General features: G+C 69.7%; 63 protein-coding genes (2 of these 63 cut by a window edge). 55 read left to right on the top strand and 8 right to left on the bottom strand.

Annotation, left to right across the window (positions count from 1 at the left end):
• From rpsG to tuf, 3 genes are all read left to right on the top strand, one after another.
• Positions 1-303: the 3' portion of a 30S ribosomal protein S7 gene (rpsG, locus tag ACFC1X_RS09390; protein WP_003974303.1), read on the top strand. 168 nt of this gene lie to the left of the window's left edge; the window shows 303 of its 471 coding nt (coding positions 169-471); its start codon lies off the left edge, out of view; it ends in the stop codon at positions 301-303.
• A gap of 39 nt (positions 304-342) precedes the next feature.
• Complete coding sequence (gene fusA, locus ACFC1X_RS09395; protein WP_376350367.1) at positions 343-2,469, top strand: elongation factor G; 2,127 nt, start codon at positions 343-345, stop codon at positions 2,467-2,469.
• Between the two features lie 169 nt (positions 2,470-2,638).
• Complete coding sequence (tuf, locus tag ACFC1X_RS09400; protein ID WP_376350370.1) at positions 2,639-3,832, top strand: elongation factor Tu; 1,194 nt, start codon at positions 2,639-2,641, stop codon at positions 3,830-3,832.
• Positions 3,833-3,952: 120 nt separating this feature from the next.
• On the opposite strand, the gene ACFC1X_RS09405 is transcribed toward tuf, so the two are convergent.
• Genes ACFC1X_RS09405 through ACFC1X_RS09415 form a run of 3 tightly spaced genes read right to left on the bottom strand, consistent with a single transcriptional unit; the run spans position 3,953 to position 7,349 of the window.
• Positions 3,953-6,412: an FtsX-like permease family protein gene (locus ACFC1X_RS09405; protein ID WP_376350373.1), complete on the bottom strand. Its 2,460-nt coding sequence runs from the start codon at positions 6,410-6,412 to the stop codon at positions 3,953-3,955.
• Positions 6,406-6,609 (bottom strand): hypothetical protein, encoded by a 204-nt coding sequence (locus tag ACFC1X_RS09410; RefSeq protein WP_376350375.1) that lies wholly within the window; start codon positions 6,607-6,609, stop codon positions 6,406-6,408. Before ACFC1X_RS09410 ends, ACFC1X_RS09405 begins: the two co-directional genes overlap by 7 nt.
• On the bottom strand, positions 6,603-7,349 hold the full coding sequence (locus ACFC1X_RS09415; protein ID WP_376350378.1) for an ABC transporter ATP-binding protein: 747 nt from the start codon (positions 7,347-7,349) through the stop codon (positions 6,603-6,605). Before ACFC1X_RS09415 ends, ACFC1X_RS09410 begins: the two co-directional genes overlap by 7 nt.
• A 171-nt stretch (positions 7,350-7,520) precedes the next feature.
• On the opposite strand from ACFC1X_RS09415, the gene ACFC1X_RS09420 reads away from it, so the two are divergent.
• From ACFC1X_RS09420 to ACFC1X_RS09430, 3 genes are all read left to right on the top strand, one after another.
• Positions 7,521-8,810 carry a sensor histidine kinase gene (locus tag ACFC1X_RS09420; RefSeq protein WP_376350381.1) on the top strand — a complete coding sequence of 430 codons (1,290 nt, stop codon included), beginning with the start codon at positions 7,521-7,523 and terminating at the stop codon, positions 8,808-8,810.
• A complete protein-coding gene (locus tag ACFC1X_RS09425) occupies positions 8,810-9,442 on the top strand; it encodes a response regulator transcription factor (protein WP_234958184.1) in 633 nt (210 codons plus the stop codon). The genes ACFC1X_RS09420 and ACFC1X_RS09425 overlap by 1 nt, the downstream gene beginning before the upstream one ends.
• Positions 9,443-9,584: 142 nt before the next feature.
• Complete coding sequence (locus ACFC1X_RS09430) at positions 9,585-10,757, top strand: hypothetical protein (protein WP_376350383.1); 1,173 nt, start codon at positions 9,585-9,587, stop codon at positions 10,755-10,757.
• A gap of 95 nt (positions 10,758-10,852) precedes the next feature.
• Here ACFC1X_RS09430 and ACFC1X_RS09435 read toward each other — a convergent pair whose 3' ends face one another.
• From ACFC1X_RS09435 to ACFC1X_RS09450, 4 genes are all read right to left on the bottom strand, one after another.
• Complete coding sequence (locus ACFC1X_RS09435) at positions 10,853-12,226, bottom strand: carbohydrate-binding protein (RefSeq protein ID WP_376350385.1); 1,374 nt, start codon at positions 12,224-12,226, stop codon at positions 10,853-10,855.
• A gap of 107 nt (positions 12,227-12,333) precedes the next feature.
• Entirely contained in the window at positions 12,334-13,281 is a 948-nt protein-coding gene (locus tag ACFC1X_RS09440) for a LysR family transcriptional regulator (protein WP_376350387.1), read from the bottom strand.
• A gap of 97 nt (positions 13,282-13,378) precedes the next feature.
• Positions 13,379-15,133, bottom strand: coding sequence for an NlpC/P60 family protein (locus ACFC1X_RS09445; RefSeq protein WP_376350390.1), 1,755 nt, complete (start codon positions 15,131-15,133; stop codon positions 13,379-13,381).
• A 15-nt stretch (positions 15,134-15,148) separates the two neighbouring features.
• Complete coding sequence (locus tag ACFC1X_RS09450; RefSeq protein WP_376350393.1) at positions 15,149-15,580, bottom strand: ATP-binding protein; 432 nt, start codon at positions 15,578-15,580, stop codon at positions 15,149-15,151.
• 158 nt (positions 15,581-15,738) lie between these two features.
• Between ACFC1X_RS09450 and ACFC1X_RS09455 the strand changes: the two genes are divergently transcribed.
• From ACFC1X_RS09455 to truA, 45 genes are all read left to right on the top strand, one after another.
• Complete coding sequence (locus tag ACFC1X_RS09455; RefSeq protein WP_376350395.1) at positions 15,739-16,587, top strand: helix-turn-helix domain-containing protein; 849 nt, start codon at positions 15,739-15,741, stop codon at positions 16,585-16,587.
• The gene (locus tag ACFC1X_RS09460) at positions 16,584-16,775 is read left to right on the top strand and encodes a DUF397 domain-containing protein (protein ID WP_376350398.1); all 192 of its coding nucleotides are present in this window, start codon (positions 16,584-16,586) and stop codon (positions 16,773-16,775) included. The genes ACFC1X_RS09455 and ACFC1X_RS09460 overlap by 4 nt, the downstream gene beginning before the upstream one ends.
• A 79-nt stretch (positions 16,776-16,854) precedes the next feature.
• Positions 16,855-17,565, top strand: coding sequence for a Crp/Fnr family transcriptional regulator (locus tag ACFC1X_RS09465; protein WP_376350401.1), 711 nt, complete (start codon positions 16,855-16,857; stop codon positions 17,563-17,565).
• Positions 17,566-17,718: 153 nt separating this feature from the next.
• The gene (locus ACFC1X_RS09470; protein ID WP_376350404.1) at positions 17,719-18,465 is read left to right on the top strand and encodes a hypothetical protein; all 747 of its coding nucleotides are present in this window, start codon (positions 17,719-17,721) and stop codon (positions 18,463-18,465) included.
• Positions 18,462-20,732, top strand: a complete 2,271-nt coding sequence (locus ACFC1X_RS09475; RefSeq protein ID WP_376350405.1) for a hypothetical protein — start codon at positions 18,462-18,464, stop codon at positions 20,730-20,732. The genes ACFC1X_RS09470 and ACFC1X_RS09475 overlap by 4 nt, the downstream gene beginning before the upstream one ends.
• A complete protein-coding gene (locus ACFC1X_RS09480) occupies positions 20,729-22,015 on the top strand; it encodes a hypothetical protein (RefSeq protein WP_376350407.1) in 1,287 nt (428 codons plus the stop codon). Before ACFC1X_RS09475 ends, ACFC1X_RS09480 begins: the two co-directional genes overlap by 4 nt.
• Positions 22,008-22,517, top strand: a complete 510-nt coding sequence (locus ACFC1X_RS09485; RefSeq protein WP_376350410.1) for a Pycsar system effector family protein — start codon at positions 22,008-22,010, stop codon at positions 22,515-22,517. The genes ACFC1X_RS09480 and ACFC1X_RS09485 overlap by 8 nt, the downstream gene beginning before the upstream one ends.
• Positions 22,518-22,672: 155 nt before the next feature.
• Complete coding sequence (gene gdhA / locus ACFC1X_RS09490; protein ID WP_376350413.1) at positions 22,673-24,034, top strand: NADP-specific glutamate dehydrogenase; 1,362 nt, start codon at positions 22,673-22,675, stop codon at positions 24,032-24,034.
• A 107-nt stretch (positions 24,035-24,141) separates the two neighbouring features.
• The gene (locus tag ACFC1X_RS09495; RefSeq protein ID WP_376350415.1) at positions 24,142-24,789 is read left to right on the top strand and encodes a hypothetical protein; all 648 of its coding nucleotides are present in this window, start codon (positions 24,142-24,144) and stop codon (positions 24,787-24,789) included.
• 11 nt (positions 24,790-24,800) lie between these two features.
• Positions 24,801-25,796, top strand: a complete 996-nt coding sequence (locus tag ACFC1X_RS09500) for an SUKH-3 domain-containing protein (protein WP_376350418.1) — start codon at positions 24,801-24,803, stop codon at positions 25,794-25,796.
• Positions 25,793-26,272 (top strand): hypothetical protein, encoded by a 480-nt coding sequence (locus ACFC1X_RS09505; protein WP_376350421.1) that lies wholly within the window; start codon positions 25,793-25,795, stop codon positions 26,270-26,272. Before ACFC1X_RS09500 ends, ACFC1X_RS09505 begins: the two co-directional genes overlap by 4 nt.
• A 92-nt stretch (positions 26,273-26,364) precedes the next feature.
• A complete protein-coding gene (locus ACFC1X_RS09510) occupies positions 26,365-30,972 on the top strand; it encodes a DUF6531 domain-containing protein (RefSeq protein ID WP_376351021.1) in 4,608 nt (1,535 codons plus the stop codon).
• A gap of 15 nt (positions 30,973-30,987) precedes the next feature.
• Complete coding sequence (locus ACFC1X_RS09515; protein ID WP_376350423.1) at positions 30,988-31,533, top strand: hypothetical protein; 546 nt, start codon at positions 30,988-30,990, stop codon at positions 31,531-31,533.
• A 231-nt stretch (positions 31,534-31,764) separates the two neighbouring features.
• Complete coding sequence (locus ACFC1X_RS09520) at positions 31,765-32,151, top strand: hypothetical protein (RefSeq protein WP_376350426.1); 387 nt, start codon at positions 31,765-31,767, stop codon at positions 32,149-32,151.
• Between the two features lie 527 nt (positions 32,152-32,678).
• Positions 32,679-32,987 carry a 30S ribosomal protein S10 gene (gene rpsJ, locus ACFC1X_RS09525; protein ID WP_003948644.1) on the top strand — a complete coding sequence of 103 codons (309 nt, stop codon included), beginning with the start codon at positions 32,679-32,681 and terminating at the stop codon, positions 32,985-32,987.
• Between the two features lie 16 nt (positions 32,988-33,003).
• Positions 33,004-33,648, top strand: coding sequence for a 50S ribosomal protein L3 (gene rplC / locus ACFC1X_RS09530; protein ID WP_376350429.1), 645 nt, complete (start codon positions 33,004-33,006; stop codon positions 33,646-33,648).
• A gap of 7 nt (positions 33,649-33,655) precedes the next feature.
• On the top strand, positions 33,656-34,315 hold the full coding sequence (gene rplD / locus ACFC1X_RS09535; protein WP_376350431.1) for a 50S ribosomal protein L4: 660 nt from the start codon (positions 33,656-33,658) through the stop codon (positions 34,313-34,315).
• Positions 34,315-34,734, top strand: coding sequence for a 50S ribosomal protein L23 (gene rplW / locus ACFC1X_RS09540; RefSeq protein ID WP_122615758.1), 420 nt, complete (start codon positions 34,315-34,317; stop codon positions 34,732-34,734). Before rplD ends, rplW begins: the two co-directional genes overlap by 1 nt.
• A gap of 38 nt (positions 34,735-34,772) precedes the next feature.
• On the top strand, positions 34,773-35,609 hold the full coding sequence (gene rplB / locus ACFC1X_RS09545; protein ID WP_019329639.1) for a 50S ribosomal protein L2: 837 nt from the start codon (positions 34,773-34,775) through the stop codon (positions 35,607-35,609).
• Between the two features lie 12 nt (positions 35,610-35,621).
• Entirely contained in the window at positions 35,622-35,903 is a 282-nt protein-coding gene (gene rpsS, locus ACFC1X_RS09550; protein ID WP_055418366.1) for a 30S ribosomal protein S19, read from the top strand.
• A 44-nt stretch (positions 35,904-35,947) separates the two neighbouring features.
• Positions 35,948-36,295, top strand: coding sequence for a 50S ribosomal protein L22 (gene rplV, locus ACFC1X_RS09555; protein WP_003974262.1), 348 nt, complete (start codon positions 35,948-35,950; stop codon positions 36,293-36,295).
• A complete protein-coding gene (rpsC, locus tag ACFC1X_RS09560) occupies positions 36,295-37,125 on the top strand; it encodes a 30S ribosomal protein S3 (protein WP_376350436.1) in 831 nt (276 codons plus the stop codon). Before rplV ends, rpsC begins: the two co-directional genes overlap by 1 nt.
• Before the next feature lie 5 nt (positions 37,126-37,130).
• Positions 37,131-37,550 (top strand): 50S ribosomal protein L16, encoded by a 420-nt coding sequence (rplP, locus tag ACFC1X_RS09565; protein ID WP_003974260.1) that lies wholly within the window; start codon positions 37,131-37,133, stop codon positions 37,548-37,550.
• Positions 37,550-37,774: a 50S ribosomal protein L29 gene (gene rpmC / locus ACFC1X_RS09570; RefSeq protein WP_003998824.1), complete on the top strand. Its 225-nt coding sequence runs from the start codon at positions 37,550-37,552 to the stop codon at positions 37,772-37,774. The genes rplP and rpmC overlap by 1 nt, the downstream gene beginning before the upstream one ends.
• Positions 37,774-38,061: a 30S ribosomal protein S17 gene (gene rpsQ, locus ACFC1X_RS09575; protein WP_122615760.1), complete on the top strand. Its 288-nt coding sequence runs from the start codon at positions 37,774-37,776 to the stop codon at positions 38,059-38,061. The genes rpmC and rpsQ overlap by 1 nt, the downstream gene beginning before the upstream one ends.
• Before the next feature lie 106 nt (positions 38,062-38,167).
• Positions 38,168-38,536 (top strand): 50S ribosomal protein L14, encoded by a 369-nt coding sequence (rplN, locus tag ACFC1X_RS09580; protein WP_003992364.1) that lies wholly within the window; start codon positions 38,168-38,170, stop codon positions 38,534-38,536.
• Between the two features lie 2 nt (positions 38,537-38,538).
• Positions 38,539-38,862, top strand: a complete 324-nt coding sequence (rplX, locus tag ACFC1X_RS09585; RefSeq protein ID WP_122615761.1) for a 50S ribosomal protein L24 — start codon at positions 38,539-38,541, stop codon at positions 38,860-38,862.
• A complete protein-coding gene (gene rplE / locus ACFC1X_RS09590) occupies positions 38,862-39,419 on the top strand; it encodes a 50S ribosomal protein L5 (RefSeq protein WP_122615762.1) in 558 nt (185 codons plus the stop codon). The genes rplX and rplE overlap by 1 nt, the downstream gene beginning before the upstream one ends.
• 5 nt (positions 39,420-39,424) lie before the next feature.
• The gene (locus ACFC1X_RS09595) at positions 39,425-39,610 is read left to right on the top strand and encodes a type Z 30S ribosomal protein S14 (protein WP_003948630.1); all 186 of its coding nucleotides are present in this window, start codon (positions 39,425-39,427) and stop codon (positions 39,608-39,610) included.
• Positions 39,611-39,822: 212 nt separating this feature from the next.
• Positions 39,823-40,221, top strand: a complete 399-nt coding sequence (gene rpsH, locus ACFC1X_RS09600; protein ID WP_064729359.1) for a 30S ribosomal protein S8 — start codon at positions 39,823-39,825, stop codon at positions 40,219-40,221.
• 24 nt (positions 40,222-40,245) lie between these two features.
• The gene (gene rplF / locus ACFC1X_RS09605) at positions 40,246-40,785 is read left to right on the top strand and encodes a 50S ribosomal protein L6 (RefSeq protein ID WP_376350443.1); all 540 of its coding nucleotides are present in this window, start codon (positions 40,246-40,248) and stop codon (positions 40,783-40,785) included.
• A gap of 3 nt (positions 40,786-40,788) precedes the next feature.
• Positions 40,789-41,172 carry a 50S ribosomal protein L18 gene (rplR, locus tag ACFC1X_RS09610; RefSeq protein ID WP_064729360.1) on the top strand — a complete coding sequence of 128 codons (384 nt, stop codon included), beginning with the start codon at positions 40,789-40,791 and terminating at the stop codon, positions 41,170-41,172.
• A gap of 64 nt (positions 41,173-41,236) precedes the next feature.
• Entirely contained in the window at positions 41,237-41,842 is a 606-nt protein-coding gene (gene rpsE / locus ACFC1X_RS09615) for a 30S ribosomal protein S5 (protein ID WP_004927232.1), read from the top strand.
• A 2-nt stretch (positions 41,843-41,844) separates the two neighbouring features.
• Complete coding sequence (gene rpmD / locus ACFC1X_RS09620; protein WP_006140898.1) at positions 41,845-42,027, top strand: 50S ribosomal protein L30; 183 nt, start codon at positions 41,845-41,847, stop codon at positions 42,025-42,027.
• A gap of 2 nt (positions 42,028-42,029) precedes the next feature.
• Positions 42,030-42,485, top strand: coding sequence for a 50S ribosomal protein L15 (gene rplO / locus ACFC1X_RS09625; protein WP_023547373.1), 456 nt, complete (start codon positions 42,030-42,032; stop codon positions 42,483-42,485).
• A 240-nt stretch (positions 42,486-42,725) separates the two neighbouring features.
• Entirely contained in the window at positions 42,726-44,039 is a 1,314-nt protein-coding gene (gene secY / locus ACFC1X_RS09630) for a preprotein translocase subunit SecY (RefSeq protein WP_376350447.1), read from the top strand.
• Positions 44,039-44,692: an adenylate kinase gene (locus tag ACFC1X_RS09635; protein WP_376350450.1), complete on the top strand. Its 654-nt coding sequence runs from the start codon at positions 44,039-44,041 to the stop codon at positions 44,690-44,692. Before secY ends, ACFC1X_RS09635 begins: the two co-directional genes overlap by 1 nt.
• Before the next feature lie 134 nt (positions 44,693-44,826).
• A complete protein-coding gene (map, locus tag ACFC1X_RS09640) occupies positions 44,827-45,663 on the top strand; it encodes a type I methionyl aminopeptidase (protein WP_125492625.1) in 837 nt (278 codons plus the stop codon).
• Between the two features lie 346 nt (positions 45,664-46,009).
• Positions 46,010-46,231 (top strand): translation initiation factor IF-1, encoded by a 222-nt coding sequence (gene infA / locus ACFC1X_RS09645; RefSeq protein ID WP_003948620.1) that lies wholly within the window; start codon positions 46,010-46,012, stop codon positions 46,229-46,231.
• A gap of 68 nt (positions 46,232-46,299) precedes the next feature.
• Positions 46,300-46,413 (top strand): 50S ribosomal protein L36, encoded by a 114-nt coding sequence (gene rpmJ / locus ACFC1X_RS09650; protein ID WP_003974245.1) that lies wholly within the window; start codon positions 46,300-46,302, stop codon positions 46,411-46,413.
• Positions 46,414-46,618: 205 nt separating this feature from the next.
• The gene (gene rpsM, locus ACFC1X_RS09655) at positions 46,619-46,999 is read left to right on the top strand and encodes a 30S ribosomal protein S13 (protein WP_003974244.1); all 381 of its coding nucleotides are present in this window, start codon (positions 46,619-46,621) and stop codon (positions 46,997-46,999) included.
• 67 nt (positions 47,000-47,066) lie between these two features.
• On the top strand, positions 47,067-47,471 hold the full coding sequence (gene rpsK, locus ACFC1X_RS09660; RefSeq protein ID WP_007443997.1) for a 30S ribosomal protein S11: 405 nt from the start codon (positions 47,067-47,069) through the stop codon (positions 47,469-47,471).
• A 139-nt stretch (positions 47,472-47,610) separates the two neighbouring features.
• Entirely contained in the window at positions 47,611-48,633 is a 1,023-nt protein-coding gene (locus ACFC1X_RS09665; RefSeq protein WP_003966937.1) for a DNA-directed RNA polymerase subunit alpha, read from the top strand.
• 183 nt (positions 48,634-48,816) lie between these two features.
• Positions 48,817-49,305, top strand: coding sequence for a 50S ribosomal protein L17 (gene rplQ, locus ACFC1X_RS09670; protein ID WP_376350456.1), 489 nt, complete (start codon positions 48,817-48,819; stop codon positions 49,303-49,305).
• 79 nt (positions 49,306-49,384) lie between these two features.
• On the top strand, positions 49,385-50,239 hold the full coding sequence (truA, locus tag ACFC1X_RS09675) for a tRNA pseudouridine(38-40) synthase TruA (RefSeq protein ID WP_376350458.1): 855 nt from the start codon (positions 49,385-49,387) through the stop codon (positions 50,237-50,239).
• Here the strand turns inward: truA and ACFC1X_RS09680 are convergent, their stop codons facing one another.
• The gene (locus ACFC1X_RS09680; protein ID WP_361642195.1) at positions 50,240-51,136 is read right to left on the bottom strand and encodes a hypothetical protein; all 897 of its coding nucleotides are present in this window, start codon (positions 51,134-51,136) and stop codon (positions 50,240-50,242) included. It abuts the gene before it with no gap.
• 74 nt (positions 51,137-51,210) lie between these two features.
• On the opposite strand from ACFC1X_RS09680, the gene ACFC1X_RS09685 reads away from it, so the two are divergent.
• From ACFC1X_RS09685 to glmM, 4 genes are all read left to right on the top strand, one after another.
• Positions 51,211-52,416, top strand: coding sequence for a glycosyltransferase 87 family protein (locus ACFC1X_RS09685; protein WP_376350461.1), 1,206 nt, complete (start codon positions 51,211-51,213; stop codon positions 52,414-52,416).
• Positions 52,417-52,623: 207 nt separating this feature from the next.
• Positions 52,624-53,067 carry a 50S ribosomal protein L13 gene (gene rplM, locus ACFC1X_RS09690; RefSeq protein WP_122615770.1) on the top strand — a complete coding sequence of 148 codons (444 nt, stop codon included), beginning with the start codon at positions 52,624-52,626 and terminating at the stop codon, positions 53,065-53,067.
• A 42-nt stretch (positions 53,068-53,109) separates the two neighbouring features.
• A complete protein-coding gene (gene rpsI / locus ACFC1X_RS09695) occupies positions 53,110-53,622 on the top strand; it encodes a 30S ribosomal protein S9 (protein ID WP_043380984.1) in 513 nt (170 codons plus the stop codon).
• Between the two features lie 157 nt (positions 53,623-53,779).
• Positions 53,780-54,891: the 5' portion of a phosphoglucosamine mutase gene (gene glmM, locus ACFC1X_RS09700; RefSeq protein ID WP_234955374.1), read on the top strand. 247 nt of this gene lie beyond the right edge of the window; only the first 1,112 of its 1,359 coding nucleotides appear in the window; the start codon lies at positions 53,780-53,782; the stop codon falls past the right edge of the window.

A 54,891-nucleotide genomic window follows, 5' to 3' on the forward strand; every position in this document is an offset into this window, starting at 1 on the left:
GACCCGGTCATCACGCTGAAGCGCGCTCTCGAGAACATCAAGCCGACCCTCGAGGTCAAGTCCCGCCGCGTCGGTGGTGCGACGTACCAGGTGCCGATCGAGGTCAAGCCCGGTCGCGCCAACACCCTCGCGCTGCGCTGGCTCGTCGGTTACTCCCGCGCCCGTCGCGAGAAGACCATGACCGAGCGTCTGCTCAACGAGCTCCTCGACGCCTCCAACGGCCTCGGTGCCGCTGTGAAGAAGCGCGAGGACACGCACAAGATGGCCGAGTCCAACAAGGCCTTCGCGCACTACCGCTGGTAGTCGCTACCCCCATCGAGACCGAGAGAAGACTGAAGCCTTATGGCTACCACTTCACTTGACCTGGCCAAGGTCCGCAACATCGGGATCATGGCCCACATCGACGCGGGCAAGACGACCACCACCGAGCGGATCCTGTTCTACACCGGCGTCAGCTACAAGATCGGTGAGGTCCACGACGGCGCCGCCACGATGGACTGGATGGAGCAGGAGCAGGAGCGTGGCATCACGATCACGTCTGCTGCGACCACCTGTCACTGGCCGCTCGAGGACAACGACTACACGATCAACATCATCGACACCCCGGGGCACGTCGACTTCACCGTCGAGGTGGAGCGTTCTCTGCGGGTGCTCGACGGTGCCGTGACCGTGTTCGACGGTGTCGCCGGTGTCGAGCCGCAGTCCGAGACGGTGTGGCGTCAGGCCGACCGTTACGGCGTGCCCCGCATCTGCTTCGTGAACAAGCTGGACCGCACCGGCGCCGAGTTCCACCGCTGCGTGGAGATGATCTCGGACCGCCTGGGCGCCCAGCCGCTCGTCATGCAGCTCCCGATCGGTGCCGAGGCCGACTTCAAGGGCGTCGTGGACCTGGTCCGCATGAAGGCGCTCGTGTGGTCCGCCGAGGCCGCCAAGGGCGAGATGTACGACACCGTCGACATCCCGGCCACGCACACCGAGGCCGCCGAGGAGTGGCGCGGCAAGCTGGTCGAGGCCGTCGCGGAGAACGACGAAGAGGTCATGGAGATGTTCCTGGAGGGCCAGGAGCCCACCGAGGAGCAGCTCTACGCCGCGATCCGTCGCATCACCATCGCCTCCGGCAAGTCCAGCGACACCACGGTCACCCCGGTGTTCTGCGGCACCGCGTTCAAGAACAAGGGCGTCCAGCCCCTGCTCGACGCGGTCGTGCGCTACCTGCCGACCCCGCTCGACGTCGAGGCCATCGAGGGCCACGATGTCAAGGACCCCGAGGTCGTCGTCAAGCGCAAGCCGTCGGAGGAGGAGCCCCTCTCCGCCCTCGCGTTCAAGATCATGAGCGACCCGCACCTCGGCAAGCTCACCTTCGTCCGGGTCTACTCCGGCCGTCTGCAGTCCGGCACCGCCGTACTGAACTCGGTCAAGGGCCGGAAGGAGCGCATCGGCAAGATCTACCGCATGCACGCGAACAAGCGTGAGGAGATCGAGTCGGTGGGCGCCGGCGACATCGTCGCCGTCATGGGCCTGAAGCAGACCACCACCGGTGAGACGCTGTCCGACGACAAGAGCCCGGTGATCCTGGAGTCCATGGACTTCCCGGCGCCGGTCATCCAGGTCGCCATCGAGCCCAAGTCGAAGGGTGACCAGGAGAAGCTGGGCGTCGCGATCCAGCGCCTGGCCGAGGAGGACCCGTCCTTCCAGGTTCACACGAACGAGGAGACGGGCCAGACCATCATCGGTGGTATGGGCGAGCTGCACCTCGAGGTGCTGGTCGACCGCATGCGCCGTGAGTTCAAGGTCGAGGCCAACGTCGGCAAGCCGCAGGTCGCGTACCGCGAGACGATCCGCAAGACCGTCGAGCGCGTGGACTACACCCACAAGAAGCAGACCGGTGGTACCGGTCAGTTCGCCAAGGTGCAGATCGCGATCGAGCCCATCGAGGGTGGCGACGCCTCGTACGAGTTCGTGAACAAGGTCACCGGTGGCCGCATCCCGAAGGAGTACATCCCTTCGGTGGACGCCGGTGCGCAGGAGGCCATGCAGTTCGGCATCCTGGCCGGCTACGAGATGACCGGCGTTCGCGTCACGCTCATCGACGGTGGCTACCACGAGGTCGACTCCTCCGAGCTCGCCTTCAAGATCGCCGGTTCGCAGGCCTTCAAGGAGGCCGCGCGCAAGGCTTCGCCCGTGCTCCTGGAGCCGATGATGGCCGTCGAGGTCACCACGCCCGAGGACTACATGGGTGACGTCATCGGCGACATCAACTCCCGCCGTGGCCAGATCCAGGCCATGGAGGAGCGGATGGGTGCCCGCGTCGTAAAGGGCCTCGTGCCGCTGTCGGAGATGTTCGGCTACGTCGGAGACCTCCGCAGCAAGACGTCGGGTCGCGCAAGCTACTCGATGCAGTTCGACTCCTACGCCGAGGTTCCCCGGAACGTCGCCGAGGAGATCATCGCGAAGGCCAAGGGCGAGTAACGGACTCCGTTCAACGGACCCCGTGAACACGCTTTAGGCTTGACCCCGGAGCCTGCATGGGGCATTCCGCCGCAAACCGGCGGAATGCCCCCGGCACCCGGGCTTTCCAGCAAAGATCACCTGGCGCCGATGAGTAAGGCGTACAGAACCACTCCACAGGAGGACCCCAGTGGCGAAGGCGAAGTTCGAGCGGACTAAGCCGCACGTCAACATCGGCACCATCGGTCACATCGACCACGGTAAGACGACCCTCACGGCCGCCATTACCAAGGTGCTGCACGACGCGTACCCCGAGCTGAACGAGGCCTCGGCCTTCGACCAGATCGACAAGGCTCCCGAGGAGCGCCAGCGCGGTATCACCATCTCCATCGCGCACGTCGAGTACCAGACCGAGACGCGCCACTACGCGCACGTCGACTGCCCCGGTCACGCGGACTACATCAAGAACATGATCACGGGTGCGGCGCAGATGGACGGCGCCATCCTCGTGGTCGCCGCGACCGACGGCCCGATGCCGCAGACCAAGGAGCACGTGCTCCTGGCCCGCCAGGTCGGCGTTCCGTACATCGTCGTCGCCCTGAACAAGGCCGACATGGTGGACGACGAGGAGATCCTGGAGCTCGTCGAGCTCGAGGTGCGTGAGCTCCTCTCCGAGTACGAGTTCCCGGGCGACGACGTTCCGGTCGTCAAGGTCTCCGCTCTGAAGGCCCTCGAGGGCGACAAGGAGTGGGGCAACTCGGTCCTCGAGCTCATGAAGGCCGTGGACGAGGCCATCCCGGAGCCCGAGCGCGACGTCGACAAGCCGTTCCTGATGCCGATCGAGGACGTCTTCACGATCACCGGTCGTGGCACCGTCGTCACCGGTCGTATCGAGCGCGGCATCCTCAAGGTCAACGAGACCGTCGACATCATCGGCATCAAGACCGAGAAGACCACCACCACGGTCACCGGCATCGAGATGTTCCGCAAGCTGCTCGACGAGGGCCAGGCCGGTGAGAACGTCGGCCTCCTGCTCCGCGGCATCAAGCGCGAGGACGTCGAGCGCGGCCAGGTCATCATCAAGCCGGGCTCGGTCACCCCGCACACCGAGTTCGAGGCGCAGGCCTACATCCTGTCCAAGGACGAGGGTGGCCGCCACACGCCGTTCTTCAACAACTACCGTCCGCAGTTCTACTTCCGTACGACGGACGTGACCGGCGTCGTGACCCTCCCCGAGGGCACCGAGATGGTCATGCCGGGTGACAACACCGAGATGAAGGTGGACCTCATCCAGCCCGTCGCCATGGAAGAGGGCCTGAAGTTCGCCATCCGCGAGGGTGGCCGGACCGTGGGCGCCGGCCAGGTCACCAAGATCAACAAGTAAGCTCCGCTTGCTTGTCGGTCCACCGACCTGACATGGGCTGATGCCTGAAAGGGCCCGTACGACTCCGGTCGTACGGGCCCTTCGCATGTCCGGCGTGTGGGACCGGGCCGCTCGGGGGTGTTACTCCCGCGCACCCGCCAGTTCCACCGCGCGGCGTCGCGTGGCGAGCGCCGCCGGGACCACCGAGGCGATCACCGCCAGGACGGCGCAGGAGGCCGCGACCCCGCCGAGGGCCGCCCACGGCAGCTCGATGGTGGTGTCCACCGAGAGCAGGCCCAGCGCGCCCCACATCCCCGCCAGGTTGAGCCCGGCCACCACCAGCCCGAGCAGCGCGCCGACCGCCACCACCAGCAGCGACTCGGCACCGACCAGCCGCAGCACCTGCCATCGGGTGGTCCCGGCCAGCCGCAGCACCGCCAGCTCGCGCCCCCGGTCGGCGGTGGCCATCACCATGGTGTTGACCAGGGAGATCCCGGTGTAGAGCAGGGCGATGCCCAGCACCAGGAGGAGGCCGGCCCGGGTCGTGCCGTTGGTCCCCGGGGAGGCGGCCGCGACCCACTCGTCCCGGCTCGACACCCGCCCGCCGGTCGCGCCCACCGCCTCGCGCAGCCCCGCGGCCACCGCCCCGGCGTCGGCGCCGTCCGCGAGGGCGACGTCCACCCGGTCGACCGGGGCGCCGGGGGCGTTGGCCCGCGTGACGTAGACGCCGTTGCCGCCGGTGCCGGTCGCCATCACGGCGGCGATGCGCAGCGTCCTGCGGGTGCCGTCCCCGAGCCACACCCGCACGCTCCGGCCCACGGAGTGCCGCTCCCACTCCCCGTTGACGATGATCGAGGCGTCGTCGAGGTCGGTCGCCCTGCCCTCCGTGAGCGGGAGCCGGGCGGTGGCGGCGAGGGCCTCGGGGTCGGCGACGGCACGCGCGTCGGACCTGATGAGCGCGGTGCCCTCCTCCAGGACGTACACCGCGCTCGACGCGGTCGGGGAGACCACCGCGCCGGGCACCGAGCGCAGCCGGTCCACGGTCCGGGCGTCGAGGCCCGCGCCGTACGCCGCCGTGACCACGAAGGCGGCGGCGGTCCGCTCGCGCGTCTCGGCGGCCTCGGCCTCGGCGAGCGTCGCGGTGGCGCCGAGCAGCGAGCCCGCGAGGGCGACCGTCACCAGCACGGGCGCCGCGACGGCGGCCGTACGGCGCACCCCGGCAGCGGCGTTCTCCCGCACCAGCAGGCCCGTCGCGCCCGGCAGCCGGGCGGGCAGCCAGGCCAGCAGCCGGGACAGCGGTCCCACCACGACGGGGGCGAGCATCGCGACCGCGGTGATCAGCAGCATCGGGCGGCTCACGTACGTTTTGCGGTGCAGCAGGCCGCCGGGGTCATCGGCCAGCGCGATGCCGAGCGTCACCAGCGCGGTCAGCAGCAGGCCCCCGCCGAACAGCCACCGGCCCCTGGTCATCGCACCGGTGTCCACGGACGCCTCGCGCAGCGCCTGCGTGGGGCCGGTGCGGCCCGCCCGCCAGGACGCGGCGAGCACGCCGCACAGGGCGACGAGGAGTCCCGTCCAGAAGGCCATGTGGTACGGCCAGGTGTGGTCGCCGATGGTGAACCAGGCCGGTGCCAGGTCGCTGTCGACCACCCATGCGGCCAGGTGCGGCGCACCCCACGCGCCGAGCCCGCAGCCGGCCGCGGAGGCGAGCACGCCCACCCCCAGGGCCTCGGCCAGCACCAGCGCGCGGAGCTGCCCCGGGGTCGCCCCGGCGGTGCGCAGCAGCCCGAACTCCCGGCGCCGCTGCGCCACGGTGAAGGCGAACGTGGACGCCACGACGAACACCGACACGAAGGCGGTGACGCCGCCGGCCGTGCCGAACATGGCGTTCATCGCGGTCAGCGCCTCGCTGTCCCGGTCCGGATCGGTGTCGGCGAACCTGCGGTCGTCCCCGGTGAGGACACGCACCCCCGGGCTGCCGCGCACCGCGTCCCGCACCGCCGAGGCGTCCGCGTCGACCGTGAGCTGAAGGCTGACGGGGGAGAGCCGGGCGGCCTCGGCGTCGGTGAAGAAGACGGCGTTCTCGAAGCCGCGGTCCGGCACGGTGCCCACGACCCTGACGGTTCCGCGGTCGGTGCGCAGCCGCTCGCCCGGCGCGGCCCAGCCGCCGGTGACGACGACCTCCCCGGCGGTGCGTGGCGCGCGGCCCGCGTCGATCGCGTACGGGGCGAACGCGGCGGTGGACCACGGGTGGCCCACCAGGTCAGCGGGCCCGCCCTCGGCGCGTACCGGGAAGGACCGGTCCGCGACGACCCGGCCGAGCCGCTCCAGTTCCGCGACGGTCCCGTCCGGCACGGCACGCGGCTGGGCCAGCTCGTGGGTGCGGTCGCCGACCGGCGTGGGCACCCGCAGGGTGTCCTGACCGCGCACCACGACCGGCGCCGCGGCGAACCGCTCCGGCTCCCGTTCGGGCGCGTCCAGCGACGAGGCGAGGGCCAGTCCCGTCACGGCGAGCAGGGCGACACCCAGCGACAGCGCGACGAAGCTGCCGACGAAGGTGACCCAGCGGGTGCGCAGGGTGCGCAGGGCGACACTCAGCACGGGAGGGCCTCCGGCCGGGTCGTGCGGGTGGCGATGTCGTCGGCGCCCGAACCGGCTGGTACGCCGCCCACGCGGGCGAACGGCTCCGGCCCCCGGGCGGGTGCGTCCATGGCGAGGTTCAGCACGGCATGGCCTCCAGCCGTCGGGAGCGTGGCGAGGGGAAGTCGCATGACGGCGTGCACCGCGAGGCTCAGCACGGCACGGCCTCCAGCCGCGTCATGCGGGACGCGATGTCGGCGGCGGTCGCGCCGGTCAGGTCGCCGTGGACGTGGCCGTCGGTGAGGAAGACCACGCGGTCGGCGTAGGAGGCGGCGACCGGGTCGTGGGTGACCATGACGACGGTCTGGCCCGCGTCGTCGACCATGCCGCGCAGCAGGGTCAGCACCTCGTGGCCGGTCCGCGAGTCCAGGGCGCCGGTCGGCTCGTCGCCGAAGAGCACGTCGGGGCGGGTGATCAGGGCGCGGGCCAGGGCGACGCGCTGCTGCTGGCCGCCGGACAGCTCGGTGGGGCGGTGTCTGGCCCGGTCGCCGAGTCCCACTTGCCGTAGTACTTCGCGTACCTGTGTGCGGTCGGGCCGGCGTCCGGCCAGGCGGAGCGGCAGCGCCACGTTCTGCTCGGCGGTCAGCGACGGCAGCAGGTTGAACGCCTGGAAGACGAAGCCGATGCGCTCGCGGCGCAGCAGCGTCAGCCTGGTCTCGCTCAGCCGGGTCAGCTCGGTGTCCCCGACGACGACCGACCCGGACGTGGGCCGGTCGAGACCGGCGGCGCACTGCAGGAGGGTCGACTTGCCCGAGCCGGAAGGGCCCATGACGGCGGTGAAGCTACCCCTGGGGAAGGCCAGGGAGACCCCGTCGAGGGCCGTCACGGTGTGGTCGCCCGCCCCGTACCGTCTGCTGACGGACCGCAACCGGACCGCGTGGACCGCGCTGTTGTTCATGTGTCCCCACTCCACCTTCGTCGCCTCCTGCGTCGGTGACTCCACGAAACCGTCCGCGGCCCCTGCGGCGCAGTGAGGCGGAGGCGAGAACCGGGGTAGGGCGGGCCATACCCCCGAAGCGCCCCCTGGGCCGATGGCTTGGCCGCGGAGGGGAGTTCTACGGTGATCCGCATGCACCCTCGGAACGTGTGGCAGGCCATGTCCGCCCCCGGCTTCCTGCTGTCGGCGTGGCCCTGGCGCGCGGTCGCCCACCTGGTGACCGGGGCGGTGGCCGGTGCCGTGACCCTGGTGGGGATCGTGGCCGCCGCCACCGTCGCCGGTGTCCTCGCCGTCGTCGTGGTGGGCCTGCCGCTGCTGGTCCTCACCGCCCTCGCGGGCATACCCGTCGCCCACCTGGAGCGGTACCGGCTGCGCATCGTGGACCGCGACCCCGCCCCGGACCGGCACCGGCGGCCGGCCGTCCCGGGGCTGTGGCCCTGGCTGACCACCCGGCTGCGGGAGCGGGCGACCTGGCGGGAGCTGGGCCACGCCCTGCTGTTCGCCGGTCTGCTCTGGCCCGTGGACGCCGTGATCGTCACCGCCGCCCTGGCCACACCGCTGTCCATGGTGGCCACCCCGCTGCTGATGGCGACCGTCGGCGGCGGCGAGGAGGCGAAGGTGCTCAAGACGTGGACGGTCACCACCTGGCCGACCGCGTTCGGGGCCGCGCTGCTGGGCCTGCTGCTCCTCGCCCTGGGCGGCTACGCGCTGGGTCTGGCGGCAGGTGCGCGGGCCGAGCTGACCCGTGCCCTGATCGCCCCGCGCGACGGCGACCTGGGCGCCAGGGTCGTCGAACTGACCCGCTCGCGCGTGCGGTTGGTGGACGCGTTCGAGTCGGAGCGGCGCCGCATCGAGCGCGATCTGCACGACGGGGCGCAGCAGCGGCTGGTGGCCCTGACGATGGCCCTCGGCCTGGCCCGGCTGGACGCGCCGCCCGGCCCGCTGGCCGATCAGCTGGCGAAGGCGCACGGCGAGGCGGGCAAGGCGCTGGAGGAACTGCGGGAGCTGATCCACGGCATCCACCCCAAGGTCCTCGCCGACTACGGCCTGGAGGCCGCGGTGGCCGACGCCGCCGACCGGTCCGCCGTGCCCGTCGACGTCACCCTGGAGCTGGCCGGGAGGCTGCCCCAGGCGGTGGAGGCCGCCGCCTACTTCGTGGTCCGCGAGGCCCTCGCCAACGTCGGGAAGCACAGCGGCGCCGACCGCGCGGAGGTGACCGGCGGGCACCTCGACGGACGGCTGTTCCTGGAGGTCCGCGACGACGGCCGGGGCGGCGCCGACGCCGGGGCGGGCAGCGGGCTGACCGGTCTCGCCGACCGGGTGTCGGTGCTGGATGGCAGACTCTCCCTGTCCAGCCCGCCGGGCGGACCGACCCTGTTGCGCGTGGAGATTCCTTGCGAGTGGACCGAACGCTTCGCGTAGTGCTGGCCGAGGACAGCGTGCTGCTGCGGGACGGGCTGACCGGCCTGCTCGCCCGCTGCGGGCACGAGGTGGTGGCCGCCGTCGGGGACGCGGAGGCGCTGGTCGCGGCGGTGGCCGAGCACGCTCCGGACGTCGTGGTCACCGACGTCCGCATGCCGCCCGGCTTCCAGGACGAGGGCCTGCACGCGGCGGTGCGGCTGCGGGAGCGGAGCCCGGCCCTGCCCGTCCTCGTCCTCAGCCAGTACGTGCAGCGGACCTACGCCGCCGAGCTGCTGGACTCCGGTGACGGAACGGGCGTCGGCTACCTGCTCAAGGACCGCGTCGGCCAGGTCGAGGAGTTCGTCGAGGCGCTGACCGAGGTCGCGGACGGCGGCACGGTCGTCGACCCGGAGGTGGTACGCCAGTTGCTGCGCCGCCGCCGGGACCCGCTGGAGCGGCTCACCCCGCGTGAGCGGGAGGTGCTCGCGCTGGTCGCGGAGGGCAGGTCCAACGCGGCGGTCGCCCGCCAACTCGTCGTCTCCGAGGCGGCGGTGGGCAAGCACATCGGGAGCATCCTCACCAAGCTCGACCTGCCCCCGGCGACCGAGACCCACCGCAGGGTGCTGGCGGTCCTGGCGTATCTGCGGGCGTGAGGCGGCCAGTTCGCCGCCCGCGGCGGGGTTGTGATTGGGTCACGAACCCATCGCGGCCCTGCACTTCTCCTTCACGGGACGGCACGATTGATCGCCGGAAGTTCCCGCCGGCCGCCGCCGCCCCGCACCGGAAAGTGAGTCCGTGAGTACCGTCCCGCCCCCCGACCGTTCCGACGACGACCCGTCGTCCTCCCTGTCCGACGAGCAACTGGAGTCGTTCCTGCGGGAGGCCGCCGAAGGCGGCGGCACCTCCGCGCCCAAGGAGCCCTCCGCGCGCGCCCGGATGGTGGCCCGGCGGCTGCGGGAGGAAGACGAGGCGGCCCGGCGCGCCGACCCGCGTGGCGGGCGGAAGAACCAGGGACCGCCGGCCCCGCCGGGGTGGCGTACCGGCCCGGCGCCGTCGGCGGGCGGCTCCCGGAAGCGGCGGGTGGGCACGGCCCTCGGCGTGCTGGTCCTGGCGGCGCTCGCGGTCGTCGCCGTACGGCCCTCGCTGGTGCTGCCCGACGACGACGGCGGCGGCGGCTCCGGACAGCCGTTGGCGGCCGAGACCGCCCGGCCGACCGGCGCCCCCGGCGACCCCGCGGACACCGGGCGGGCCACCCGCGAGCACCCCTTCCGCGGCTCGCCCGCCGAACAGTGGGCCGAGGGCGCCGACGCCATCGAGGTACCGAAGGCGAAGGCGCTCTCCGGTATGAGCGAGGACGACGTGGCGGTCGCGCTGCGCCGCACCAAGGACCTCCTGGTCGCCGCCAACCTGGACCCCGGCGTCCTGCGTGGCGAGCAGCCGGACAAAGCGCTGGCCGTCCTCGACCCGAAACAGCCGGAGCTGCTGCCCAAGCTGCGCCGGTCGCTGCGCGCACCGGACGAGGAGTACGACCCGCTCCTGCTCTTCACCCGTTTCGACCCGGCGGAGACCCGCCTGGCCGGCGACGTGGTCAAGGTCCGCGGCCGCATGACGCTCGCCGCCGGGGAGCCCGGCGAGGTGAAGGTGAACGCCGACTACACCTTCGTCTACCCGCTGGTGCGGACCAACGACCCCGACGGCCCGGTGGCCCGCACCATCGTCCGCCGCGAACTGACCCTGACGCTCAACGACCCGGCCGCCTGGGACGTGACCGAGGGCAAGCTGCTGCTGGAGAAGTACTTCGCCGAGCACAACAACACCGACTGCGACGTCCACGACGGCTTCCTGCACCCCGGGTTCGCCGACGACGGCCCCGACGGCGAGCGGCCCACCGGGCCCGCGATCGACCCGTACGACCGCACGGAGCCCCTCACACCGGACGGGTCCTGCGGCAAGGTCACCCGCACCTGACGCCCGGCGGCGCGACCGGGCCCGGGTGCGCTCTCCCTGCGCACACCCGGGCCCTCCCCGTCGTCCCCAGTGGGGCTCGTGGGGCTCTCAGCCGCTCACACCCGCTGCCACAGCGCCGGTACGTTCGACGGCTCCCAGCCCTGCTGGGCCTGGTGGCCCTGGAGGCAGCGGTAGGTGGCGCCGCCGTACGTCACCGTGTCGCCCGCCTGGTAGACGGTGCCGGCCGCCCAGGTGCCGCCGGGCTCTCCGGGCTCGCCCGGGTCCTCGCCGCCGTCACCGGTCGTCTTCAGGGTGAGGCCGTAGTTCTGGAGCAGCGGGTTGATCGGCTGGTAGAACGTCGTACCGCCGCTGCTGCAGTTGCCCGAGCCGCCCGAGGTGACGCCCTGCGCCTGGCTGCCGGATATGTACGAGCCGCCCGAGTCGCCGGGCTCGGCGCACACCGTGGTGCGGGTGACGCCGCTGATGGTGCCCTCGGGGTAGGTCACGCTGGTGTTGTGCTGCTGGATGGTGCCGCAGTGCCAGCCGGTGGTGGAACCGGAGCGGCACACGGACGCGCCGACCGGGGCCTGCGTCGACCCGGCGACCTGCACGTTCTGACCGCCCGCCCCGTTGACGTAGGGCGTGGCCGTCCACTGGGAGTTGGTGGCCACCCAGGCCATGTCGCGGCCCGGGAAGATCGACCCCTGGAACGTGCCCTGGGCCACCCGGTTGGCGCCGCTCGTGCTCGCGCCCGCCCGGCCGCAGTGACCGGCGGTGGCGAAGCCCTGCTGGGTGCCCTTGGTGACGGGGAAGCCGATCGAGCAGCGCCCGCTGTTGTTGATGTAGTACGCCTCGCCGCCCCGCAGGTCGTACAGCGGGCGGGGTTGCTCGGCCGACTTCTCGACGCGCGCGAGCCCGGCGCCGACACCGGCCGCGTCGAGGAGGGCGCGGGCCGCGGACGGGCGTACGGCCTGCACGGTGACCGTGTTCGTGCGTACGTCGACGTACCGGACCGGCGCGTCGGTGGTGTCCCGGTGAGCGGCCGCCCGGTCCAGCCGGGACTTGGCCGCGTCCAGGTCGGCGAGCGAGTGCCGGACGACCTCGGCCACCGCGCCCCGCGCCTCGATCGCCGCCACGTCGGCCGCGTCCGTCGTCGCCACGGTCAGCGTGCCGGACTCGGCGCCCCGCACCCAGGCGCCCGCGAAGTCGCCGCCGAGGTCGGCCCGCAGCCGGCCCGCGACGGCACCGGCCTCGGCCTCGTTCACGAGCCGGCGTTCGGCCTGCTCCCGGTCGAGGCCGAGGTCGCGCTCCATGGCCCGGAGCAGGGCGGGCGGGGCGGCGTCGGCGCGCAGCGCCTCGGCGGCCGTGGGCGCGGCGGGGGAGGGTGCCGTCCCGGCGCTCGCGGAGCCGCTGAGCCCGGCCACGAGCAGGGCGGCCGTCGCGGCGACGGCGGCACCCACGGCTCTGGTCTGTCGGTGTCGGTGGGGCATGGGGGATCTCCTCGGTCTCGGTGGGGAGGTGCCGAAACCGTAGGGAGGGACGACCGGTGTCCATAAGACGTCGGCCGACCCTCTCCCCGGCGTTATGGAAAGCGCCGTCACGGTACGCGGTGCGTCGCCATCCACTCGGTGTAGCTGTCGCTGCCCGCCGCCACGCCCGCGTGCGCCATCCGCGCCTGCGCCAGCACGGTCGCGGCGGTGTCCCGCTGCTGCGTCACCTCGTGCCAGCCCAGCAGGTGCCGCCAGGCCAGCGGGGTGCCGGTGAGCGGGCGGGTGACGATGCCGGGGGTGGTCGGGAAGGTCGCCCGGCACAGGCCCACCGCCCGGCCCACCTGCACCAGGTGCACGAGGGACGCGGTGTCGGTCTCGTACATGCGGCGCGGGGTGAACCCGGCGCGGGCGCACGACGCGGTGAAACAGTCGCCGAAGCAGCCGTCGCCGGGTACGCAGGCCCACTCCTCGCCCGCCAGCTCGGTCAGGTCCACCTCCGGCCGGTCGGCGAGCGGGTGGCCGCCGGGCATCATCACGAAGACCGGGTCGACGGCGACCTCCCGCCAGACCAGCCCCTCGGCACCGGGCGGGGCCGCCGATCCGCAGGTCCCGGCGAGCGCGAAGTCGAGCCTGCCGTCGGCCAGTTGCTCGGCCAGCTCCCGCTCCGACCAGGAGGTGCAGGTCGTCATCCGGGCGTCCGGCGCCACGTCGGCGAGCCGGTCCACCAGGGCGCCGAGGAGCGGGCCGTGGGTGCCGCCCAGCCGCAGGTGCCGCGCGGTCCGCGGGGCCCGCGCGAACCGGGCCGCCTCCTGCTGCAGCTCGGTCACCGCGGGCAGCACGATCCGGCTGCGCTCCAGCACCAGCTCCCCGAGCGCGGTGGCCCGCACCCCGTGCCGCCCCCGGACGAACAACGCCCCGCCCAGCGCCCGTTCGATCCGCTTCAGCTGCGCGCTCAACGCGGGCTGCGCCAGCCCGAGAGCCGTCGCCGCCCTGGTGAGGCTGCCGGCGTCGGCGATGGCCCGGACCGTCCTGAGATGCCGCAACTCCAGCTCCATAGGGGGAGCTTGCGGCGGGGGAGGGGCGGGGGCAAGAGGCTGGTACAGACCAGAATGGCTTCCTGAGGCCGCCGGTCGCCGGTGACGGCCGTACGGCTCACACGCGGTGCACCGTGTGCAGCGTCCTCGCGTACGTGCCCGTGCCGTCCAGCAGCGAGGCCCCGCCGAGGTCGGACATGGTCGGCCCGTTCGCCGTCTTGCGGCTGGAGAGGAAGCGGCGCCCGCCCGCGCCGTCCTCGCCGAGGTAGATGCCGACGTGGTCCGCCGTGGCGGTCTCGGTGTCGTCCCCCGAGTCGGCGTTGAACAGGACCAGGTCGCCGGGCTGGAGCTGCTCGGCCGTCGGCGGCTTCGCCCCGTCCGTCCGCGCGACGCGCACACCGGGCGCGTGGTCGGCCATGTCCCGGGACTTGCGGGGCAGCCGGGTGCCCGAGGTGTCCTGGCCCGCCGCCAGCGGTACGCCCAGGTGGTAGCCGTAGACCATGCGGGTGTACCCCGAGCAGTCCAGGTTCCCGGCCTGCTTGGCGGACGGGCCGGTGTAGGCGCCGTCCGGGAAGGTCCAGCCGCTGTGCATGTACTCGTGGAAGTCGGCGCCCTCGTAGCGGTGGCCCCGCGGATCCAGGTAGCCGTAGCCCGCCTCGCCCAGCACCCGCCTGCCCTCCGCCGGTCCGGCACCGGCGTCCACGGGGGCGGCTCCGGCCAGGAACATGGCGGCGTACGCCAGGACGTCCGGCGCCGTCGAGCCGCACCAGCCGCGCACGGCCTCCTCCAGCTCCGGTGTCCAGACCCCGTCGAAGGGTTCGGGCAGCACCCGCACCCAGGAGGAGTGGGTGACGACGGGCGGCGCCGCCCAGTCCGCGGCCGTCACCTCGTACTGGCTGACGAGCAGGGTCACCGGCAGGTTGGCGCAGCCCCGGTTGGCGAGGGCGCGCAGGCCGACGCGGCCCTTGCCGAAGGTGGCGTCGGTGACGTCGAAGGCCCACCCGGAGGGCTCGGCGCCGGCCGAGGGCCAGGCCTTGGCGCGGATCCTGGTGCCCTCGCGCCGCACCCGTATCGTCCAGTCGGTACCGGCCGGCACACCGCTGGCGAGCGTCACCTCCGCCGCGAGCTGGGTGACCGTGTCGTCGACCTCCTTCTCCACCCGGAACTGCACCGCCCCGGACGTGGTGAAGGAGAGCCGGGCCCGGTAGTTGTTGTGGGTGTCCTGGTACCCGAACGACAGGGCGTACGAGCAGGCGTCACCGGTCGGCACCTTGTCGAACCGCGCGACGGACCGCACGTCGACGTCGGTGATCCCGTCGTCCCGCAGGGTGGCGTGACGGCTGGCGTAGTCGGTGCTGAGGGCGATGGCCCCGGCCCCCGGTCTCACCGAGTAGTCGGCGTCGACCGGTCCGAGGGTGGACCAGCTCCCGCCGCCGGGTGACGTGCCCCAGTACGTCCGGTCGGCCGCGGGCAGCGCCGGGTCGGGCAGCGTCCGGACGAAGTCGTCCACGAAGGGCTTCTTGTTCTCGGTGAACGTCCGCCGCGGACCGGGCACCAGGACGCTGCGGGCACCGTGGGTCAGCAGCGCGACGCGTCTGCCGCCGGAGGTGACCTCGGTGCGGGCGGGGGTGCCCGGCAGCACGGTGGCGGTGAGCCGGGACGCCAGGGTGAGGTGACCGAACCAGTCGGGCCCCAGCGGCGCCGTCGTCACGGAGGAGCGGGCCGCGGTCAGGGCGGCCGGAGCGGACGCCGGTGCGGCCGCGCCCTGCCCGGCGGCACGCGCGGGCGAGGCGACGGCCGCGCCGGCCAGGGGGACGGTGGCGGCCGAGGCGGCGAGGAAGGTGAGCACGTTACGGCGTGAGGTGTTGGTCATGTCGGACATGATCCTTCACGGGGTGTACTCCGTTGCCTGGCAGCGCAGTTCGGCCCACACCGTCTTCCGCGGAAAACGCCCCTCCACGACCCCCCACCGGTGCGCCAGCGCCTCGACGAGCAGCAGGCCGCGCCCCGACTCCGCGTCCGGGGCGGGCGTCTGCGGGCAGGGGAGCCGCTCGCCCCGGGTGTCGGTGACCTCGACGCGCAGGAAGTCGCCGACGACATACAGCGTGAGCCGGAAGTCGCGCCCGGGGACGCGTCCGTGTTCCGCCGCGTTGGCCGCCAGCTCGGCCACGAGCTGGCGTGCGGGGTCCTGGGGCAGGCCCCAGCTCCGGAGCTGCTCGGCCGCGAGCAGACGGGCGAGACGCGCCCCGCGCGGCGTGGAGGAGAGCTGCACGCTGAAGTTGCGGACGGACGTCGTGAGTTCGGCGGATTTCTGGTTCACGTCACTCAGCGTGGTGGCACGTGCGTACGGTGAGAAGTGACTCAACGGGTACGTACAGTCACTGTCCGGTGGTTGTCCACTGCTGTCGGGGCTGTCGGAGCGGGGCGTACGGGTAGGGCGCTGAGGGCAACACGGCCAGTACGACGAAGGGGCGCGGGATGACGGTCGAGACGGGCGAGCCGGGGTGGGAGGTGGACCCCGACGACGAGTGGGGCGTCGCGGTCATCACCACGGTGGGGCGGCAGTTGAAGCTCCGCCGCGAGGCGGTGGGGATGCGGGCCGCCGAGTTCGGAGAGGCGGTCGGGTACGGGGAGGACCTGGTCTACAAGGTCGAGGGCGGCAAGCGGATTCCCCGGCAGGAGTACCTGGACAGGGCGGACGCGGTGCTGGACGCGGGTGGGTTGATCGCGGCGGCGTGGGAGGACGTGAAGAAGGTCCGGTATCCGAAGCGGGTGCGGGAGTTGGGGAAGCTGGAGGGGAAGGCGGTTGAGATCGGGCTGTACGAGTGCCACATCATCCCCGGGTTGTTGCAGACGAGGGGGCACGCGCGTGCCGTGATCGGCGCGGCGCAGCCGCCGTACTCGCCCGACGACGTGGAACGCATGGTGGCCGCCCGGCTGGCCCGGCAGTCGGTCTTCGAGCGCTCGCCCGCTCCGGCGCTCAGTTTCGTCCTGGAAGAGGGTCCGCTGCGACGCCCCATCGGCGGCACAATGGTCTGGCGTGAGCAGCTTGAACGCCTGCTGGAGGTGGGCCGGTTGCACAATGTCGTGCTCCAGGTGATGCCGACGGGTTGTGACACCCATTCCGGACTGGACGGACGGATCGAGTTGCTGAAGTTCCCGGACGGCACGGCGGTGGGGCGCTCCGACGGAGCCTTCAACAGCCGGGCGCTCACTGAGCCCAGGCACCTGCGCATCCTTGAGCTGCGGTATGGCACCATCCGGGCTCAGGCGCTCTCGCCGGGGGAGTCGCTGGCCTTCATCGAGCAACTGCTGGGAGAAACATGATCCGCAAGGCCGAACTGGCGTGGTTCAAGAGCAGCTACAGCGGCGGCAACGACGGCAACTCCTGCGTCGAGATCGCGAAGACCCCCGGCACCGTCCACGTCCGCGACTCCAAGCACACCGACGGCCCCCGCCTCACCCTCACCCCCACCGCCTGGTCGACCTTCCTGCCGTACGCGTCGCAGGACTAACATCCGGCCCCTCCGTTCGGCTGAAAACGAGTGACGCGGGGAATACGCTGTGTGTCGCACGGAGCCGGTGGGGGGCCACATGGGGCTGTTCGGGGAACACCAGGCGTTCTTGGAGAAGCTGGGCGAAGCCGATCGGCAGGCGCTGTCGAGGCTCGGGCATCGGCGGGTCTACGAGCCGCAGGAGGAACTCCTCGGCGAAGGCGAGTCCGGCACGTTCGTGCTCGTCATCCTGAGCGGCTGGTGCACCGTGTGGCGGGCGACCGAGCGCGGCCGTCTCATACTGGCGCTGCGTCAGACCGGTGAACTGGTCGGCGAGATGGCCGCGCTGGACGGCCGCGCCCGCAGCGCCACGGTGAGCGCGTTGGACACCGTGGAGGCACTCGCCGTACCCGGCGACCGCTTCCGGCACTTCATGGCGGCCCGGCCGTTCGTGTCCGGGCTGGTGATGGCGCAGCTCACCGAACGCCTGCGCAGCGCGGACGACCAGCGCAGTTCCCTGGCCTCGGCCACCGTCCTGGAACGGCTGGCCGCCTGCCTCGTGGAGCTGGCGGACCGCACCGGCCGCAAGGAGCACGGCGCGGTGGTCATCCGCCTTCCCCTGTCCCAGCACGAGATCGCCGCCGCGATCGGCGCGACCCGCGAGGCGGTGGCCAAGGCGCTGCGTCTGCTCCGCGAGCAAGGGCTCGTGCACACCGGACCGAAGGTCATCACCGTCGCCGACCTGGAGCCCCTGCGGCTGCTGGGCGGCGCCTCTTCTTCCACGCGCCGAGGACGTCGACCGGCGCGGTGAACGACGCCGTCCCACCCCCGGCCCGCGACCTGCTGCGGCCGGGTGTGTAAACGGCTACAGCGCCGCGCGGGGCGCGACGCCAGAGTGACGGCAGAGGGCAGACGGCCGAGGCCGGGCGAGAGGCGGGGAACGATGCCGAAGAGGCGGGAAGCCATGCAGGGCGGAGCACAGTACGGATTCATCATCAGCCTGGACACCCAGGGCTCGGGGTCGACCCCCGACCCGGAGCGCCCGGCGATGCGCGAGCGGATCTACCGCGTCGCCGAGGACGCCTTCCTCAAGGCGGGCATCGGCGGCGCCCGGCTGGCCCAGGAGGACCGGGGCGACGGGATCCTGGCCGTGGTGGAGCCGCAGCGCCCGCAGGCGCTGGTGGGGGAGTGGACGGAGTACCTCCACCAGAACCTGCGCCAGGTCAACCGCGAGCTGAGCCGGCCGCTGCGGCTGCGTGCCGGGCTCGGCGTCGGGCCGTTCACGCCGGACGGCCACGGCTTCTCCGGCGCCGCCGTCGACCTCGCCTGCCGGATCGGCAACTGCGAGGAGGCCAAGGCGGTGCTGGCCGGTGTACCGGACGCGCCGCTGCTGGTGGCCGTCACCGACCGGCTCCACCACGACGTCGTACGGCACGGCGGCCGGTGGATCGAGCCGGAGCACTACCGCCGGTACTCGATCCGGCTCAAGGAGGGCGAGCGGCAGGCGTGGTTCACCGTGCCGGGCCGCGGCGCACCGCCGCCGGAACCCGGGGACGGGGAGACCGCCCCGTCGGCGGGGCGGGACGCGGATTCCGGCTTCCACTTCGGGAATGTCACGGTCAGCGACTCGGCACAGGCGTTCCAGGGCAGCTTCGGGGACATCACGATCGACCACCGCCGCGGCGGCAGCGGCTCGGGGGAGAGGCCATGACCGGCGTCGACACGGACAGGGAGCCGGCCCAGGACGACCAGGCCCAGGACGGCCAGGGACACGGCCAGGGGCACGCGCGGGAACCGGAGGCGGAGGGCGGCCGGGCGCGCCCCGGCCGCCCGCACGCGCAGCGCGCCGACGGCACCCCGGCGGCGGACGCCGAGGACGAGCTGCTGGGCGGCGACTCCGACGCCGACCCGTCGGCCAAGGGCGGCGGCCGGGCCACCGCGGAGCCGGGCGCCGCCCACATCGCCCGGGAGACCCGGTCTGTCTACCTGCGCGACGCCAGTACCTACGTCGGCGGCACCATCAACTCGGTCAACTTCCGGTTCGGCGAGACGGGACGGGCGGCCCTGCTCGCGGGACCGCTGCCGGACGACGAACTGGTGCGGCTGCGGCGGCGGTTCATCTCCCCGCCGGACTACGAGGACTTCAAGCGGCAGTTGGGCGAGGACCGCCTGCTGGTGCTCTGCGGGCAGCCCGGCAGCGGCCGTATGTACACCGCGCTGTCGCTCCTGGACGACCTGGGCCGGGGCAACGTCTCCCGCCTCGACCCCGGCTCGGAACTCACCGCCCTGGACTCGGGCGACGAGGGCAGCCCCATCGCCCAGGGCCACGGGTACGCCCTGGAACCGGCCGACGGCAGGCTGCCCGCCGAGTTGCACCTGGACCGGCTCCGCCGCCTGCTGGCCGACCGCGAGGCCTACGCCGTACTGCTGTCCGTGCCCGACCCGGGCGACCGCGGGGCGGTCCGGACGCGTTACGAGCGCAGGCACCGGCCGCCCGCCGAGGACGCCGTCCTCGACGGCCACCTGGCGGCAGAGCTGGACGGCGGCCCGTCCGGAGCCCGGGAAGCGGCCCGGCGGGCGGCGCGCCGCCACGACGTGCGGGAGGCCCTGGGCCTGGAGGCGCTGCTGCCAGCCGAGGCGGCCCGGCTCGCCGGACTGGTCGCCCGGCACGTCACCGGCGGCCTGCCCCAGGAGGAACTGCTCGCCGAGTGCCGCGGCTTCGCCGTCGAGCAGGTACGCACCTGGTTCTCGGGCGGCACCGCCGCCGAGACCCCGGCGATGCTGCGGGACGCGGCGTTCCGGGTCTCGCTCGCGGTGTTCGGCGGCACCTCGGTCAACGTGGTGGCCGAGGCGGCGGAACTGCTCGCCTGGGAGCTGGCGGTGACCGTCGACCCCGAGCGGACGCCGGGGCGGTCGGTGCTCGGCGACGGCCTGGAGGCCCGGCTCGCCTCGGCCCGTGCCATGACCGAGACGCGCAGGCGGCCGTTGGTCGCGGGGGCGCTCATCCCCGTGCGCACCGTGCGGTTCCGCGGCGCCGCGCTGGCGCCCGTTGTCCTGGCCCACCTGTGGGAGCACCACCACAACATGCGCGCTCCGGTGCTGCGCTGGCTGGACTCGCTCTGCCAGGACCGGCGCGAGGAGGTGTGGATCAGGGCGGCGGTGGCCGCGGGCGAGCTGTGCCGGCTGGACTGCGCGCACACCCTGGGGGAGCTGCTCCTCCCGATGGCCGAGGCCGACCAGGCCCGCCGCGGCCTGTTCGTCGCGACCGCCCTCCAGGGCGTACTGGAGGACGCGAACGTCGGGGACGCGCTGCGCTCGCTGGTCAAGACGTGGAGCACCAGCGGCCAGACCAACCTCCGGTGGACGGCCGCGGTCGTGCTCAGCCGGGGCACCGCGGCCCGGACCGTGGGCGAGGCGCTCGGCGCGCTCGGCCGGATCGGCACCTGGAAGGACGGCCGGATGCGGACCATCGCCGCGGAGAGCGTGGCCCACCTGGCCGGCTTCAGCACCGACCGCGAGCCGCTGGTCAGGATCAGGGCGTGGCTCAACGACAGCAGGCGGCAGCACCAGAACCTCGGCCTGGCCTGCACCCTGTTCCTGGCCGACCTGACGGTGGACCACGTCTGGAACCCCGCGGAGGAACTCGGCGGGCGCGAGCGGTGGCCGCTGGCCCTGGCGATCTGCGCGACCCGTCCGGAGCTGGCCGTCGAGGTCGCCGGGCTGCTGTGGACCGCCCTCAACACCAGCCGCTCGTACCGGCCCGCGCTCGACATCCTGACCAGGTGGCTGCGTACCTGCCGCGGCACCGAGTGGGAGCGCGAGGTCCTGCGCTTCCTGCCGCTGCTGACGCTCAAGGAGGACGACCGGCAGCGCACGCTGTCGCTGATCGCGGAGCTGTCCCAGGACCCCGACGAACCATGGGAACAGGACTACGTCCACCGCCTGTCGCAGGCGGTCCAGGCGGGAGGAACCCGATGAGCCAGAACAACAGCCAGCAGGGGGCGCCGAACACCCACGGCTCGGCCGACGCGGCGCTGCCGGACGACCTGCGCGGACCGTTCCTGGACGAGATCTTCCCCGAAGGCCCGTACAAGCACCGCGGTCAGCAGCGTGCCGCCGTCGTGTACTACCGCAACGGCGGCCACAGCGTCGTCACCGCACAGGGGGCGCGCCACGTCGACCGGCCGCGGCTCAGCCGGCAGCCCACGTCGGTCTGCCTGATCGCCCGGGGGAAGTACCAGGCATCCTTCGAGATGGAGCTGCCCAGCTACGACAACCGGGGCGACTTCCTGTGCGCGGTGGACGTGCACTGGGAGGTCGCGGACTTCGCCCTGGCGGCGGAGAAGCGGGTCCGGGACGTCGAGAAGATGCTGTGCGCCCCGCTCCTGGCGAGACTGCGGGTGTTCACCCGGCGCTACGGGCTCGACGCCGCCGACGCGGCCGACGCGGCGATCCAGGACGAACTGGCGGGCGGGGCCTGGGAGTCCTTCGGGGCCGAACTCGGCCTGAGCACCATGGTCTACGTGCGCATCGACCTGGGCCAGGCCGCCCGGGACCACCGCAAGAGGCTGCTGGACGTGGAGCACGCCTCGGGGGTGCGGTCGGCGCAGGACGACGCGGACGCGGCCCGGGTCCGGGCCAACCTGTCCTCGGCGCGGGAGCTCATCGCCGCCGGGAAGACCGAGCAGTACGCCATCCTGCTCGCGCGGGACCCGTCGCAGGCCCCGAAGATCCTGCGCGAACTCCAGGACGAGGTGCGGCAGGAGCGGGAGGGGGCGCTGGAGTTCCTGTCCCGGCTGATCGAGAACGACATGGTGCAGCGGCACCAGATCGAGGGGCCCGTGGTGCAGCAGCTCCTCGACTTCGCCAGGATGAACGGGGGCGGCGCGCTGTTCGACCAAGGTCTGCCGCAGCCCCCGGTCCCGCTGCCGGCCCAGTCCACGCCCGCGCTCCCGGCACCGCCCGGGGCGGTGCTGCCGCCGCCCACGGTGCAGCAGACGGTCACGGCCTGGCACCCGGCGGCGTCGGCCGCGCCGCCGCCCGTACCGCCGCAGCCGCCCACGCCGACTCCCGCGAACGGGGTGTCGGCCCCGCCCGTACCGCCCGTACCGCCGCCGGTACCGCCCGTGGCGCCCACACCGCCCCCGCCGCCGGCACCCGCGCAGCCCACGACCGCCGACGGGAAGATCAACTACGTGAGACAGGGGCGGCGCCGCCCCAAGCCGCGACCGGGTGGCCCGGGCGGCGGCCACGATGCCTGACCCGGCCGCGACCACGCGGGAACCGGTCGCCCTCTACGTGGCCGAACGGCTGCTGGCCCACGCCCGTGAGGACCTCGCCCGTGCCGACAGCAAGGCGGCGGTGCTGCTGTCGGGAGCCGCCTTCGCGCTCCCGGCGCTGCTGCTCGGCCGGGCGTGGCAGCCCTCCTCGCCGATCACCGGGGTCCCCCGGACCCTCCTGGTCTTCGGCGGACTGCTGTGGGCTGTCGGCACGGCACTGCTGGTCCGGGTCGTCCTGCCGCGCACCCGCACGTCCCGCACCGGGCCCGGTATGACCTTCTTCGCCGACGCCCTCGCACCGCCCGACCTCGGCAGGCTCGTCCAGGCGGTCACCGCCGCGGCCGAGGACCGGGTGTCGTGGCTGGCGGTGCAACTGGTCGACATCAGCCACATCCTCGCCGCGAAGTACCGCTGCCTGAGGGTGGGCACCTGCTGCCTGGTGGCGGGCCTGGCCCTGGGCGGCACGGGGACGCTGCTCCTCTGAGGGCGCACGGTCGAGGGCGCACAGTGACAGGGGCGGCGGCGGGGCGTGACGGCCGGGGAGGGCTTCGTCTCATACCGTGGCCGGGTGCTGGCCAGGACGTTTACCTGCACGTAACACTGACCCCGACCGGTGCCACCGATACCAGAGAGGTCCACGTGACGACGACGCGACCCGACACGAAGACCACGCTCGCCCACCTCCTCACGGAGATCGAGCACCGCAACCCGGCCCAGCCCGAGTTCCACCAGGCGGCCCGCGAGGTCCTGGAGACGCTCGCGCCGGTACTCGAGGCCCGCCCCGAGTACGCCGAGCCGGGCCTGGTGGAGCGGCTGGTGGAGCCGGAGCGCCAGGTCGTCTTCCGGGTCCCGTGGCAGGACGACAGGGGCCGGGTGCACGTGAACCGGGGCTTCCGCGTCGAGTTCAACAGCGCGCTGGGCCCGTACAAGGGCGGCCTGCGCTTCCACCCCTCGGTGAACCTGGGCGTCATCAAGTTCCTGGGCTTCGAGCAGATCTTCAAGAACGCCCTGACCGGCCTGGGTATCGGCGGTGGCAAGGGCGGCAGCGACTTCGACCCGCGCGGGCGCAGCGACGCGGAGATCATGCGGTTCTGCCAGTCGTTCATGACGGAGCTGTACCGCCACATCGGCGAGCACACGGACGTACCGGCCGGCGACATCGGCGTGGGCGGCCGCGAGATCGGCTACCTCTTCGGCCAGTACCGCCGCATCACCAACCGCTGGGAGTCCGGCGTCCTCACCGGCAAGGGCGCGGGCTGGGGCGGCTCGCTGATCCGCCCCGAGGCGACGGGCTACGGCAACGTCCTCTTCGCGGCGGCGATGCTGCGGGAGCGCGGCGAGGACCTGGAAGGCCAGACGACCGTGGTGTCCGGCTCGGGCAACGTCGCGATCTACACCATCGAGAAGCTGACCGCCCTGGGCGCGAACCCGGTCACCTGCTCGGACTCCTCCGGCTACGTGGTCGACGAGAAGGGCATCGACCTTGACCTGCTCAAGCAGGTCAAGGAGGTCGAACGCGGCCGCGTCGGCACGTACGCCGAACGCCGCGGCGCCTCCGCCCGCTTCGTCCCCGGCGGCAGCGTCTGGGAGGTCCCGGCGGACGTCGCCCTCCCGTCGGCCACGCAGAACGAACTCGACGCCGAGGGCGCGACGGCCCTGATCCGCAACGGCGTGAAGGCGGTCTCCGAGGGCGCCAACATGCCGACCACCCCGGACGCCGTCCACCTCCTCCAGTCCGCCGGCGTCGCCTTCGGCCCCGGCAAGGCGGCCAACGCGGGCGGCGTCGCGGTCAGCGCCCTGGAGATGGCCCAGAACCACGCCCGTACGTCCTGGCCGGCGACCCGCGTCGAGGACGAACTCTCGGCCATCATGACCAACATCCACACCACCTGCCACGAAACCGCCACCCGCTACGGAGCCCCGGGCGACTACGTCACCGGCGCGAACATCGCGGGCTTCGAACGGGTGGCGGACGCGATGCTGGCGCAGGGGGTCATCTGAGCGCTCGATCGGTGAGACCATGTCGGGCACCGTCGATCAAATGACCGACCGATCGACCGATCGACTGATCGACTGATGAGCGACACGCGGGGAGGCGGGGGCACGACATGGCCCGTTACACGGAGCCACTGACGGTCGAGCGCGGTGGATTCCGCATCAAGGTGCCGGAGTCCTGGTGGGAGTTCGACGTACGCCCGGAATCCCGGGACGACTCGATCCGCCGCATGGTCGACGACCGTGTCCGCCAGTACCCGGAGCTGGCCGCCTCCCGCTCCGCGTACATCACCTTCCTCCAGAAGGCGGCGTCCGACGCGTGGAAGTCGGGCGCCCTGTACTGCGGCTGCATGGCGGAGAGCTTCGGCGGCGACACCCCGATCACGGGCTCGGTGACGGTGTCGTTGGTCGGCGGCCGCACGTCGTCCGGCGACCCGCTCCCCACCGACCCCGCCGCGATCGCGAGCCAACTCGCCGTCAAGGAAGCCAGGAAACCCGGCGACTCCTGGCGCAAGGTGACCACGGTCGACATCCCCGGCGTCGGCCCCGCGGCCCGCACCCAGGGCATCGAGGACATCCCGATCCCCGAAGACGCCCTCAACCGCACCGTCCGCGCGGTCCTGATGCAGACCTACATCCCGGTCCCGGGCCAGGAGGGCAAGGTCGCGCTGGTGGCGGGCAGCAGCCAGGTCCTCGACCTGGCGGACTCCTTCTTCGACATCTTCGACGCGATCACTTCTTCGTTCCGGTTCACGGCCTGATCCCTCACCCCATGAGACGGCGATGGTCGACGCGGACGGGGACCGTGCTGCGCCGAGCGGGTTGGCGCCCGGGCCGCGCGGTCCCGACGGCCACGTGGGAGTCAGTCCTGCGTGAGCGCGGCGCTTTCGTACCGCACGATGCCGCGCGCCGGTTCCTCTCCGAGTTCGGCGGCCTGGTGACGTACGGCTGGCCCGCCGACACGATCGCCACCTCCTCGGCCATCCGCTTCGACCCTCTGGTGGCCGAATGGCAGGACGAACGTTTCGCGAGGGCGAGCCGCGAAGCGGGCGCGCACCTCTACCCCGTGGGCGCGGCGGACGAAGGCGCCGCCCTCCTGGGCCTAGGCGAGAACGGGGCACTCCACCTGCTCCGCGACCGCGCTCAATTGCTGTCCCCGACCACGGACCAGGCCCTGGATCGCCTGGTGGAGGCGCAGGCAACCGCGTCCGCCCTCTGGAAGCCGAACGGAAGCGCTGCTACGGACAACCACGCCTTCTGGCGGCGCCTGGGCACCGTAGAGCCCGAGCCCGCCCCGGACACCACACCGCCTCGCTGGTCGGCGGAAACGGCCCGGGTCCTGCGGGCGTCCGGCTGGTATCCCGGCAGAGCCGTCCCCACGGACACGTGGGAGAGCATCCTGCTGGAGACCGGCGGCTTCGAACTCCACGACGCCGCCCGACGCTTCCTGGCGGAATTCGGCGCACTGCGAGTCCCGCACCGCGAGCCATGGGACGAGATGCCGTGGAGGGAGTTCTCCCTGGACCCTTTGCTGGCCTTCTGGGACACGGAGATCATCGAAGACCTGTCCGACCGGGCGGGTACGCTCCTCTACCCCATCGGCATGCGCGGCCGCCGTAACCAGCATCTGGCCATGGCGGAGGACGGTGCGGTGTACGAGGGGATGGACGACGTCTGGCTGCTGGCCGCCACCCCGGACCAGGCAATGGAGCGCATCACCAAGAGGATCAGGCCCACGACCGCGCGAAAGGGCCCCCGGGAATCGTGACAGCCGAACCGAACTGGGAAACGGGCGAGGGCCTACTCGGCATGGACGACCCCGCCGAATGGGACGCGGCCTTCGAGCGAGGAGAGCGACACCTCGGAACCGCCGTGATCGGGTTGGCCTTCAACTGTTCGTTGCAGGAGGCGTCACCGCCCATCATCCGCGCCATGCAGCTGCCGGAAGCCGCCCAGCGCGGCTTTGCCTACACCGCGGCGGGCACCGCGGCCCGGCTCCACGGCGACCTGACGCCGGAGTTGTACGCCGCGCTGCGGGCGGCCGGCCCCGGCCGCAGAAGCATCGCCGGGAACGCCATCAGAGACACCATGACCTTCGTGCCGTTCGGGCAACTGCCCCTGTGGCTCAAGGGGTGGAAGGTCGCGTCGACTGTGCTGGACAAGCTGGAGGCCTGGCGGTTGAAGGCGTCGTACGCGGTCATCGACGCACGTGAGACCCTGCCCCGCCGCCGCCCCCGACGATGAAGTCCGCCCTTCCACTCGAACACTCGCGCCTTGTAAGTTCACGTGTGCATACGGGTTGTTGCTGATGCGCGTGCGTCGACGGGGGTTGCGTGATGGTGGGCCACAGGCCGAGTGACTGGCATGTCCTGGACCTGGACAAGGACCCGACCCCGGGCGACCCGCAACGCGTACGCACGCTCGCCAAGACGTTGCACGACTTCGCCGACGACGTGTCCGAGGCACTGCGCCTGGTCAAGGGCATGGCGGGCGAGGGCACACTCGCGGAGTGGGCGGGCAAGTCGGCGAAGGTCTTCAAGGAAGAATTCTCCGGCGTCCCGAAGAACCTGAAGAAGCTCGAGAAGTCCTACGGCATGTGCGGCGACGCCCTCGCCGACTTCTGGCCGAAGCTGGAGCGCGCCCAGGCCCTGGCCGACAAGGCGCTGGTGAAGGCGCGCGAGGCCCGCCAGGACCTGACCTCGGCCCAGTCGAAGCTGTCCTCGGCGGACTCGTGGGTGACGCGGGCGTCGAAGGAGGCGGACAAGTACAAGGACGACCCGACAGGCAGCAAGTCGGACGCCGACAAGCCGGACGAGGCAAAGGTCCGCGCCGCCACCCGTGACGCCCAGCACGCCAAGACGGCCCAGACCAACGCACAGTCGGCCGTCGACTCGGCACAGAGCGCGCTGGACGCGGCGAAGAAGATGGCCGAGGACGCCCGCAAGATGCGCGAGGACGCGGCCCGCGACGCGAAGAACAAGATCGACGAGGCCTCGGACGCGGGCATTCAGAACCGTTCGTGGTGGGAGGACGTCGGCGACTGGTTCTCCGACAACTGGGACAGCATCGTCGCGGTCTGCAAGGTCGTCGTGGCGGTCCTCGGGATCATCGTGATGATCATCGGCGGGCCGATCCTGGGCGCGATCGTGCTGGTCGCAGCCCTCGTGGTCCTGGCGGACACGCTCTACAAATACAGCAAGGGCCAAGCCTCCCTATGGGACGTCGGGCTGGCGGCGCTGGACTGCATACCCGGCATGAAGGGCCTGACAACCCTGGGCGGGCTCGCCAAGGGCATGAAGGCCGCCGGCAAAGTGGGGCTCAAAGGCATGGCGACGGGCCTCAAGGGGCTCGGTAGGAGCGCCAGAGGCACGCTTGCGAACGGCGCAAGGGGCGCATACAACCGGGTCAAGGGCGTGGTCCGTTCCAAGGGCAGCGACCCCGTCGACATGGCCACAGGCGCTATGTATCTCTCGCAGGTCGATGTGGACCTTCCCGGCGATCTCCCCCTGGTCTTCACCCGCCGTGTCGCGTCCAACTACCGCTGCGGCTGGTGGTTCGGCCCTACTTGGTCATCCACGATCGACCAGCGCCTTGAGGTCGATGACAAAGGCATCGTCTTTGTCACGGACGATGGTCTGCTCCTCACCTATGCACACCCGATATCAGAGAATGTACCGAGTCTTCCCGAGGTGGGTCCGCGATGGCCGCTGACCCGGCTTGCCGATGGCAGCTACCAGGTCAACGACCCGCTCGCGGGTCACCTGCGCCACTTCTCTCCTCCTGCCGCTGACGGCATCTCGCTGCTCGCCCGCATCACCGACCGCAACCAGCGATCGATCGTGTTCGACTACGACGACAACGGCACGCCGCTGGGTATTCGGCACTCCGCCGGCTATCACCTGCAACTCGCAACTGACGAAGGCCGCGTCGTCGCCATGAGCTTGGTCGGCGCCGCTGAGGATGGCTCGGATGTCCTGCTCAAGCGCTACGGATACGCAGACGGCAATCTCACCGAGACCCGCAACTCGACCGGCCTTCCTTTGCAGTTCACCTATGACGAGCGGCTGCGAGTAACCTCGTGGACGGATACGAACAACAGCCGCTACTCCTACGCTTATGACCAGCGCGATCGCTGTGTGGCTGAGGGCGGCGAGGCGGGCCATATCACCATCACCCTCGACTACGACGGTCTGGACCCCGCCTGGCCCGGCTGCCGCATCACGAAACTCACCACTGCCGAGGGCACCGCCACCCACTTCGTCGTCAATGCCAACAGCCAGGTGGTCGCCGACATCGACCCCCTTGGCGGCACGGTGCGCTCGACCTACGACGACCACCATCACCTCGTGTCCACGACGGACGAACTTGGTCGCTGCACGACCTTCGGTCGCGATGAGGCCGGTCGACCAACAGAGTTGACCCGACCGGATGGAGCGGTGTTCCGCTTCGAGTACGGCACCGAGGGGCTACTCACGCTTATGGGTCGGCCTGACGGCGGCAGCTGGCAACGGACGTACGACGCACGCGGCAATTGCACGACAATGACGGACCCGACGGGCGAGACTACACAGTTCACCTACGATGCGGCAGGAACCGTCACCGAGGTGATCGATGCCCTCGGTGGCACCCGGACCGTGCAATGCGATCCTGCCGGACTGCCCTTGGCTACTACAGATCCCCTCGGTGCCACCACCACTTGGAAGCGGGACGCCTTCGGGAGAATCGTCGAATACACAGACCCTCTCGGCCAGAGCACACGCTTGCGCTGGACGGTCGAGGGCCACCTGACCGGGCTGATCACGGCGGATGGCGCTACCGAGTCCTGGGCCTACGACGGGGAGGGCAACTGCGTCAGCCACACCACCCCTCTAGGCGCGGTCACGCGCTTTGAGTACACCCACTTCGACCTCCCAACAGCGCGAATCGGTCCGGATGGAGCGCGTTACGAGTTCGTTCATGATCACAGCTTGCGTCTCGCACAGGTCAGCAATCCACAGGGACTGACCTGGACCTACGAGCACGATGCCGCCGGACGCCTTGTGGCGGAGCGTGACTTCGACGGACGCACTCTCAGGTACAGCCACGACGCGGCGGGCCGCCTCACATCACGCACCGACATGCTTGGGAATGCCAGTCACTACGCGTACGACACCGTCGACAATTTGGTCCAAAAACGGTGCGGTGAGCGTGTTACGCAGTTCGTGTACGACCTCAACGGACAACTGATCTCGGCGACCGGGCCCGAGGCAGATCTGCACCTGTCGCGAGACGCAAACGGAAACGTCACAAGCGAGATCGTCAACGGCAGGCGGCTGACACATCAATACGACCGACTGGGTCGCGTAACTCGCCGGACGACGCCATCCGGCGCCGTAAGCGCCTGGACCTACGACCTGACGGGAAATCGACTACAGCTCAACGCGTCAGGTCGAGACGTGCGATTCCGGCATGACTATTCGGGCTTGGAAACTGCCCGGTGGCTGGGGGAAAGCACCGTCTTCACTCAGACTTATGACGGTTTGGGACGGTTGACGGCACAGGACCTTACCCGTGCTGATGACGGGCTAATGCACCGCGAATACGAGTACGCCGAGGATGGAAACCTCGTCGGCATACAGGATTCTCGATCTGGTCACCGTCGATTCGACCTCGACGCCGCACATCGTGTCACCGCTGTTAGAGCCGAAAACTGGTCGGAGCGTTACGCCTACGACGAAGTCGGCAATCTCACGGACGCATCCTGGCCTGCCCGGCATCCTGGCGCGGATGCTGCCGGGAACCGCTCCTATGCCGGGACGAAACTCAGCCGCGCCGGCCGTACTCGATACACGTACGACGCCTTGGGGCGCGTAGTGATGCGCCAGAAGAGGTATCTCTCCGGAAAGTCTGACACCTGGCGATACACCTGGGATCCGGACAGCCAGTTGACGTCTGTCCGTACACCGGACGGGACATGTTGGCGGTACCTATATGACCCTCTGGGGCGACGCATCGCCAAGCAGCGGCTGTCCCCGGACGGCGTGAGTGTGGTGGAGCAGACCGACTTCACCTGGGATGGTGTGGTTCTGTGCGAGCAGGCGACTTGGGAGGGCTCCGCATCCCCTCGCGTGGCGACGACGTGGGATCACGATGGCTTCCGCCCCATCACGCAGACAGAGCGGATCATCGGTTCGGACACGAGTCAGGAGGAAATCGACTCCCGGTTCTTTTCCATCGTTACCGACTTGGTGGGCACGCCGACCGAGCTTGTCGACGAAGCAGGGGAGGTCGCGTGGCGCACGCGGGCCACGCTATGGGGTGTCACGGCCTGGAACTCCGATGCATCCGCTTATACGCCACTCCGTTTTCCCGGGCAATACTTCGATCCCGAATCCGGGCTGCACTACAACTATTTCAGGCACTATGATCCAGAAACGGCTCGGTATCTCACTCCCGACCCGCTTGGGCTCGCGCCGGCACCCAATCCAGTCACATATGTGGCCAACCCGAACACTGGAGTCGATCTCCTCGGACTGAGTCCGTACTACAGTGAAATAGCCCCCAACGGCCAGCGAGGCCCCGCCTATGCGGTCGTCACGCCTCAGACGCTGGACGACGCCGCAGCAGGACTCATTGGGAGTTCACCAGGCCGCGGCGCAAGACACGCACCTCCGGGGTTCGGGGGTCAGCCTGCGGGGCATTCACGAGGGCACTTGATTGGGCAGCAATTTGGTGGCGATGGAAGGGATATGCGCAACATTGTTACTCAGAGAGACAGTCTGAACAACGGCGTCATTGCCACAGCCGAAAATGAGATCGCCACGCATGTGAGACAGACGGGCAATACTGTGACCATGAGTGTCACTCCTGAGTACGCGAACGGGGGCAACGTTCCCAGTCATGTCCTCATCGAGGCCGTCGATGATTTCGGCTGGTCATTCAACAGAAGGCTTCCAAATATGTGAGAGGAAAACAGGAGCATGTCGGATGTGAATCTTGATGAAGACCTGACTCGCCTGAAAGTGCTGTGTCCTCCTCCGTCTCGCCCGGAGCCTGTACGCGAAGTGCAACGCGAACCGGGGGCTCAAGATATTCCGGTAAGCCACCGTGCGCTGATCACTACTTATGGCATCGGATGCTTTGATGAGTTCCTGTGGATCTTCGCGCAGGGTGCACCGAACGTGCATCTCGACATCGCCGAGCGTACTCATCAGATGCGTTCCACTTTTCAGGGAAAGGCGTTGCGGGAGCTCAGCCATGTTCTGGACGAGTACCTAGCCGGTCCGGATGATCTCATTCAATGGGGCGCGACGGACAGCGCCGATGTCCTGGCCTGGATTGCCAGGGGTTCCCCCGACGCTTGGCCGACCGTGATTATTCAGGCAGGCCAGCTCAAGGCGGTCGTTTCCGTCGGGAGTTCGACCTCGACAGTCCTCGACCTGCTGAGGGGATCGCTGCGAATCCCATTCTTTCCCGATGACTTCCCTGACAGGCGACCAGAATTCTCGGCGAACCCGTATGCGTGATGGGGTAGCCCGCTCTGAGCAGGGATTGGGGCCCGGAACGACCGAGGGGCCCTGCAGGGTGATGGACCAGTACGCCCCGATTTCCCTGCAGGATGTCTCCCTCTCGCGATTCGTTGCGGATAGTCGCGAAGAGCTGGACGGATTGCTGGACTCGGTTCGGCAGGTCGGAGATTTCTCCGACGAGACCATGAGTATTTCGAGCAGCAGGGAGGGTGGAATGCTGAGCGTCCGGTGACCGCCGAGTACTTGATGATGTACTCCGGTTGCGTCGAGAGCTATCCCCCCGACACCGCGGACCCTGTTGTGTTGGAACACATGGTCCAGGCAGGCAGCGACCTTCAGCTCGCAACTTTCATGCACGCCCTCGTAAGCGCCGCTGCTGTGAGAGGGCCTGGTGTGGAGCCGGCCTCGGCACTCATCGTCTCTGCGGTGTGCAAGGCAGGTTCGTTGCTGAGCATCACGGACGAGCGGACCGCAATGGACGTCTTCCGCATGTGGCGCGTCAAGTTCCTTCCGGACATCCTCCGTCCCGACGCTTCTGTGCGAGAGGGCTTCAAGGGTGCCGTGAGGGAGTACGAGCGCGCCTTGGGCGGCCTGATCGGGCCCAGGCCCGCGTGATCAGCGGGCTCGGCCGGGCGAGTATGAACTGCGCCGCCGTCCGGTCGGGGACCTCCGGCCCGGTGAGCCGGCCCGGCTAGCAGCAGCGGTGAAAGCGCCGCGAGGTGTACCCCCCGACAACCTGGGGTACAGTCACCCGCTTCGATTGGCCACCACACTGCCCCGTATGGCAGACTAACGGGGTTGCTCGGTCGAGTGCCGATGCTGCGCGCCTCCCGCCGGGAGGACCGGAAGCGAGTCCCACAGTACTCGTCGTCCCATGTATTACGCCGAGAGGTGTAGGGGCGGACGTACGGGAATCTTCCGGGAAGTGTCAGCGGGGTACCGGCCAGGCGCCCGGTGGGCCTCTCGCCCCCGGTCCGCGGTTCCGGAAGGGCCCGCACCTCCCAGAGCAGGGATGTTCGAACAAGGGACATCTGTGTCAGCGAGAGTGCGACACGCCCGACCGCGTGGGTCGGAGGTGGGGAGTGGAGACACAAGGACCGCCGGGTCCAGAGCGTTACGAGAGACAGGACTACTGAGTAGCCATGGCGGGACAGAAGATCCGCATCCGGCTCAAGGCCTACGACCACGAGGTCATCGACTCCTCGGCGAAGAAGATCGTCGAGACGGTGACGCGCACTGGTGCGTCGGTCGCGGGCCCGGTGCCGCTGCCCACTGAGAAGAACGTGTACTGCGTCATCAAGTCGCCGCACAAGTACAAGGACTCGCGCGAGCACTTCGAGATGCGCACGCACAAGCGCCTGATCGACATCCTCGACCCGACCCCCAAGACCGTTGACTCTCTGATGCGACTCGACCTCCCGGCCGGTGTCGACATCGAGATCAAGCTCTGAGGGCGGTGATCTGAAGATGACCAAGCAGATCAAGGGCATCCTGGGCGAGAAGCTCGGTATGACGCAGGTGTGGGACGAGAACAACCGTGTTGTTCCGGTCACCGTCGTCAAGGCCGGCCCCAACGTCGTCACCCAGGTCCGCACGAACGACGTCGACGGCTACGAGTCCGTCCAGATCGCGTTCGGCGAGATCGACCCGCGCAAGGTGAACAAGCCCCTCAAGGGCCACTTCTCCAAGGCCGACGTCACCCCCCGCCGCCACCTCGTCGAGATCCGTACGGCCGACGCCGCCGAGTACACGCTCGGTCAGGAAGTCACCGCCGAGGTCTTCGAGTCCGGCGTGAAGGTCGACGTCACCGGCAAGAGCAAGGGCAAGGGCTTCGCCGGTGTCATGAAGCGTCACAACTTCAAGGGCCTCGGCGCCGGACACGGCACCCAGCGCAAGCACCGCTCGCCCGGTTCCATCGGTGGCTGCGCCACCCCGGGCCGCGTGTTCAAGGGCCTCCGCATGGCCGGCCGCATGGGCAACGAGCGGGTCACCACCCAGAACCTGACCGTCCACGCCGTTGACGCGGAGAAGGGTCTGCTGCTCATCAAGGGCGCGGTTCCCGGTCCGAACGGCGGCCTCGTCCTGGTCCGCACCGCGGCCAAGGGGGCCTGAGGTACCGATGAGCACTGTTGACATCCTTTCGCCTGCCGGCGAGAAGACCGGAAGCGTCGAGCTCCCCGCGGAGATCTTCGGCGTGGAGAAGATCAGCATCCCGCTGATCCACCAGGTCGTCGTCGCGCAGAACGCCGCTGCCCGCCAGGGCACGCACAAGACCAAGCGTCGCGGCGAGGTCCGTGGTGGCGGCAAGAAGCCGTACCGCCAGAAGGGCACCGGCCGCGCCCGCCAGGGTTCGACCCGTGCGCCGCAGTTCGCCGGCGGTGGCGTCGTCCACGGCCCGCAGCCGCGTGACTACTCGCAGCGGACCCCGAAGAAGATGAAGGCCGCGGCCCTGCGCCACGCCCTCACCGACCGGGCCCGCCACAACCGCATCCACGTCGTCACCGGCGTCATCGAGGGCGACAACCCGTCCACGAAGGCCGCCCGGACGCTGTTCGGCAAGATCTCGGAGCGCAAGAACCTGCTCCTGGTCGTCGACCGCGCCGACGAGGCCGCGTGGCTGTCCGCCCGCAACCTGCCCCAGATCCACATCCTGGAGCCGGGCCAGCTGAACACGTACGACGTTCTCGTCTCGGACGACGTGGTCTTCACCCAGGCCGCTTTCGAGTCCTTCGTGTCTGGCCCCAACAAGGCCGCTGACACCGAAGGGAGCGAAGCCTGATGGCTACGCGTCACCCGAGCATCGCCCCCAAGGCGGCCAAGGCCGCCAAGGCCGCGCGCGTCGCCAAGGCGCGTCGCCACGAGGCCGAGGGCAAGAACACCGTCGTGACCCCCGCCAGCAAGGCGTTCACGGACCCCCGTGACGTGCTGCTGAAGCCGGTCGTGTCGGAGAAGAGCTACGCGCTCCTCGACGAGAACAAGTACACGTTCATCGTCGCGCCGGGCTCCAACAAGACCCAGATCAAGGAAGCCGTCCAGGCGGTCTTCTCGGTCAAGGTCACCGGGGTCAACACGATCAACCGCCAGGGCAAGCGCAAGCGCACCCGCACGGGCTTCGGCAAGCGTGCCGACAGCAAGCGCGCGATCGTGACCCTTGCCGAGGGCGACCGTATCGACATCTTCGGCGGTCCGACCGCGTAAGCGGGTCGGATCGTCCGATATCGGACGAGGACTGAGAAATGGGAATCCGCAAGTACAAGCCGACTACGCCGGGCCGCCGTGGCTCCAGCGTCGCCGACTTCGTCGAGGTCACGCGGTCCACGCCGGAGAAGTCGCTGGTCCGCCCGCTGCACAGCAAGGGCGGCCGTAACAACGCCGGTCGTGTGACCGTTCGCCACCAGGGTGGCGGACACAAGCGCGCCTACCGAGTGATCGACTTCCGTCGGCACGACAAGGACGGCGTGCCGGCGAAGGTCGCGCACATCGAGTACGACCCCAACCGCACCGCGCGCATCGCGCTGCTGCACTACGCCGACGGCGAGAAGCGCTACATCCTCGCCCCGCGCAACCTGCAGCAGGGTGACCGCGTCGAGAACGGTCCCGGGGCCGACATCAAGCCGGGCAACAACCTGGCCCTCCGCAACATCCCGGTCGGTACCACGATCCACGCGATCGAGCTCCGTCCCGGTGGCGGTGCCAAGTTCGCCCGTTCCGCCGGTGCCTCCGTGCAGCTGCTCGCGAAGGAGGGCCAGATGGCCCACCTGCGCATGCCGTCCGGAGAGATCCGCCTGGTCGACGTGCGCTGCCGCGCCACCGTCGGCGAGGTCGGCAACGCCGAGCAGTCGAACATCAACTGGGGCAAGGCGGGCCGTAAGCGGTGGCTGGGCGTTCGCCCGACCGTCCGTGGTGTGGTCATGAACCCGGTGGACCACCCGCACGGTGGTGGTGAGGGCCGGACCTCCGGTGGTCGTCACCCCGTGTCCCCGTGGGGCAAGAAGGAAGGCCGTACTCGTTCGCCCAAGAAGGCGTCGAACAAGTACATCGTCCGCCGCCGCAAGACGAACAAGAAGCGCTAAGGACGGGTTGAGATGCCTCGTAGCTTGAAGAAGGGACCCTTCGTCGACGACCACCTGATCAAGAAGGTGGACACGCAGAACGAAGCCGGTTCCAAGAACGTCATCAAGACCTGGTCCCGTCGCTCGATGATCGTCCCGGCGATGCTCGGCCACACGATCGCGGTGCACAACGGCAAGACCCACATCCCGGTGTTTGTCACCGAGTCCATGGTCGGCCACAAGCTCGGCGAGTTCTCGCCGACGCGCACCTTCCGGGGTCACGTCAAGGACGACCGGAAGTCGAAGCGCCGCTAGTCAGCGGGGTGTGAATGATCATGACAAACACTGAAGGGACAACCATGGAAGCCAGGGCCCAGGCGCGGTACATCCGCGTCACGCCCATGAAGGCCCGCCGCGTGGTGGACCTCATCCGTGGCATGGATGCCACGGAGGCTCAGGCGGTCCTGCGTTTCGCCCCGCAGGCCGCGAGCGTGCCGGTCGGCAAGGTGCTGGACAGCGCCATCGCCAACGCCGCGCACAACTACGACCACACCGACGCCGACAGCCTCTTCATCTCCGAGGCCTACGTCGACGAGGGCCCGACCCTGAAGCGGTTCCGGCCGCGCGCCCAGGGCCGTGCCTACCGGATCCGCAAGCGGACCAGCCACATCACCGTGGTCGTCAGCAGCAAGGAAGGAACCCGGTAATGGGCCAGAAGGTAAACCCGCACGGGTTCCGGCTCGGTGTCACGACCGACTTCAAGTCGCGTTGGTACGCCGACAAGCTGTACAAGGACTACGTCAAGGAAGACGTCGCCATTCGTCGCATGATGACGAAGGGCATGGAGCGCGCCGGCATCTCGAAGGTGGAGATCGAGCGCACCCGTGACCGCGTGCGGGTGGACATCCACACCGCCCGTCCCGGCATCGTCATCGGCCGCCGCGGCGCTGAGGCCGACCGCATCCGCGGTGAGCTGGAGAAGCTGACCGGCAAGCAGGTCCAGCTCAACATCCTCGAGGTCAAGAACCCCGAGACGGACGCTCAGCTCGTGGCCCAGGCCGTCGCCGAGCAGCTGTCCTCCCGCGTCTCCTTCCGTCGCGCCATGCGCAAGAGCATGCAGGGCACGATGAAGGCCGGCGCCAAGGGCATCAAGATCCAGTGCGGTGGCCGCCTCGGTGGCGCCGAGATGTCCCGCTCGGAGTTCTACCGCGAGGGCCGTGTGCCCCTGCACACGCTCCGCGCGAACGTGGACTACGGCTTCTTCGAGGCCAAGACGACCTTCGGCCGCATCGGTGTGAAGGTCTGGATCTACAAGGGCGACGTCAAGAACATCGCCGAGGTCCGCGCCGAGAACGCGGCCGCCCGTGCCGGCAACCGTCCGGCCCGTGGCGGCAGCGACCGCCCGGCCCGCGGTGGCCGCGGTGGCGAGCGTCGTGGGCGCAAGCCGCAGCAGCAGTCGGCTCCGGCCGCCGAGGCTCCCAAGGCCGACGCGCCCGCCGCTGCCGCTCCGGCTGAGAGCACCGGAACGGAGGCCTGACCGAAATGCTGATCCCCCGTAGGGTCAAGCACCGCAAGCAGCACCACCCGAAGCGCCGCGGTATGGCCAAGGGCGGTACGCAGGTTGCGTTCGGCGAGTACGGCATCCAGGCCCTCACGCCCGCGTACGTGACCAACCGCCAGATCGAGGCGGCCCGTATCGCGATGACCCGCCACATCAAGCGTGGCGGCAAGGTCTGGATCAACATCTACCCGGACCGCCCGCTCACGAAGAAGCCGGCCGAGACCCGCATGGGTTCCGGTAAGGGTTCCCCGGAGTGGTGGATCGCGAACGTGCACCCGGGCCGGGTCATGTTCGAGCTGTCCTACCCCAACGAGAAGATCGCCCGTGAGGCGCTGACCCGTGCGGCCCACAAGCTGCCGATGAAGTGCCGGATCGTCAAGCGCGAGGCAGGTGAAGCGTGATGTCGGCCGGTACCAAGGCGTCCGAGCTGCGCGAACTGGGTGACGAGGAGCTTCTGGCGAAGCTCCGCGAAGCCAAGGAAGAGCTGTTCAACCTCCGCTTCCAGGCGGCGACGGGCCAGCTCGAGAACCACGGTCGGCTCAAGGCCGTCCGTAAGGACATCGCGCGGATCTACACCCTGATGCGTGAGCGCGAGCTGGGCATCGAGACGGTGGAGAGCGCCTGATGAGCGAGAGCAACGTGACTGAAGAGACGAAGGCCGCCCGCGGCTTCCGCAAGACCCGTCAGGGTCTGGTCGTCAGCGACAAGATGGACAAGACCGTCGTCGTCGCCGTCGAGGACCGCGTGACCCACGCGCTGTACGGCAAGGTCATCCGCCGTACCAGCAAGCTCAAGGCTCACGACGAGCAGAACGCCGCGGGTGTCGGCGACCGCGTCCTCCTCATGGAGACCCGGCCGCTGTCCGCGACGAAGCGCTGGCGCGTCGTCGAGGTCCTCGAGAAGGCCAAGTAATTCCTGCGGGCAAACCCGCAGGTCAGTTCCGCCAGGCTCGGCAGGGGCTGCACCTCTTCGACGAGGCGGCCCCTGCCGGGAACCGGCAGACAATCAGGAGATAGACGTGATCCAGCAGGAGTCGCGACTGCGCGTCGCCGACAACACTGGTGCGAAGGAAATCCTTTGCATCCGTGTACTCGGTGGCTCCGGTCGCCGCTACGCGGGCATCGGTGACGTCATCGTCGCCACCGTCAAGGACGCGATCCCCGGCGGCAACGTGAAGAAGGGTGACGTCATCAAGGCGGTCATCGTTCGCACCGTCAAGGAGCGCCGCCGTCCGGACGGCTCGTACATCCGCTTCGACGAGAACGCCGCCGTCATTCTGAAGAACGACGGCGACCCTCGCGGCACCCGTATCTTCGGCCCGGTGGGCCGTGAGCTGCGCGAGAAGAAGTTCATGAAGATCATCTCCCTCGCGCCGGAGGTGCTGTGAGCATGAAGATCAAGAAGGGCGACCTGGTCCAGGTCATCACCGGTAAGGACAAGGGCAAGCAGGGCAAGGTCATCGCGGCCTTCCCCCGCGAGGACCGCGTCCTGGTCGAGGGTGTCAACCGGGTCAAGAAGCACACCAAGGCCGGGCCGACCGCTCGCGGTTCGCAGGCCGGCGGCATCGTGACCACCGAGGCCCCGATCCACATCTCCAACGTCCAGCTGGTCGTGGAGAAGGACGGCAACAAGGTCGTCACGCGCGTCGGTTACCGCTTCGACGACGAGGGCAACAAGATCCGCGTTGCCAAGCGGACGGGTGAGGACATCTGATGGCTACCACCACCACTCCGCGTCTGAAGACGAAGTACCGCGAGGAGATCTCGGGCAAGCTGCGTGAGGAGTTCTCCTACGAGAACGTCATGCAGGTCCCCGGCCTCGTCAAGATCGTGGTCAACATGGGTGTGGGCGACGCCGCCCGCGACTCCAAGCTGATCGAGGGTGCCATCAAGGACCTCACCACGATCACCGGTCAGAAGCCGGCCGTCACCAAGGCCCGCAAGTCCATCGCGCAGTTCAAGCTGCGTGAGGGCCAGCCGATCGGTGCCCACGTCACGCTCCGTGGCGACCGCATGTGGGAGTTCCTGGACCGCACCCTGTCGCTCGCGCTGCCGCGCATCCGCGACTTCCGTGGTCTGTCCCCCAAGCAGTTCGACGGCCGTGGCAACTACACCTTCGGTCTCACGGAGCAGGTCATGTTCCACGAGATCGACCAGGACAAGATCGACCGCGTCCGGGGTATGGACATCACCGTGGTGACCACGGCGACCAACGACGCTGAGGGCCGCGCGCTCCTTCGTCACCTCGGCTTCCCCTTCAAGGAGGCGTGAGCGAGATGGCGAAGAAGGCTCTGATCGCTAAGGCTGCTCGCAAGCCCAAGTTCGGTGTGCGTGGCTACACCCGCTGCCAGCGCTGTGGCCGCCCGCACTCCGTGTACCGCAAGTTCGGCCTGTGCCGCGTGTGCCTTCGTGAGATGGCTCACCGTGGCGAGCTGCCGGGCGTGACCAAGAGCTCCTGGTAATCCGGTAATTCCGGGTTACTCAGGCTCTCGGTAAGCATCTGGGTCGGCAGAGGCCCACCCTCGCATGCCTTAGGCTTGTGGGGTTGGGCGTCTGCCACGCCCTAAACGACTTACTACGCCGTAGGTCCACCGCGCCGCACCCGTCCCGTCTCGGATCGGGGAGAGGGATGGCGCACCAGGAAACCCCGGCGAGAGAGGCCGAAGGCCAATTCATGACCATGACTGATCCGATCGCAGACATGCTTACGCGTCTGCGGAACGCGAACTCGGCGTACCACGACTCCGTGTCGATGCCGGCGTCCAAGATCAAGTCTCACATCGCGGAGATCCTCCAGCAGGAGGGCTTCATCACGGGCTGGAAGACCGAGGACGCCGAGGTCGGCAAGAACCTCGTCCTCGAGCTGAAGTTCGGCCCGAACCGTGAGCGCTCCATCGCGGGCATCAAGCGGATCTCCAAGCCCGGTCTCCGGGTGTACGCGAAGTCCACCAACCTGCCGAAGGTGCTGGGCGGCCTCGGCGTGGCGATCATCTCCACGTCGCACGGGCTCCTCACCGACAAGCAGGCCGGCAAGAAGGGCGTAGGCGGAGAAGTCCTCGCCTACGTCTGGTAGCGGAAGGGAACGGAGGAAACAGCTATGTCGCGCATCGGCAAGCTCCCCATCGCGGTTCCCGCCGGCGTGGACGTCACCATCGACGGCCGCACGGTCTCGGTCAAGGGCCCGAAGGGTTCGCTGACTCACACCGTCGTGGCACCGATCGACATCGCCAAGGGTGAGGACGGCGTGCTGAGCGTCACCCGCCCCAACGAAGAGCGTCAGAGCAAGGCCCTGCACGGCCTGTCCCGCACGCTGGTGGCGAACATGATCACCGGCGTGACCCAGGGTTACGTGAAGAAGCTCGAGATCAGCGGTGTCGGTTACCGCGTGCTCGCCAAGGGTTCGAACCTGGAGTTCTCCCTCGGCTACAGCCACCCGATCCTGGTCGAGGCCCCCGAGGGCATCACCTTCAAGGTGGAGTCCCCGACCCGTTTCTCGGTCGAGGGCATCGACAAGCAGAAGGTCGGCGAGGTTGCGGCCAACATCCGCAAGCTGCGCAAGCCCGACCCGTACAAGGCCAAGGGCGTCAAGTACGAGGGCGAAGTCATCCGCCGCAAGGTCGGAAAGGCGGGTAAGTAAGCCATGGCATACGGGCAGAAGATCCTCAAGGGCGACGCCTACAAGCGCGCCGCGATCAAGCGCCGTCACATCCGGATTCGCAAGAATCTCTCGGGTACGGCGGAGCGTCCCCGTCTGGTCGTTACTCGCTCCAACCGCCACATCGTGGCCCAGGTGATCGACGACATCAAGGGCCACACCGTGGCCTCGGCGTCGACCCTGGACACCTCGATCCGTGGTGGCGAGGCCGACAAGTCCGCGCAGGCCAAGCAGGTCGGCGCCCTGGTTGCCGAGCGTGCCAAGGCCGCGGGTGTCGAGGCCGTCGTGTTCGACCGTGGTGGTAACCAGTACGCCGGGCGCATCGCCGCTCTGGCGGACGCCGCCCGCGAAGCCGGACTGAAGTTCTGAGCCGCCCGTCGCGGCAGCGACTGATGTCGCTGCGTAGCGCCGGAAACAGAGAGAGGTAATTCCAATGGCTGGACCCCAGCGCCGCGGTGGCGGTGCCGGTGGCGGCGAGCGGCGGGACCGGAAGGGCCGTGACGGCGGCGCAGCTGCCGCCGAGAAGACCGCTTACGTTGAGCGCGTAGTCGCGATCAACCGCGTCGCCAAGGTTGTGAAGGGTGGTCGTCGCTTCAGCTTCACCGCGCTGGTCGTGGTGGGCGACGGTGACGGCACCGTGGGTGTCGGATACGGCAAGGCCAAGGAGGTGCCGGCCGCCATCGCCAAGGGCGTTGAGGAGGCCAAGAAGCACTTCTTCAAGGTCCCCCGCATCCAGGGCACCATCCCGCACCCCATCCAGGGTGAGAAGGCTGCCGGCGTCGTGCTGCTCAAGCCCGCGTCCCCGGGTACCGGTGTTATCGCCGGTGGTCCGGTGCGCGCCGTGCTCGAGTGCGCCGGTATCCACGACGTGCTGTCGAAGTCGCTCGGCTCCGACAACCAGATCAACATCGTGCACGCGACCGTGGAGGCCCTGAAGGGTCTCCAGCGTCCCGAGGAGATCGCGGCCCGCCGCGGTCTGCCGCTCGAGGACGTGGCCCCCGCGGCTCTTCTCCGTGCGCGTGCCGGGGCGGGTGCGTAATCATGGCGCAGCTCAAGATTACGCAGGTCAAGTCCTACATCGGCAGCAAGCAGAACCACCGTGACACCCTGCGTTCCCTTGGTCTCAAGGGGATCAACACGCAGGTCGTCAAGGAGGACCGCCCCGAGTTCCGCGGCATGGTGCACACCGTCCGCCACCTCGTGTCGGTCGAGGAGGTCGACTGATCATGGCGGAGCAGAACCCGCTCAAGATCCACAACCTCCGTCCCGCCCCGGGCGCCAAGACCGCCAAGACCCGTGTGGGTCGTGGTGAGGCGTCGAAGGGTAAGACGGCTGGTCGTGGTACCAAGGGCACGAAGGCCCGTTACCAGGTTCCGGAGCGCTTCGAGGGTGGCCAGATGCCCCTCCACATGCGTCTCCCGAAGCTGAAGGGCTTCAAGAACCCGTTCAAGACCGAGTTCCAGGTCGTGAACCTCGACAAGCTGGCCGCGCTCTACCCCGAGGGTGGCGAGGTCACCGTCGAGGGTCTGGTGGCCAAGGGTGCCGTTCGCAAGAACAGCCTCGTCAAGGTCCTCGGCCAGGGCGAGATCTCCGTGGCGCTGCAGGTGACGGTCGACGCCGTCTCCGGCTCCGCCAAGGAGAAGATCACCGCCGCCGGCGGCACCGTCACCGAGCTCGTCTGAACCCTTCAGGCGTCTCGATGACTTGAGCGATCCCACCGGGGATACCCCACAAAAGGGGTATCCCCGGTTGGTCGTTCCAAGGGAAGTGCTCCCGCCGGTAAGGTGGCCTGCGCTGCCCTCTTTCACGGGTGCGTCACATGGGGCACCCTGAGCGGCAGTTGACCGTTACTCACTTAGTCGTCAGTCGAACCTCAAGACCGTCACCCTTGACGCAGTAGCGCGGGGGTCGCAGGAGGCACCGTGCTCACCGCGTTCGCCCGGGCGTTCAAGACGCCCGACCTGCGCAAGAAGCTGCTCTTCACGCTCGGCATGATCGTGGTCTACCGGCTCGGTACCCACATCCCCATCCCAGGCGTCGACTACAAGAACGTCCAGGAGTGTGTGGACCAGGCGTCCGGCCAACAGGGCATCTTCGGCCTGGTCAACATGTTCAGCGGTGGCGCCCTGCTGCAGATCACGGTCTTCGCGCTCGGCATCATGCCGTACATCACGGCGAGCATCATTCTGCAGCTGCTGACCGTGGTGATCCCGCGCCTCGAAGCCCTCAAGAAGGAGGGCCAGGCGGGCACGGCGAAGATCACGCAGTACACGCGCTACCTGACCATCGCGCTCGCCATCCTCCAGGGCACCGGCCTCGTCGCCACCGCCCGCAGCGGCGCCCTCTTCTCCGGCTGCACCGTCGCGGGCCAGATCGTCCCCGACCAGGCGATCTTCACCACCATCGTCATGGTGATCTGCATGACCGCCGGTACGGCCGTCGTCATGTGGCTCGGTGAGCTGATCACCGACCGCGGCATCGGCAACGGCATGTCGATCCTGATGTTCATCTCGATCGCCGCGACCTTCCCCTCCGCCCTGTGGGCCATCAAGCAGGAGGGCGACCTGGCGGGCGGCTGGATCGAGTTCGGCACCGTCGTCGCGGTCGGCCTGGTCATGATCGGCCTGGTGGTCTTCGTGGAGCAGGCCCAGCGCCGCATCCCGGTGCAGTACGCGAAGCGCATGATCGGCCGCCGTTCCTACGGCGGTACGTCGACGTACATCCCGCTCAAGGTGAACCAGGCGGGCATCATCCCCGTCATCTTCGCCTCGTCGCTGCTGTACATCCCGGCGCTGATCGTGCAGTTCTCCGGCTCCACGGCCGGCTGGGCCACCTGGATCCAGAAGAACCTCGCCGATCCTTCCGCGGTGCCGCACATCGTTCTGTACTTCTTCCTGATCGTCTTCTTCGCCTTCTTCTACGTGGCCATCTCGTTCAACCCCGAGGAAGTCGCGGACAACATGAAGAAGTATGGTGGCTTCATCCCGGGCATCCGGGCTGGCCGACCGACCGCTGAGTATCTGAGCTACGTACTCAACCGGATCACCTGGCCGGGTTCGCTGTACTTGGGCCTGATCGCTCTCGTCCCGACAATGGCGTTGGCTGGTTTCGGGGCAAGCCAGAACTTCCCGTTCGGCGGTACCAGCATCCTGATCATCGTGGGTGTCGGTCTCGAGACGGTGAAGCAGATCGAGAGCCAGCTCCAGCAGCGCAATTACGAAGGGTTCCTCCGCTGATGCGAATCGTCCTCGTCGGGCCTCCTGGCGCCGGAAAGGGTACGCAGGCAACCCGCCTTGCCGAGACGCTGCACATCCCGCACATCTCCACGGGCGACCTGTTCCGCGCGAACATCAGCCAGCAGACCGAACTGGGCAAGCTCGCCAAGTCGTACATGGACGCCGGCAACCTCGTGCCGGACGAGGTCACCATCGCCATGGCGAAGGACCGCATGGAGCAGCCGGACGCCGAGGGCGGCTTCCTGCTGGACGGCTTCCCGCGCAACGTCTCTCAGGCCGAGGCGCTGGACGAGCTGCTCGAGACCGAGGACATGACGCTCGACGCCGTGCTCGACCTGGAGGCCCCCGAGGCCGAGGTCGTGAAGCGGATCGCCGGCCGGCGGGTCTGCCGGAACAACTCGGCGCACGTCTTCCACGTGACGTACACGCCGCCGAAGAAGGAAGGCGTCTGCGACGTCTGCGGCGGCGAGCTGTACCAGCGGGACGACGACTCCGAGGAGACGGTCCGCAAGCGGCTGGAGGTCTACCACACGCAGACCGAGCCGATCATCGACTACTACAAGGCGCAGGGCCTGGTCGTCACCATCGCGGCCACGGGACCCGTGGACGAGGTCACGGGCCGTGCGCTGGAGGCGCTCAAGCGCGACCAGTAGTTCTCAGCCCCGGCTGCAGCCGCGGTCCCCAGCCCTGGGGGTCGCGGCTGTGCTGTGAGGTGGGGTGGGGCCGGTCCACCCCCGTATCGTTGGAAGCGTCCCGTCCCCTCCGGTCCAGAAAGGCCGCAGTCCCCATGGTGCAGATCAAGAGCCCCGAGCAGATCGCCAAGATGCGTGAGGCGGGGCTGGTCGTAGCCGCCATCCACGCGGCCACCCGCGAGGCCGCCGTGCCCGGCGCCACGACCAAGGACCTGGACCAGGTCGCCCGCAAGGTGCTCGCGGAGCACGACGCCAAGCCGAACTTCCTCGGGTACGGCGGCTTCCCCGCGACCATCTGCACGTCCGTGAACGAGGTCGTCGTCCACGGCATCCCCTCCGACGACGTGGTCCTCAAGGACGGCGACGTCATCTCCATCGACTGCGGCGCGATCATCGACGGCTGGCACGGCGACGCGGCCTACACGGCCTTCGTCGGCTCCGGTCACTCCCCGGAGCTGGTCGAGCTGTCCCGGGTGACCGAGGAGTCGATGTGGGCGGGCATCGCGGCCATGAAGCAGGGCAACCGGCTCGTGGACGTCTCCCGGGCGATCGAGACGTACATCCGCCGCCAGCCGAAGCCCGGCGGCGGCAAGTACGGGATCATCGAGGACTACGGCGGCCACGGCATCGGCACCGAGATGCACATGGACCCGCACCTGCTGAACTACGTCGACCGCCGGCGCGGCAAGGGCCCGAAGCTGGTCCCCGGCTTCTGCCTCGCCATCGAGCCGATGATCTCCCTCGGCACCCCCCGCACGGAGGTCCTGTCGGACGACTGGACGGTCATCACGACGGACGGCACGTGGTCCTCCCACTGGGAACACTCGGTCGCCCTGACGGACCAGGGCCCCCTAGTCCTGACGTCCCCAGATGGCGGCAAGGCGAAGCTGGCGGAGCTGGGCGTCACGGCTGCGCCGGACCCGCTGGCGTGACGTCGGCCCGAGCCACGACCGCCGGTCGGAGGCCGGCGCAGCCGCTCGAAGCTTGTGAGGCGCCCCTGGCGCCGAGCCCGCGAGAGGGGCGTGGAGGATCGGTCGGGGGCAAGGCGAAGCTGGCGGAGCTGGGCGTCACGGCTGCGCCGGACCCGCTGGCGTGAGGGGTCGGTGCCGAGGGTGGGGCTCTTGCATAACGATCTCGCATCCGGGGCAGACTTCCCCGTTTCGCCTTTCCGGGGCTGCTGACGTAGACTGACTCGTCGGCTCTCGTGCACCCGCATGTCTGCATGCGCTCGTATGGTGCGTAGGAGTCGATCAAGGTAGTCGATTCGAAGGGCGAAGCGTGGCCAAGAAGCAAGGTGCCATCGAGATCGAGGGCACTGTCGTCGAGTCTCTTCCGAACGCCATGTTCAAGGTCGAGCTCCAGAACGGCCACCAGGTCCTGGCACACATCAGCGGCAAGATGCGCATGCACTACATCCGCATCCTCCCTGACGACCGGGTCGTGGTGGAGCTGTCTCCGTACGACCTGACGCGTGGCCGGATCGTCTACCGGTACAAGTAGATCTTGCCCACGTCCCAGGCCGTCAGGCCCAGGGACCGCCGGCAACTGACCCGGAGAACCTCACACCCATGAAGGTCAAGCCGAGCGTCAAGAAGATCTGCGACAAGTGCAGGGTGATCCGCCGTCACGGTCGGGTCATGGTCATCTGCGACAACCCGCGCCACAAGCAGCGCCAGGGCTGAAGCACGACCGTCCCTCCGCGATTCGCAGGACTTCGCGCGACGCGAGCTGAACATGTTCATACGCAGAACCCGGGCGCCCAGGCGTCCGACACCCCCGGTTCGGAGGCCGGGGACCCGAGCCGTACCAACTCTTCGAGACATCGAGAGGCCGGCGGCCGGGGTCCGGTTCTGTGGAAGACCTCCGACAATCAACTGGAGCCATTGAATGGCACGCGTTTCCGGTGTTGACATCCCGCGCGAAAAGCGCGTCGAGATCGCCCTCACCTACGTGTTCGGCATTGGCCGGACCCTCTCGCAGCAGACGCTCGCCGCCACCGGCGTGGACCCGAACACCCGTGTTCGGGACCTCTCCGAGGAGCAGCTCGTCGCGATCCGCGAGTACGTCGACAACAACATCAAGACCGAGGGTGACCTTCGCCGCGAGGTCCAGGCCGACATCCGCCGCAAGGTCGAGATCGGTACCTACCAGGGTCTGCGTCACCGCCGTGGCCTGCCCGTCCGCGGTCAGCGCACCAGCACGAACGCCCGCACCCGCAAGGGCCCGCGTCGCGCCATCGCCGGCAAGAAGAAGCCGGGCAAGAAGTAGTCCGCAGCGGACTTCGCCGTCCAGCGGTCTTCGCTGTAGGACCGACCACCTCCCGTAGGAGAACGACATGCCCCCCAAGGGACGTCAGGGCGCGACCAAGAAGGTGCGCCGCAAGGAAAAGAAGAACGTCGCTCACGGCCACGCGCACATCAAGAGCACGTTCAACAACACGATCGTGTCCATCACGGACCCGACCGGCAACGTGATCTCCTGGGCCTCCGCCGGCCACGTCGGCTTCAAGGGCTCCCGGAAGTCCACGCCGTTCGCCGCGCAGATGGCCGCCGAGTCGGCTGCCCGCCGCGCCCAGGAGCACGGCATGCGCAAGGTCGACGTGTTCGTCAAGGGCCCGGGTTCCGGTCGTGAGACCGCCATCCGCTCCCTGCAGGCGACCGGCCTCGAGGTCGGCTCGATCCAGGACGTCACGCCCACCCCGCACAACGGCTGCCGTCCCCCGAAGCGCCGTCGCGTCTGATCTCGCTTCACCGCGACATCGCTTCACCCGCTTCACCAGGGCTTCCGGGCGGTACGGCTCCTTCGGGTCGTATCGCCCGTACCCTTGCAGTACTGGTCGGGCGTCAAATAGCGGGCGCCCCTGACTGAAGGATCACCACATGCTGATCGCTCAGCGTCCCTCGTTGACCGAAGAGGTCGTCGACGAGTTCCGCTCCCGGTTCGTCATCGAGCCGCTGGAGCCGGGCTTCGGCTACACCCTCGGCAACTCCCTGCGTCGTACGCTCCTCTCCTCGATCCCCGGCGCTGCTGTCACCAGCATCCGGATCGACGGTGTCCTGCACGAGTTCACCACCGTGCCGGGCGTCAAGGAGGACGTCACCGACCTGATCCTCAACATCAAGCAGCTGGTCGTGTCCTCCGAGCACGACGAGCCCGTTGTGATGTACCTGCGCAAGCAGGGCCCGGGTCTGGTCACCGCCGCCGACATCGCGCCCCCGGCCGGTGTCGAGGTGCACAACCCCGACCTCGTCCTCGCCACGCTCAACGGCAAGGGCAAGCTGGAGATGGAGCTGACCGTCGAGCGCGGTCGCGGCTACGTCTCCGCCGTGCAGAACAAGCAGGTCGGTCAGGAGATCGGGCGCATCCCGGTCGACTCGATCTACTCGCCGGTTCTCAAGGTCACGTACAAGGTCGAGGCCACGCGTGTCGAGCAGCGGACCGACTTCGACAAGCTGATCGTCGACGTCGAGACCAAGCAGGCCATGCGTCCGCGTGACGCCATGGCGTCGGCCGGTAAGACCCTGGTCGAGCTGTTCGGTCTCGCCCGCGAGCTGAACATCGATGCCGAGGGCATCGACATGGGTCCGTCGCCGACGGACGCGGCGCTGGCGGCCGACCTCGCGCTCCCGATCGAGGAGCTCGAGCTGACCGTCCGGTCGTACAACTGCCTCAAGCGTGAGGGCATCCACTCCGTGGGTGAGCTCGTGGCTCGTTCCGAGGCCGACCTGCTGGACATCCGTAACTTCGGTGCGAAGTCCATCGACGAGGTCAAGGCCAAGCTCGCGGGTATGGGGCTTGCGCTGAAGGACTCGCCTCCCGGATTCGACCCGACCGCTGCCGCGGATGCCTTCGGTGCCGATGACGACGCGGACGCCGGTTTCGTGGAGACCGAGCAGTACTAAGAGCTCGGGCCATTCGGTCCGTACTCGGGTGCGGGTGCGCTGTGGCTTGTCGCGCAGTTCCCCGCGCCCCTTCCGAGCACGGCCCCTCCGGGGCCTGTGCTCGGATCTCCGACGGGCGGCCGCCCGCTCGGATACTGACCTCGGTACCTGATACGGCCGGGGCAGACACCTAGGAGAAACACCATGCCGAAGCCCACCAAGGGTGCCCGTCTGGGCGGCAGCGCCGCGCACGAGAAGCTGCTCCTCGCGAACCTCGCGAAGTCGCTGTTCGAGCACGGTCGCATCACCACCACCGAGGCGAAGGCGCGCAGGCTGCGTCCGTACGCCGAGCGTCTGGTCACCAAGGCGAAGAAGGGCGACCTTCACAACCGCCGTCAGGTGCTCCAGGTGATCACGGACAAGAGCGTCGTCCACACGCTCTTCACCGAGATCGGCCCGCGCTACGAGAACCGCCCCGGTGGCTACACGCGCATCACCAAGATCGGTAACCGCCGTGGCGACAACGCGCCCATGGCCGTCATCGAGCTGGTCGAGGCGCTGACCGTGGCGCAGGAGGCGACCGGCGAGGCCGAGGCCGCGACCAAGCGTGCCGCGAAGGACGCCGAGGTTGCCGAGACCAAGGTCGACACGACCAAGGCCGACGACGCCGCCGAGGAGTCGAAGGACGCGTAAGCGTTCCGCGACGTGGGCGTTGCGGGTCCGTTCCTTTCGAGGGGCGGGCCCGCTTTCGTGTTGCTGAGAGGATCTCTGGGTGAGTGACGAAGTTGAGGCTGGGTTCGTGCGGGTGCGGCTGGATCTGTCGTACGACGGGAGCGAGTTCTCCGGGTGGGCCAAGCAGGCCGGGGGGCGGCGGACCGTGCAGGGGGAGATCGAGGACGCGCTGCGGACCGTCACGCGGTCGCCCGAGGCGTACGAGCTGACCGTCGCGGGCCGTACCGACGCCGGGGTGCACGCCCGGGGGCAGGTCGCCCATGTCGACCTGGAGCGCGAGGTGTGGGCCGAGCACCACGTGAAGCTGCTCAAGCGGCTCGCGGGGCGGCTGCCGAGGGACGTGCGGGTCTGGGCCCTGCGCGAGGCGCCCAGCGGCTTCAACGCCCGGTTCTCCGCGGTCTGGCGGCGCTACGCCTACCGGGTCACCGACAACCCGGGCGGCGTCGACCCGCTGCTGCGCGGCCACGTCCTGTGGCACGACTGGCCGCTCGACGTGGACGCCATGAACGAGGCCGCCCGCGGACTGCTGGGCGAACACGACTTCGCCGCCTACTGCAAGAAGCGGGAGGGGGCCACCACCATCCGCACGCTGCAGGAGCTGAGCCTGGTGCGCGGGGAGGACGGGATCATCACCGCCACCGTGCGGGCCGACGCCTTCTGCCACAACATGGTGCGCTCCCTCATCGGGGCGCTGCTGTTCGTCGGCGACGGCCACCGGGCGCCGGACTGGCCGGCGAAGGTGCTGGCCGCCGGTGTCCGGGACTCGGCCGTGCACGTCGTACGGCCGCACGGGCTGACGCTGGAGGAGGTCGGCTACCCGGCGGACGAGCTGCTCGCCGCCCGGAGCAAGGAGGCCCGCAACAAGCGGTCCCTGCCCGGGGCCGGCTGCTGCTGATCAGCCCTCCGCCGCCGCCGACGCCTGGGCCTCGCCGCGCCCGCGGATCTGCCGGAAGGCGAACTCGGCGAGGTCGTCGCCGGCCCGGAACACCTCCGTGGACTTCTCCGTGACGTCCTTGCCGCTGGTGGAGCCCGCGACGGTGAAGTAGGCGTAGCGGCCGTAGGAGTTGGTGGTGGAGCGGCAGACCGCGCCGGTGCAGAAGGACTTGACCCCGCCGCCGGACAGCGAGCGCACGATGCTCTTCTTGTCGGCCTGCTTCTTGGCCTTGGCGGCCTGCGCCTCGGTGTCGAAGACGGCCACGCCCACGGTCACGGCGGTGTCGCCCTGGGTGTACGTGACGCGGATCAGGCGGGTGCAGTCGTTGTCGTTCAGGACCTTCGGCAGGGTGCCCTGGACGGCGGAGCCGCAGGTGCGGGTGTCGGCCGTCGGGCCCTTCTTGTAGACCGTCTCGCCCATGGTCAGCTGCGTGCCGGGGAAGAGCAGGTCCGGGCTGAGCGGGGCCTTGTCCTTCTTGACGCTGGAGACGAAGTCCTTCGGGTCCAGCGGCGGCGGGGCGCTGGTCGGCGCGAAGGAGGGGGCGGTGGCCGTCGCGCTCGGGATGTCGGCCGTCCCGGGGAGTTGCGAGGACGGGCTGTCGGAGGCCTGGCCGGAGCCGTTCGCCGAGACCACGGCCACGGCGACGGCACTGGCTATCGCCACGGTGGCCAGCGCGCCCCCGCCGATGAGGAACAGCCGGCGGCGCTTGGCGCGGGCCTCGGAGGCCTCGGCGAGGGCCGCCCAGTCCGGGGTGTTGTCGCTTTCACCACTGTTCCAGGGCTGCTGCTGTTGCTGCTGCTGCGACTGCGGTGTCCAGGGATCCCACTGTGACTGAGGTCCCCCCTGCCCAAAGCTCATGGGGCGCATCTTAGACGGGCCGAGCGGCGTGCTGGTGCGCGTCCCCGGGGCCCGCAGCGCCTAGCGTTCCGTGCATGCGGACGGGCAAAAGCGACATCTCCGGGTGGTTGGTGCGGCCTGCGGGAGGGCACCTGTGGGCGGTTCTCGTGACCGTGCTGGCGGCCTGCGCGGCACACGCGGCACGTGTGACCTCGGACGGCGGCATGGACAACGCGATCGTCGTGCGGGCCGCCCGCACCTGGCTGGCCGGCGGCTCCCCGTACGACGATCCGCACTTCCTCTATTTTCCGAGCGCGGTCCTCGCCGCCGTCCCGCAGGCGCTGCTGCCCGGGGCCGTGCTGCGGGTGCTGGTCCCGTGTGCGGTGACGGTCCTGCTGGCGCTGGCCTGGGCCTGTGCGCTGCGGCTGCACCGCGTGCCGCTCGGCAGCCGGCTCGCGGTCCTCGGGCTGACCGGGCTCGCGGTGGGTTTCGCGCCGTTCGGGCACCTGGTGCGGCTCGGCAACTGGACGGTGACGGCGACCGTGGCGCTCCCGCTGTCCCTGCTGCTGGCGAGCCGGGGCCGGTGGACGGCGGCGGGCGCGGTCGTCGGCGCGGCCGTCGCGCTCAAGCCGCTGCTCGCGCCCGTCCTGCTGCTCTTCCTGTTCGCCGGGCGGTGGCGGGCGCTGGCGGCGGCCGTCCTGGTGCCCGCGCTGGCCTCCGGGGCGGCGGCGCTGGCGATGCCCGACCCGGCCGGCTTCTTCACCCGCACCCTGCCCTTCCTGCTGCACGGCGACGACGGCTTCGTGCGGCTCTACGAGGCCTCCCCGGCGGCCGTGCTGCCCCGGCTGGGGGTGCCGCAGGGGCTGGCGCAGGGGCTCGCGGTGGCGGCGGCGTGCGCCGGGGTGCTCTGCGCGTACCGGCGCTGGCGCCGTGCCGACCCCGGTCCGCTGCGGCTCGCGGAGACCGGCGCCGGTCTGATGCTCTCGGCGTTCCTGATCTCCCGGCCCTCCTACGACCACTACCTCCTGGTCGCCCTGCCGCTGCTGCTCGCCGGGCTGCCGTACGGCGGATCGGTGGCCCGCGGGGTGTGGTTCTGGATCTCCCTGGTGCCGCAGGTACCGGGGCTGACCTGGCCTTGGCTGGAGTCGGAGCGGCGCCGGGCCTTCCGGGACGCGTTCACGCTGTGCGTGCTCGCGGTGACGGTGGCGCGGCAGGGCCGGTCCGGTGCGGCGGACGTGGGCGGCCGGGTACCGTCGGGGCGGACGCCGGAGCCCGCGCGGGCCCCTGCGACCCCGTTTTGACCCGGCCGTGGCCGCCCGGGTATTCTGCACAGTCGTATGTGTATTGGCTTGCTCATTCTCACGTGAGGGGCCCTTACACCGGTCCACCGGGACCGATGACCAGCGACCAGCACGCGGTATGCGTCACCGCGGTGCGGTCAGGGCTGTCGTGATCGTCTTCGGTGACCATGTCAGGACCACTCACTGAAGAAGCGAAGGCTACGAACCGTGCGTACGTACAGCCCCAAGCCCGGCGATGTGACGCGCCAGTGGCACGTCATCGACGCTCAGGACGTCGTCCTGGGTCGTCTGGCCACCACTGCGGCCTCCATCCTGCGCGGCAAGCACAAGCCGATCTACGCGCCCCACGTCGACACCGGTGACTTCGTCATCATCATCAACGCCGACAAGGTGCACCTCTCCGGCAACAAGCGGACCCAGAAGATGGCGTACCGCCACTCCGGCTACCCGGGCGGTCTGCGCTCCGTGCGCTACGACGAGCTCCTGGACAAGAACCCGGAGAAGGCGGTGGAGAAGGCCGTCAAGGGCATGCTCCCCAAGAACTCCCTGGGCCGTCAGATGCTCTCGAAGCTGAAGGTCTACAAGGGTGACCAGCACCCGCACGGCGCGCAGCAGCCGCAGCCGTTCGAGATCACCCAGGTCGCGCAGTAGTTCCGGCCACCCCCTAAGACTGAAGAGAATCTGAGGAGCATCGTGGCCGAGACCACTGCCGAGCAGCCGCTCGAAGAGATCGACATCGACAGCTACACCACCGAGTCCGAGGTCCCCGTCGAGGGTGAGTACACCTCGGAGTCCATGGCCTCCGCCTTCGGCGAGCCCCAGCCGGCCGCCGGCCTGGGCCGTCGCAAGAACGCCATCGCCCGCGTCCGGATCGTCCCGGGCACCGGCAAGTGGAAGATCAACGGCCGCACCCTTGAGGACTACTTCCCCAACAAGGTGCACCAGCAGGAGGTCAACGAGCCCTTCAAGGTGCTCGAGCTGGACGACCGTTACGACGTCATCGCCCGCATCGCCGGTGGCGGTGTCTCCGGCCAGGCCGGCGCGCTCCGTCTCGGTGTCGCCCGCGCCCTGAACGAGGCCGACGTCGACAACAACCGCGGTCCGCTCAAGAAGGCCGGCTTCCTCAAGCGCGACGACCGTGCGGTCGAGCGCAAGAAGGCCGGTCTGAAGAAGGCCCGCAAGGCTCCGCAGTACAGCAAGCGCTAAGTCGCACCGGCTGTACTCCGAACGCCCCGGCGGCACGCCACTGTGCTGCCGGGGCGTTCGTTTATCCCCGTCGTTGGGCGTATAACGGCACAAGACGTTCAAGCGTTCAGAAGCTCACATGCTTGTGTTCGGAATTGACGTTTCCTCAGGAGGACAAGTGGGACGACTCTTCGGCACGGACGGCGTGCGCGGCGTCGCCAACGCGGATCTGACGGCCGAGCTGGCGCTCGGACTCTCCGTGGCCGCGGCGCACGTACTGGCCGAGGCGGGCACCTTCGCCGGACACCGGGCGACCGCGGTGGTCGGCCGGGATCCGCGCGCCTCCGGCGAGTTCCTGGAAGCCGCCGTCGTCGCGGGCCTGGCCAGCGCCGGCGTGGACGTGCTGCGGGTCGGCGTGCTGCCGACGCCCGCGGTGGCCCACCTCACCGGCGCGCTCGGCGCCGACCTCGGCGTGATGCTGTCCGCCAGCCACAACGCCATGCCCGACAACGGCATCAAGTTCTTCGCCCGCGGCGGCCACAAGCTCGCCGACGAGCTGGAGGACCGGATCGAGTCCGTCTACGCGGAGCACCGCACCGGTGCCCCCTGGGACCGGCCGACCGGCGCCGGCGTGGGCCGGGTGCGGGACTACGACGAAGGGCTCGACCAGTACGTCGCGCACCTCGTCGGCGTCCTCCCGAACCGGCTCGACGGTCTGAAGATCGTCCTCGACGAGGCGCACGGCGCGGCCTCCCGGGTCTCGCCGGAGGCGTTCGCGCGGGCCGGTGCCGAGCTGGTCACCATCGGCGCGGTGCCCGACGGCCTCAACATCAACGACGGCTGCGGCTCCACCCACCTCGACCTGCTCAAGGCCGCCGTCGTCGAGCACGGCGCGCACCTCGGCATCGCCCACGACGGCGACGCCGATCGCTGCCTGGCCGTGGACCACACCGGCGCGGAGGTGGACGGCGACCAGATCCTCGCCGTGCTCGCGCTGGCCATGCGGGAGCGGGAGGCGCTGCGCTCGGACACGGTCGTCGCGACGGTCATGTCCAACCTGGGCTTCAAGCTCGCCATGGAGCGCGAGGGCATCCGGTTCGTGCAGACCGGCGTCGGTGACCGGTACGTCCTGGAGGAGATGAAGGAGCACGGCTACGCCCTCGGCGGCGAGCAGTCCGGGCACGTCATCATCCTCGACCACGCCACCACCGGTGACGGCACGCTGACCGGGCTGATGCTGGCGGCGCGGGTCGCGCAGACGGGGCGTACGCTGCGGGATCTCGCGGGGGT

The organism is Streptomyces sp. NPDC056128 (genome assembly GCF_042263835.1).
Lineage (GTDB): Bacteria > Actinomycetota > Actinomycetes > Streptomycetales > Streptomycetaceae > Streptomyces.

What these genes read in the sequence shown, in the direction of transcription:
- fusA (WP_376350367.1), top strand. Translation starts at nt 343, where the DNA reads ATGGCTACCACTTCACTTGACCTGGCCAAGGTCCGCAACATCGGGATC.
- ACFC1X_RS09415 (WP_376350378.1), bottom strand. Translation starts at nt 7,349, where the DNA reads ATGAACAACAGCGCGGTCCACGCGGTCCGGTTGCGGTCCGTCAGCAGA.
- ACFC1X_RS09420 (WP_376350381.1), top strand. Translation starts at nt 7,521, where the DNA reads ATGCACCCTCGGAACGTGTGGCAGGCCATGTCCGCCCCCGGCTTCCTG.
- ACFC1X_RS09435 (WP_376350385.1), bottom strand. Translation starts at nt 12,226, where the DNA reads ATGCCCCACCGACACCGACAGACCAGAGCCGTGGGTGCCGCCGTCGCC.
- ACFC1X_RS09440 (WP_376350387.1), bottom strand. Translation starts at nt 13,281, where the DNA reads ATGGAGCTGGAGTTGCGGCATCTCAGGACGGTCCGGGCCATCGCCGAC.
- ACFC1X_RS09445 (WP_376350390.1), bottom strand. Translation starts at nt 15,133, where the DNA reads ATGACCAACACCTCACGCCGTAACGTGCTCACCTTCCTCGCCGCCTCG.
- ACFC1X_RS09455 (WP_376350395.1), top strand. Translation starts at nt 15,739, where the DNA reads ATGACGGTCGAGACGGGCGAGCCGGGGTGGGAGGTGGACCCCGACGAC.
- ACFC1X_RS09460 (WP_376350398.1), top strand. Translation starts at nt 16,584, where the DNA reads ATGATCCGCAAGGCCGAACTGGCGTGGTTCAAGAGCAGCTACAGCGGC.
- ACFC1X_RS09465 (WP_376350401.1), top strand. Translation starts at nt 16,855, where the DNA reads ATGGGGCTGTTCGGGGAACACCAGGCGTTCTTGGAGAAGCTGGGCGAA.
- ACFC1X_RS09470 (WP_376350404.1), top strand. Translation starts at nt 17,719, where the DNA reads ATGCAGGGCGGAGCACAGTACGGATTCATCATCAGCCTGGACACCCAG.
- ACFC1X_RS09475 (WP_376350405.1), top strand. Translation starts at nt 18,462, where the DNA reads ATGACCGGCGTCGACACGGACAGGGAGCCGGCCCAGGACGACCAGGCC.
- ACFC1X_RS09480 (WP_376350407.1), top strand. Translation starts at nt 20,729, where the DNA reads ATGAGCCAGAACAACAGCCAGCAGGGGGCGCCGAACACCCACGGCTCG.
- ACFC1X_RS09485 (WP_376350410.1), top strand. Translation starts at nt 22,008, where the DNA reads ATGCCTGACCCGGCCGCGACCACGCGGGAACCGGTCGCCCTCTACGTG.
- ACFC1X_RS09495 (WP_376350415.1), top strand. Translation starts at nt 24,142, where the DNA reads ATGGCCCGTTACACGGAGCCACTGACGGTCGAGCGCGGTGGATTCCGC.
- ACFC1X_RS09500 (WP_376350418.1), top strand. Translation starts at nt 24,801, where the DNA reads ATGAGACGGCGATGGTCGACGCGGACGGGGACCGTGCTGCGCCGAGCG.
- ACFC1X_RS09510 (WP_376351021.1), top strand. Translation starts at nt 26,365, where the DNA reads ATGGTGGGCCACAGGCCGAGTGACTGGCATGTCCTGGACCTGGACAAG.
- ACFC1X_RS09515 (WP_376350423.1), top strand. Translation starts at nt 30,988, where the DNA reads ATGTCGGATGTGAATCTTGATGAAGACCTGACTCGCCTGAAAGTGCTG.
- rpsJ (WP_003948644.1), top strand. Translation starts at nt 32,679, where the DNA reads ATGGCGGGACAGAAGATCCGCATCCGGCTCAAGGCCTACGACCACGAG.
- rplC (WP_376350429.1), top strand. Translation starts at nt 33,004, where the DNA reads ATGACCAAGCAGATCAAGGGCATCCTGGGCGAGAAGCTCGGTATGACG.
- rplD (WP_376350431.1), top strand. Translation starts at nt 33,656, where the DNA reads ATGAGCACTGTTGACATCCTTTCGCCTGCCGGCGAGAAGACCGGAAGC.
- rplW (WP_122615758.1), top strand. Translation starts at nt 34,315, where the DNA reads ATGGCTACGCGTCACCCGAGCATCGCCCCCAAGGCGGCCAAGGCCGCC.
- rplB (WP_019329639.1), top strand. Translation starts at nt 34,773, where the DNA reads ATGGGAATCCGCAAGTACAAGCCGACTACGCCGGGCCGCCGTGGCTCC.
- rpsS (WP_055418366.1), top strand. Translation starts at nt 35,622, where the DNA reads ATGCCTCGTAGCTTGAAGAAGGGACCCTTCGTCGACGACCACCTGATC.
- rplV (WP_003974262.1), top strand. Translation starts at nt 35,948, where the DNA reads ATGGAAGCCAGGGCCCAGGCGCGGTACATCCGCGTCACGCCCATGAAG.
- rpsC (WP_376350436.1), top strand. Translation starts at nt 36,295, where the DNA reads ATGGGCCAGAAGGTAAACCCGCACGGGTTCCGGCTCGGTGTCACGACC.
- rplP (WP_003974260.1), top strand. Translation starts at nt 37,131, where the DNA reads ATGCTGATCCCCCGTAGGGTCAAGCACCGCAAGCAGCACCACCCGAAG.
- rpmC (WP_003998824.1), top strand. Translation starts at nt 37,550, where the DNA reads ATGTCGGCCGGTACCAAGGCGTCCGAGCTGCGCGAACTGGGTGACGAG.
- rpsQ (WP_122615760.1), top strand. Translation starts at nt 37,774, where the DNA reads ATGAGCGAGAGCAACGTGACTGAAGAGACGAAGGCCGCCCGCGGCTTC.
- rplX (WP_122615761.1), top strand. Translation starts at nt 38,539, where the DNA reads ATGAAGATCAAGAAGGGCGACCTGGTCCAGGTCATCACCGGTAAGGAC.
- rplE (WP_122615762.1), top strand. Translation starts at nt 38,862, where the DNA reads ATGGCTACCACCACCACTCCGCGTCTGAAGACGAAGTACCGCGAGGAG.
- ACFC1X_RS09595 (WP_003948630.1), top strand. Translation starts at nt 39,425, where the DNA reads ATGGCGAAGAAGGCTCTGATCGCTAAGGCTGCTCGCAAGCCCAAGTTC.
- rpsH (WP_064729359.1), top strand. Translation starts at nt 39,823, where the DNA reads ATGACCATGACTGATCCGATCGCAGACATGCTTACGCGTCTGCGGAAC.
- rplF (WP_376350443.1), top strand. Translation starts at nt 40,246, where the DNA reads ATGTCGCGCATCGGCAAGCTCCCCATCGCGGTTCCCGCCGGCGTGGAC.
- rplR (WP_064729360.1), top strand. Translation starts at nt 40,789, where the DNA reads ATGGCATACGGGCAGAAGATCCTCAAGGGCGACGCCTACAAGCGCGCC.
- rpsE (WP_004927232.1), top strand. Translation starts at nt 41,237, where the DNA reads ATGGCTGGACCCCAGCGCCGCGGTGGCGGTGCCGGTGGCGGCGAGCGG.
- rpmD (WP_006140898.1), top strand. Translation starts at nt 41,845, where the DNA reads ATGGCGCAGCTCAAGATTACGCAGGTCAAGTCCTACATCGGCAGCAAG.
- rplO (WP_023547373.1), top strand. Translation starts at nt 42,030, where the DNA reads ATGGCGGAGCAGAACCCGCTCAAGATCCACAACCTCCGTCCCGCCCCG.
- ACFC1X_RS09635 (WP_376350450.1), top strand. Translation starts at nt 44,039, where the DNA reads ATGCGAATCGTCCTCGTCGGGCCTCCTGGCGCCGGAAAGGGTACGCAG.
- map (WP_125492625.1), top strand. Translation starts at nt 44,827, where the DNA reads ATGGTGCAGATCAAGAGCCCCGAGCAGATCGCCAAGATGCGTGAGGCG.
- rpmJ (WP_003974245.1), top strand. Translation starts at nt 46,300, where the DNA reads ATGAAGGTCAAGCCGAGCGTCAAGAAGATCTGCGACAAGTGCAGGGTG.
- rpsM (WP_003974244.1), top strand. Translation starts at nt 46,619, where the DNA reads ATGGCACGCGTTTCCGGTGTTGACATCCCGCGCGAAAAGCGCGTCGAG.
- rpsK (WP_007443997.1), top strand. Translation starts at nt 47,067, where the DNA reads ATGCCCCCCAAGGGACGTCAGGGCGCGACCAAGAAGGTGCGCCGCAAG.
- ACFC1X_RS09665 (WP_003966937.1), top strand. Translation starts at nt 47,611, where the DNA reads ATGCTGATCGCTCAGCGTCCCTCGTTGACCGAAGAGGTCGTCGACGAG.
- rplQ (WP_376350456.1), top strand. Translation starts at nt 48,817, where the DNA reads ATGCCGAAGCCCACCAAGGGTGCCCGTCTGGGCGGCAGCGCCGCGCAC.
- ACFC1X_RS09680 (WP_361642195.1), bottom strand. Translation starts at nt 51,136, where the DNA reads ATGAGCTTTGGGCAGGGGGGACCTCAGTCACAGTGGGATCCCTGGACA.
- ACFC1X_RS09685 (WP_376350461.1), top strand. Translation starts at nt 51,211, where the DNA reads ATGCGGACGGGCAAAAGCGACATCTCCGGGTGGTTGGTGCGGCCTGCG.